Below are 55,680 nucleotides of genomic sequence, written 5' to 3' on the forward strand. Positions count from 1 at the left end.
GAATCAAATTTTTCGTGAATTGGTATAAATGCGATCGCACACAGTATACAGATTCGCAGTCAACCTGAAAGATAGTGAATGATTATCCTCTGTTTTATGAATTTTCTCACAGAGTTTAGGGTTGAGATTTACTTGAGGCGATCGCAAATTCAATCAGTGCGTTGGTAAATTTGCAAACACCTGTGCCACTAAATCTTTTGTCTTATTCTCTAGATGCTGCCAATCTACTTCACCTAACTCATCAATTAAATTAGTATCAATATCAACAGCATCATTCTCTGGGCTGTAATTGGCAAAACACACTTGATAACACAGTTCCCACAAATCAATGCTGATTTTCTGCTCTTGACGTTGCAATTGCAAATGATATCCTGGATGGGGCATTGGCAACCGAGACAGGGTATCACGGATTTCGTCTGCTGCTTCTGGTGTGGCACTTTCCATCTCTTGCAACAGTCTTGTTACCAAGGCTTTAATTTCGTCGGTGGTGCTAGGCGGCCAAATCAGTACATCGTGGTAGGTTCCCTGCCAAGCAGATGCGTCGAGTTGCTTACGAATGTTATCCACAACTCTAATGAAAGCTGGTTGCATGAGAAGTTCTGCCTGTTGCCATGCAATTGGATTGGTTATTTTAGGTGGCATCGGTCGTCAACAGCGATATAAAAAGAAAAGTTAATAAACAGGGTTTATAAAAAAGCTACGTATTTATTTCAAATCTTTTCTCAAGATAGCGGATTTCAAGTAAAAAAATTTGGAGATATTTATTACCAGCTGGAAAATTAGGTAATAACTCTGGGGAGGGAATATGATCGGTAAGCTACTAGATAATCGTTACCAAGTAATTCAAGTGCTGGCTAAGGGAGGCTTTGGTCAAACCTATATTGCCCAAGATACAAGAAGGCCAGGAAACCCCATCTGCGTTGTCAAGCACCTCAAGCCTACCAGTTCTGACCCCAGAATTTTTGAAACTGCCAAACGCTTGTTCCAAAACGAAGCGGACACCTTGGAACGCTTGGGATATCATGACCAAATTCCTCGGTTGCTGGCTTATTTTGACGAAAATCAAGAATTCTTTTTAGTCCAAGAATACATCGAAGGACATCCCTTAACTAATGAACTAATTTCTGGTCAACGCTGGAGTGAAGGCCAAGTTCTGCAAATGTTGCAGGAAGTATTAGGGATTTTAGAGTTTGTCCACCAGCAAGGTGTAATTCACCGCGATATTAAACCAGATAATATTATTCGGCGCTCATCGGACAATAAATTAGTTTTAGTAGATTTTGGGGCGGTCAAACAGTTAAGTTCTTCAATGGTGACAGTTGGCGGACAACCGACGGCGACGGTGGCTATTGGAACTCCTGGCTATATGCCAACGGAACAAGGACAAGGTAAACCCCGCCCCAATAGTGATATTTATTCTTTAGGTATTATTGCTATTCAAGCATTGACTGGCGTATCGGCTTCGGAATTACAAGAAGACCCTGATACTGGGGAGATTCGCTGGCAACATTTAGCCCATGTTAGCTATCGGTTAACATCTGTGTTAACGAAGATGGTGCATTATCATTTCAAAGACCGTTACCAAACAGCCACCGAAGCGCTGCAAGCTTGTTTGAATGTGATGAGTCCAGTTTTAACACCAGCGGCACCACCGGAACCTGCGATGAATCATAGTTATTCTACGGCTAAACCTGCTGCGTCTTTTCAGCCAACTCTAGCGGTTGCGCCAGCAAATCCTGGTACTACCAAACCCACCCGCAGAACTTCTAGCAAATCTGATCCTCTACCGTTGTTAATTGGTGTACTTTTGGCTGGTAGTGCGGCGGCTTTGGTGGCAAATTTATACCCAAATGTGAGAAATTTCGCCGCTAATTTTACAGGTCAAAACGCCAGTGTGGGCAATAAGTGCTTGGCGATGGTGACGGGTAATTCTAATATTCGTTCGGAACCTAGTTCGATTAATTCTGATAATGTTCTTAAAACCATTGGTGAGGACACACAATTTGAGGTGACAGGACTGCGGACAAAGCGCAATTGGATACAAGTTAGACTAAATTCTGGGCGCTTGGCTTGGGCGTATGCAGATGTGATCTCCAATAATGATGAATGGATTGGTTGTCTGCGAGATAAAGGTATTGCGATTAAGACCGTTGATGATAGTACGGTGATTGCAGCTAGACCGCTTCCCAAACCAAAAGCGAGTAAGGCGACGACTCCGCCAGCAGAGGTCTCAAATTCTGAATCTGGAAAATCAGAACCAGCGAAACCCAGTGAGAACAGCGACAAGGTTGTCGAACAAGCTAGGAAGAAGTATGAGTCAGGAGATTTAGTAGGTGCGATCGCATTATTACGGTCTATTCCTGCTAATGCTTCTGCTGGTATTCAAGAAACAGGTAAGATCATCAACCAATGGCAGCAAGATTGGACTAAGGCTGATGCACTGTTTAACGACATCAACAAAGCGATGGATGATGGTAATTGGGATAAGGTTTTAGATTACAAAAATCATCCCGAAAAGTTACCCGATACCCAATACTGGCGCAATAAAATCGAGCCTTTATTTAAACAAGCGGCTGATAATATCGGTAAACAAGCTTTTCCCCCTGTAGATCAGCAAAGTCATCAAAAAACTCCCAAAACTGAAAAACCAGCACCTACAGCCAGTCCTCATAGTGAGAGTGGTTTATGATTTAAATTTTGTCAGATGCTTATGAAGTTTAATGATTAGCAAAACAACTAAATAGGGGCGAACCGATTTTTGCCCCTACTATAACTATTACTAATCTTCTTCTGCGCCTATGTCTTCTTCGCTATCTAAAGTTTCAGGCGATCGCGCATCCTGGAGTTTATTCAACAGCGATAATACTTTATTTCCTCGTTCTATAGAACGGTCTTCGATAAAAATTACCTCTGGTGTCCGACGCAGCCGTACCCTAGCACCAAGTTCACTACGCACAAAACCCGTAGCCGACTTTAAGCCTGCCATTGTTTCTGCCTTAGCTTCTTCTGTACCATAAATACTGACGTAGATTTTGGCGTGCTGCAAATCGCCAGAAACGTCTACATCCGTGACACTAACCATACCTGAACCCACACGGTCATCTTTAATTCCGTTGAGTAACATTTGGCTAACTTCCCGTTTAATTAATTCAGCAACACGGGAAACGCGGCGATTTGTAGCCATAAAATCTTTGCCTCCGCACAGAGGTTATAAAACATCAATAATCAAAAATCTGGGAAGGACTATACCAAAACTAGCAACGCTAAAAGCAACAGCCCCAAGCTTTCCCAGACTAAATTGCACTCAAGCCCAGCATAGCGCGTAAGGTGAGAGTCACAAAGGTTAAACCACCCAGTAATAAGCCGACAACGGCAAATAAGGTGACTGGGCGTTTGAGGAAGGGCATTAATGGCTCAAATGTGTTCACCAAAAGCCCGACGAGGATAGTAATTAAGTAGCGAGGGTAGCGAAAAACGTTATCCCAAAATCCGTCAAACATGGAAATCTAAACTGCCTTGTTATGAAATGACGTTTGTTTTGATATGCTTTATCTACCCAATTGTAATCTATGCAGATGAAAATTACTCACCTAATATAGAATATGCGTCGGTAGTTATATCCTGTTATATTTATTAGCTTAATTTTAGTGAACTTGTCTGTAAATGGTTATTCAAATGCTTCCTGAAACTTGCCCACGTCCATTTTTAAAATGGGCAGGTGGTAAAAGTAGGTTAATTCAACAATATCTTCCTTATTTTCCTAAGTTTTATCAGACTTACTATGAACCATTTTTAGGTGGTGGTGCGGTTTTTTTTCATTTGCAACCAACAACGGCAATATTAACAGATATTAATGCTGAACTAATTACTACTTATCGCTGTGTTAGAGATCAAGTTGAAGATTTAATTAGCTTATTGCAAGAGCATAAATCTAGACATAATCGAGATTATTATTATAGGGTGCGTTCTCATCCAGGCATAAATGATTTAGAGAAAGCGGCGCGGTTAATTTATTTAAATAAAACCTGTTATAACGGTTTATATCGTGTTAATTCGCAAGGTAAATTTAACGTTCCTTTAGGTAGTTATAAAAACCCGAATATTTGTCCGGCAGATTTACTCAGAATTGCATCTAAAGCCCTTTCATCTTGTGAAATAAAGCAAGCAGACTTTATGAATGTGGTGAATTATGCTAAAAGTAGTGATGATTTTGTATTTTGTGATCCACCTTATCATCCTATCAGCAATACTAGTTATTTTACAGGTTATAATGGCAATTCTTTTAGTGAACAAGACCAAACACGTTTGCGAGATGTGTGTGCAGAGTTAGCAAATCGCGGTGTTAAAGTTATGGTCTGTAATTCTGATTGTGAATTTATTAGAGAAATATATCAGGAAATCAACTTTAATATTTATGCGATCGCTGCCTCGCGGTCAATTAATTCTAATACTAAAAAGCGTGGTATAATTAGCGAATTATTAATTACTTCATATTAAAAACTTTTATTAGCCCAGGCAATAAATCTATCTAAACTGTAAACTCCGAGTAAGTTATGGTTTAGTTTGACTTGTTGCCTGAGCCATTGAATTGCTCCTTCACGCATACCTTCGCCACCAATCACTACAATTGTCGGCGCTGGATAATATTCCTGAATATTCATACTCAAATAAGGAAATTTTTCATCTACAGAACCGCCACTTTCTTGCCATTTACATTCAATAATTAATCCTGTGGGAATGCACGGTAAGCCAACAACATAAAAATCAACTTTCAACAAAGTATTATAGATTCCTGCACCAATATAAACTTGTTTAGCATAGCGTTTTGGTAATAAATGAGCAGTTAAAAGATATTCTTTAGTGACGTGATTGCCAACTTGAAAATAACCATGTCCAGTTAATATTGCTTCTACATTACTTTCTAGAATCTTCCCTGCTTGATTTGCCCGTTTGCCTTGAGTCATAGTCATTCTCAAGCCCTCCGCCACACTTACCATCTATTCTAGAATTTCATGGAAGCAGAGATATATAGACAGTTACTTAATATGAATTTTCAAAGTGGAAAAAAGTGGGATATTTTTGGTACTTATGTACTAAAAAAGAGTGGAAAATAGTTGAGTTCAGACTAATTAACCGCTGATGAATTTAGGTGAATAAAACTCCGCGTTACTTTGCGCTGACCGCAGCGATACTCTGCGGAAAAACTCAACCAGTTTGTACTTCGCTGTGACCATTGCGGATTCCCCAAGCAATTTCTAGTAGATGAGTCCAGCGTTTTTGTAATTGTTTGGGAGTACATTTTAAGGCTTTAGCGATCGCTTGATCACTATGTCTTGCTGCTTTTAACTGTAGAATTTGCTGTTGCTGAGGAGAAAGTACATTAATAAAAGTTTCCCACTGTTGAGAAGACAAACCTAATTTTTGCTCTAAACCAGCACCTAACCATTGATGAACTAATTGCCATTGGTGCTGTTTGGAGAACTTTTCTACATGATATTTAAAGCGTTGTTGCAAATAATCGCGCTGGCGGCTAGTTAAACCGAGAATTTGGTCAATTTCTGGTGCAGATAAGTCTTGCAGCTTCAAGCTGAGGTAGTCAACACAGTCAGATTGACCTTGAGATTCTAGATATTTGACTAATTCAGCAATTACGCGATCGCGTTCTGATTCTTCTGATAAATCAACATGACCTTGAGCAATCATTTTAGAACGGATTTGTTGCACGGCAGGATTGCGTTGGTAAGATTCTCCATCTTCACCTTTCGCCGACTCTACAGCCATTTCAATATCAACAGCCGTTTCTTGAGGCTGACGACGTGCAAAACCTTGAGCGCGTAAAATGACTAATTGTTGATTATTTCCACCAGGTAAATTAATGCGGCGCTTGGCATACTGCTCTGTAAATGCCATATATTCAGCTAATTGTAGCTGAGTGCGGGGTTGGTAATCTTCAGCTAATTCATTTTCCCGCCGGAAAGCTTTAATCGCCTCAATATAAAAAGCTTGGAGAAAATCTTCAATCAAATTGTAACGAGCGTCAAATCCATATTCTGCCCCAGATGGCGTAACATGGCGATAAACCATCGCCCCCAAACTACTGTGTAACTCTACCCGTCCCCGCCGAGAACCAAGTTGGTAGTAGTGCAGACACTTGTGCAAACGATGTTTTGCTAAAGTTAGCTGCCAAGATTGGATTTGTCCAGATGTTTGGATGCGAGAACTCTTATCACAAATCCGTCTAACTTCTTTGGCTATGCGTTGCGCTACAGCTTGTACACATCCAGAACTGGCTTTGACCTGCGCCTGTATTTCCTGACACAGCAGTGGCATTAAAGTATCTGTAGCTGGTGATTCTTCAATAGCAACATTGCTAACAAAAAAATTGGGTGTGGAGGTTGGTAGATTTACAAGGTTAGCTTTCATGAATTTTCCTAGGGTAGGGTATCGCACCGTAACTACAACGCAAAGATAGCATCTGAAAACGTTCTTGTCTGGAAAATTATTAAGTATTGATCCATACAAGATTCATCGCCAGCACTGCTTATGTATATGACTGTAGGAAATTTAAAAAAGTTACAGTGAAAGTAATGTGTCGCTTTTTTCATCCGTAACCAAATTGCAGGCGATATACAGATATTAATCACACACACAATTGGTTCAAATCCTTGCTATATATACTTTTACTCCTATCCTGACTACCCAATCCCTGCCATGATTCAGTATGACAATCCCCAAACTGGAGCATTTTGAATACTCGTTTCCGAAACAGAAGTTTCAGCTTGTGAAGTACGCTGTTTAAACCCATGCGGCGACTGCTTCCCAACCTAACCCCCGTCTCGTAATTACTGCTTCGTCTCCTGTTAAGTCCAAAATTGTCGATACCTGATATGTTGGCTCTTCACCCGTGTCTACAATCACATCTACTAAGTTATCTAGATAATCAAATAGCTCTACCCGCGATAGCTGAGGTTTAAGATCTGAGCTAAATTTCCCATCATCGGCCTCATTGCTTGGTAAATGTGCCGAAGTAGAAATAATCGGGGTTTCTAAAGCTTCGAGCAAGGCTAGGCATACAGTGTGATTCGGTACACGAATACCTGTAGTTTTCCGCTTGGGATTTTGCACCAGCCGCGGTACTAACTTAGTTGCAGGTAGCAAAAATGTGTAAGGGCCAGGAATTAGCCGCTTCATTAATCGATACGCTGTATCGCTGACAAACGCATAAGTCGATACATTTGACAATGAAGGACACAAAAATGTTAATGGTTTATCATTCGCTAACTGCTTGATTTTCCTCACTCGTTCCACCGCCGACTTGGCATTTAAATCACAACCGATCGCATAGACCGTATCAGTTGGGTAAAGCATGACCGCGCCTTGAGAGAGCGCCGACTTTATTTCTTCTATTCGGCGGCTTTGGGGATTATCCGGATGCACTGTGAGAATTTTTGCCATAGAACACGGTATTTTGGGAAATGGAGCAGGGGAGCCAGTGCGTTGCGGAGGTTCCCTCCGTTGTAGCAACTGGCGTGAGCAGGGAGCTAGGGAGACAATAACTAAGAACAAATGACCATTGATTAACCTATATGAGTAAAATAGCTTATCTTCAATGCCCGACGGGAATTTCTGGTGATATGTGCCTGGGAGCCTTAGTCAGTTCGGGTGTGCCTGTGGAGTATTTAAGTACAAAATTAAATGACTTAGGAATTTCCCAGGAGTACCATTTACGGGCAGAATTTGTCCAGAAAAATGGTCAACAGGCGACTAAGGTATATGTGGATTTACTAGAGAAGCATCACCATAACCATGACCATGAACACAATCACCATCATGGTCGCCATCTGCCAGAAATCGAGCAAATGATTCTTCAGGCAAAGTTGCCACCACGAGCCGAAGCTTGGAGTTTAGCAGTATTCCAACAATTAGCAGTAGCCGAAGGTGCAGTGCATGGGATTGCACCTGAAAAAGTACATTTCCATGAAGTGGGTGCCGTGGATGCGATTGTGGATATTGTCGGCACTTGTTTGGGTTTAGATTGGTTGGGGATTGAGAGCGATCGCACAGGATTCCCCTTAGTTTACTGCTCGGCATTGCCCACAGGGGGCGGTACGGTGCGGGCTGCACACGGTCAAATGGCGGTACCAGTGCCAGCAGTGTTGAAATTATGGGAAATGAGGGGTTGTCCGGTTTATAGTAACGGCATTGAAAAGGAACTGGTAACACCAACGGGAGCTGCGATCGCCACTACATTAGTCAGAGAATTTGGGAATCCGCCATCAATGACGATTAAACAAGTGGGATTGGGTGCGGGAACGATTAATCTTCCTATTCCCAATATACTACGCCTGTGGCTGGGTGAAAGCACCAGCCTACAGGCAGATGTCGCCCATTCACAACAAATCAGCCCGATTTTAGAAACCATCTCCGTACTCGAAACTCAAATTGATGACTTAAATCCTCAAGCGGTTGGCTATGTATTTGCAGCGCTATTTGCCGCTGGTGCAGTGGATGTCTTCACCCAACCCATAGGTATGAAAAAGTCCCGTCCAGGTATCTTATTAACAGTTATCTGTCATCCTGATAATTTACTGAAGTGTGAAGCAATTTTATTCCGTGAAACTAGCACTTTGGGTATTCGTCGCACTACCCAACAACGCGCCATCCTGCAACGAGAAATTCAACAAGTAGAAACAAAATATGGCAATGTACGTATCAAAGTTGCATGGCAAGGAGAATTACAAGATAAATTTATTACTAATGTGCAGCCAGAATATGAAGATTGTGCCAAATTAGCTCGACAACACAATCTGCCTTGGCGGGAAATTCATCGGCTTGCTCTTCAGAGTTGGTATTCATCAAAGAATTAATAAGAAAAGAGTCAGAATAATTTTAAATTCTGACTCCTACATTTTGTGTTCCCTACTTTGAATTGACTAAACTTTAGTCAATATTTCTTAATGACCGGTTTACAGCGTCGCCTGCATCTTCACCGGCGCGGCGGGCATTTTTACCCAAGTCTTGAGCCGCATTACTGGTATTGTCTTTGAGGTTTTCAACACCACGTTTTGCTCCCTTAGCAACACCTTCCGCTGTTTCTTGAGCAGAGCTACCAATGTCTTCACCTAAGTTTTTTACTCTTTCAGGAAAAGGTGTACCTTGGCGATAATTCCGAGCATAATCCTGTGGATTTTCAATGCCTTTTTGATCAATGTTTCTTTCGGCATTTCTGCTCAAATCTTCGGCTCTGTTTTTAGCAGATTTTTCAAAATTTTTCGCTCTAGGATCTACATCACTGAAGTTATTCATCCCACCTTCAGGAGTATTAAGGTTGTACTGTTTAGTGGGGTCTTGACGTTTAGTATAAGCTGATTCTGCACCGGGCTGGGCATAACCTGATTCAGCACCAGGTTGTGGTGGTTGACCAGCAATAGTTGGTCTGTTACAAGCTTGTGTCAGGATGAGAAACATACCTGCCAAGAAAACGCTTAAAACTTTCAAAGGGCGAATATTTTTTACCCAATCAATAACTTTTTTCATGCTTTAGCTCCTTGAATTTATGTAAGTAAGTTCCAAATTGATGGAGATGAAATTTAGCTTCAAATTGTCGTCTCCAATGTGAGAACAAATCAAAAGTTCTATCTACCTACTGCCGGATTTTTTTGCAACTCTGGTCTAGCACTTGCTTCTGCTGCTTTATCTTTGACAAAGCTGGTAGCATCTTCAAATTGTTCTTTGACAGTTTCGAGGCGGTCTTGAACCCTATTTCCTAAATCTGATTCATTTTGAATTAAACTTCCGGGTTCAGAGGATGTTTTAAAATTTTCCTTTGTAATGATTGGTAATTCTTTTTCTTTTTCTACTCTGCCTTGGGGTGTTTCTGCACCAGGGTAGAGTATTTCTGATTCTTGATTTGTAGCAATTAATAAGCCAGAAGGTAGGTTAGCTTGATTGCCTATCTTTTGAGAATTGCTGGAAGGGTTTCTAGTATATTTATCTCCACCATTTTTATAAGGATTGTTTGCACCACCAGCTTGTACAGCAGGATTTTGAGGATTGGCACCTGTAACATCTCCACTTGAACAAGCAGTGCTAACTATCAACAATAAACCTGCAAAAAATACAGTTACAATTTGCTGCAATCGTAGTTTTTTCAATAAAGCTGTGATTTTTTTCATTGAGACCTCCTTTCAACCATAAACAAGTTTTTTTGCTTATAATTAATTAAATTAAGTAAGCTCATTTCCTTGTTATAGTTGATTATTATTGAACCAACAGTCTCTAATGTAATTCAAAAAAAAATAGCTTTACATCTGGCTTAAGCTACATTGTTTTTACTAAAAATATGCTATTTTTATCTCTCTCAAGTTAGACAATATTAATATTTCAGCTTTTTAATCATGGAAATAACTGTAAAAACTGCATCAAAATTAAAAATTACTAAAACTTATTTTATTTCATACTTAAGATGGATTTGAAAGTATGCAAATTAATATAAAAATCCCACTTTAAATTAATATTAATAAAGTTGAAATTAAATAAATTCTGCCAAATAATTTGTTTATCTAAGTGGAATTACAAATAATTTGTCACAAGAATTACTTATGTTTTAAGCAGAACTGAAGCGTGAGGTTGTAAATTTTTTGGGATGTTGCTGATGTACCATAAGATTTAAGATATTCAAGGCTTGGTGCTGAAGCTATTAAATGACCAAAGTGATGAAGCAATTTTTACGCTGGATAATTTTGGGGGGAACGCTATTTTTTGTCGCCAAAGCCCTCAAGGATAATTGGGTTGGGGTGACAACTCTCAAAATTGATGCAGCCGGATGGGCAATTTTGGCGATCGCCACAGGTGTAACTTTATTAGCGCATACTTGGGCTGGATGGATATGGACTTGGGTTTTGCGCGATTTAAATCAATCCATACCATCTGTTCAATTCATTCAAGTGTACTTAAAAACTAACATCGCCAAGTATTTACCGGGTAATGTTTGGCATTATTATGGGCGAATTGTCGCAGCTAAAAATGCCAATATCTCTGCTGGTGTAGCTACATTAAGTGTGTTATTAGAACCGCTACTCATGGCCGCAGCCGCTTTAATAATTGTTGTTTTATTAGGTAATCAATTTGCGGCAACTCAGACTAATTTAGCAGTACTAATATGCCAATTTTTAGCCTTAATTTTTATACTTTGTGGCGTACATCCTTGGTTTTTAAACCCGGTAATTCGTTTTTTACACAGGTTGAAAAACAAAAAATCGGCTAATAAGACTCAGCCACAAGCCGCTATCAATCTCGAACGCTATCCCATCCGTCCCTTATTAGGCGAATTCGGATTTTTAGGATTGCGGAGTTTAGGATTTATCTTAACTATATATGCCATTTACCCTGTGAATCTCAGCCAAATGCCTTTGTTAGTTGGGGCTTTTAGTTTTGCTTGGCTGTTAGGGCTGGTAGTTCCAGGTGCGCCTGGAGGATTAGGTGTATTTGAAGCCACGGCGATCGCACTTTTACAGCACCGCTTTCCTTCGGCTGTAGTGATTAGTGCGATCGCGTTATATCGTCTAATTAGTATTTTGGCTGAAACCTCTGGTGCAGCTTTAGCTTGGTTAGATGAACGTCTAGTTAATATTAATAGATAAAATCGTGTAGCTGCTTACCTATAAAATTTAATAACTGATTTTCTATAAAAATAATATTACTACTAAATATCTGTGCTAATTTCAATCAATTTCTGTCGAGAAGATAAACCCGATTTAATAGTGACATAAGACTTCGGCACATCAAATTTATCAGCCAATAATTTAATTAACTCTTCATTCGCTTTACCATCAACTGGAGGCGATTTCAAATGGACAGTTAAACTACCATCTGCTTGTTCTTCGATTTTTTGTTGTTTTGAATTAGGTTTGACTTTCACTTTTTTTTGCATTGCCTATTTCCTTTAACTTTCGTCGCCGCAACTAACCAAAAATACACCCCAATATATAATGCACGAAATCCTGTCCAAAAAAAGTAATACCAAGCAACAATCTATTTATCAATGTAGCTTGCATAGTCTTTAATATTGCCACATACTAAAGCCGGAGAAATTTTAGTATACAACTGACGATAAAAAGCCCATCGCCATAAACGATGAGCAAAGAGAGATAATGAAGATTTTTGAGTGACGGCTATGGCAGATTTTCTAAAAGCTAGAGACTAAAAAAGATTCTAGCTTTTAAATCTCAAATAAAGTTATGGGTACCTTTTACTACCAGCCCCCACTACACCTATTTTGTGGCGATAAGAAAGTTCTGCACCAAACCATCCAGACACGCTAGTTAGTGTCCCAACTACCAAAGATATTAATAAGCCCCAAGGTAAGATACGTGCTTCTGCATCGCCCCAACGCAAAATAAAGTTCAACAGTGTTAAAACTAGGATAGAAACATTGAGAATCATGTGCGCCCAGCCAGCCTTGCGCTTACGGACTCGCTCAATTTTCAAAAAATCACTCATCCCGATCGCAGCTGCAATTAAACCGCCAATCAGCCCAAGGCCAATTAACCATAAAGAAGCCCGCGCCCAGAAGAAATCACGAGTTAACCAATAGCCAAAGTCGCTTCCTAATGCTGCGGCTAAAAAAGCTATGGGGAAAATGACGCTTAAAGGATGTAAGGGATGTCCGGCGATCGCTACTGTACTAGGTACGCCAGTATCACGATATTCTCTATCATCACTTTCAATAATCGGTGGGATATTGGGAAAAGGCGTAGAAGCCGATGTTGTTTCTGAAGTATCCATAGTTTCCATAAATTTAGTATCCTTTGTTTAAGCGGAGGGAATTTGCTCTACATAAGCTTCTGCTTGAAGCGTTAATTTACCTGCTTGTACTTGTAGTTGCTTAACTTGCAGGCTCATACCTTCTAAATCGAAGTTACTTAAATTCAGAATATTGCTGGTTTGGTCAATTAAAGCCTTCGTCAATTCTGGTGAGATTTCTTCACCTTCGCCATACTCGACATTCTCTAAAGAGACAGTTTGTCCATTAGCACTGACTCTAGGTATTGCAGAGAAAGCAACTTTTTGAGTTTCGCTTGTTTCTTTTAATTGAATAGTTGCATTGAGCCATATTTTTTGATTATCAAGTAAGCGAAAGTCTACTTGTTGAGGCTCTATACTCATTAATTGCCCATTGATATCTATTTTTTGGCTTTGAAGTTGCGATCGCACATATTCTGAATTAAAAGCGCGGTTGATATCATTTTCTGTTAATACAACTCTCGCACTAGCTTGTGTCGGTTTAGTTAATTCAATTTTGCCAAAAGCCACACTCAAAGGATTGATGGCAACATTACCCATTTGCATTTTTAATTCCTCCATTCGGAGGTCTTTTTGCATCACCAAACCTTCGCCTGAGATTTCCACTGCATCTACCTGTCCCTGAACCATTTTCAGCGGTTCAGTTTTGATGTTGACATCTAGATTTTCTACTTCATCTAACTGGCTAGATAATCCTATTTCTGCGGCTTTATTTAGTGCTTTCTCTCCTATTCCAGGGCTTTCTGACATTACATTCTCATCTCGTGTTTGACTCTCTTTGGACAATTTAGAAAAATAATGTCAAAAAATTATCTACCTAACGATGGAGTCAAAATTTTATCTGTGTATATCCAAAAGTATAATCAGCTTTTCTTATGTTTAAAAAATTTGTTTTCTATCTAGAGTGAAGCAATTAATCGCTCAAAAGAAAGAGGAAAGATGATTAAGTCTTATGACAAGCTGTGATTAGTAATAATCCGATTAATTTTTGAGGAGAACTAGATAATGGTATCTACTTTAGATGATACAAAACGCAATGCTATTGCCACTAAACTGGCTAGTATTAAATTAGTTCAACAGTTGCTGATTGAGAATGAAGAACTATTTTTAAGAGAATCTACAGATAGTGAAATCTCAGATCGGATTCGAGACTTTCTTGAAGATGATCGGAAAAATCTGGGCATCATCGAAACAGTCATTGTGCAGTATGGTATTCAGCAAGAACCGAAAAAAACTGTGCAAGAAATGGTAAACAAAGTTCGCCAATTGATGCAAGGTTCAGAACTGAGTTTCTACGAAAAAGTATCTCAGCATGAGTTGTTGAAGCATCAACAAGTTATGAGTGGTTTGTTGGTACACAAAGCAGCCCAAAAAGTTGGTGCTGATGTGATGGCTGCAATTGGGCCTATCAATCCTGTTAACTTTGAAAACCGCGCCCATCAAGAGCAACTCAAAGGTATTTTAGAAATTCTCGGTGTGCGTGAGCTAACTGGACAAGATGCAGACCAAGGAATCTGGGCGAGAGTCCAAGATGCGATCGCAGCTTTTAGCGGTGCTGTAGGTAGTGCAGTTACCCAAAGTACTGACAAACAAGATATGAACATCCAAGACGTTATTCGCTTGGATCACAATAAGGTAAATATTTTATTTACTGAACTGCTACAAAGCAAAGATGCTCAAAAAATTCAAGAATACTTTGGTCAAATTTACAAAGACTTAACAGCACATGCTGAAGCTGAAGAAGAAGTAGTTTATCCCAGAGTTCGTTCTTTCTATGGCGAAGGCGATACCCAAGAACTTTATGATGAACAAGCCGAAATGAAGCGGCTTTTAGACCAAATTAAGGCTATCAGTCCTTCTGCTCCTGAATTTAAAGATAGAATCAAAAATCTGATGGATATCGTTAGCGACCATGTTCGTCAAGAAGAAAGCACAATGTTTGCTGCAATCCGTAATAACTTGAACACTCAACAAACTGAGCAACTAGCTACAGAATTTAAAGCAGCTAAAGCCAAAATTCAACAAAAATTGGGCGGAACTGCAACTGGTGCAAATGTCTAGTGATTGATGCTGCTAACAATAAGTAGTTAAACATAATTACTGACACAAAGTCATTGCGAATGCAGCAAAGCTAAATGAAGCAATCCCAGGGGTTGGGATTGCTTCGTGTTTCTGCGAGACCTAACGCGTTAAGCGAAGCTATGCTATTGGCTTTACGCTCGCAATGACATACAAAAAAGTAAGATGCTCTCATTAGCTTGTTTTTGAAGAGGAGCGATCGCAATGACTATCAGTCAACCAGATTATGATAGTAATTACATCTTTGCATTGATCTACAATCCCAAATGAATGCGATCGTCTCACCCTTAGCCCTAATCAAGTCATGTCAGTCGCCCAAGAATTAGAACCAGCAGCAGATATAATATTTCCACCAGGAGATATTGAAAGTCACGAACCACCTTTGGAAAGCGATTTACATCTACGTCAAATTATTCTGTTATTACAATGTTTAGAATTGTGGTGGCAAAACCGCAATGACTTTTATGCTGCTGGGAACCTGACAATTTACTACAGCCAACGTCAACTCAAGTCAGAAGAATTTCGTGGCCCTGATTTTTTTGTGGTGCGAGGATGCGAAAGAAAACCCCGCAAAAGTTGGGTGATTTGGCAAGAAGACGGTAAATATCCTAATATCATTGTTGAGTTACTGTCATCTTCTACAAAAGCCACAGACAAAGGCTTAAAAAAGCAAATATACCAAGATATATTTCGCACACCAGAATATTTTTGGTTTGACCCAAATAATTTAGAATTTGTTGGGTTTCATTTAGTCGATGGAAATTACCAACCCATAGAACCAAATCCCCAAGGTTGGTTATGGAGTCAGCAGCTAGATTTATATTTGGGTGTGCAGAACAATCAATTACGCTATTTTACGGCACAAGGGGAATTAGTGCCGACACCGGAAGAATTAGCAGCACAAGAAAAACAGCGTGCAGACGAAGAAAAGCAACGTGCGGAACGCCTAGCTGCCAAGTTGCGCGAATTAAATATTGACCCCGATTTTCTCTAAAATGATTATATTAAGCGATCGCTCCCCAGTGATATCAAGTCTGACTAAACACTTGTCATTACGAGCGTTAGCGTCTCGCAGAGAAGCGAAGTAATCGCAAAGTCTAGGCGATTGCTTCGTTCCACTTCGTTGCACTCGCAATGACATATTATAAGTAATTTGCCGGACATGATCTGAGAGGTAAAAATTTAGTGGTTGACCATATCTGCAATAATATTAAATAATTCAGATATAATAATGAGTTTGTCTATTGCACTCATTTTTTAGTATATGTCCAATACTTACACCGTAGAACTCCATCACCAAGGTAAAATTCTTACTCTGCAAGTTCCTGAAGATGAAACTATTTTATCCGTAGCTGAAACTACTGGTTTCGAGTTGCCTGCTTCTTGTCATGCAGGGGTTTGTACAACTTGCGCCGCCCAAATCATCGAAGGAACTGTAGACCAAACCGAGGGTATGGGTGTTAGTCCAGAATTGCAAAAACAAGGTTACGCATTACTTTGCGTCTCCTATCCCCGTTCTGACTTGAAAATTGAAACTGAAAAAGAAGACGTTGTTTATCAGTTGCAATTCGGTAAAGAGTAATAAAGTATAAAGTTTGAAGTATGAAGTCTAAAAGATAAGATTTCATACTTTAGACTTCATAACTTATAGTTCATTCGGCTATTGTAGAACAAATTAATTAACAGGAGAAACGGCAATGACTACTCATTTTATTACTGCGGAAATTGATATTCAAGAAACTCCTACCCAATTGCAAAAAGTAATTGAAGCTGAGTTAAAAAAACAAGGTGAACCATTACGTTGGGCGATTACATCTGTAGATGAAGAACAGCAAAAAGTTGCTGTGGAAGCAGTTGTTACTACAGGAAGTGTTGAGTCTTAAGTGTATGACGGTGCTAGATTTTTCTAGCACTCAGCACGCTGCTCAACTCCCGCTACCGCTAACAGCACTTAGCAACGCCACTTGCTTCAAGTCGGCAGAGCCGCCCAACGCAGTGGCTCCTCAGCACTCAGCACTTAAAATGCGTCCTTACACAGCTATTCTAATTGTACCTACTGGCGTTGGGGCAGCGATTGGGGGGTATGCTGGCGATGCTATACCTGTTGCTCGAACATTAGCACAGGTTTGCGATCGCCTAATCACTCACCCCAATGTCCTCAATGGCGCAAGTTTATATTGGAACATCCCCAATGCTTTCTATGTGGAAGGTTTTGGGCTTGACAAGTTTGCCTCTGGATGTTGGGGATTACGACCAGTCCGCAGTAATAAAATAGGTTTGCTTTTAGACCAAGGCATTGAACCAGAGTTGCAGCTACGACACCTGCAAGCTGTTGATGCAGCGAGGGCAACTCTCGGATTAACCATCACAGATTATGTAGTTACTGATGCCCCATTGAATGTAGAACTACGCACTTCCACATCAGGGGCAAGTTGGGGAACCATCGGCAACCCCGATAGTTTACTTAGGGCAGCAGAAATATTAATCAATAAAATAGGGGCAGAAGCGATCGCAGTTGTCGCCCGTTTCCCTGATGATATGGATGAAGATGCTGTGCAGAACTATCGCCAAGGTAAAGGCGTAGACCCGTTAGCAGGTGCAGAAGCAGTAATTAGCCATTTACTAGTGAGAAACTTGCAAATTCCTTGCGCTCATTCACCAGCCCTCGCCAACACCCCGCCTTACCCTGATTTATCTCCGCGTTCCGCCGCCGAAGAATTAGGCTATACTTTTTTACCAAGCGTACTTGTAGGCTTAAGTCGCGCCCCCCAATTTATCGTCGAGAAACAATTATTTACATCTCATCCAGCAGATATTTGGGCTGATCAAATAGATGCGGCGATCGTACCTGCAAACGCTTGTGGTAGCAGCGCTCTACTAAGTTTAAGTCAAAGCCGATGCCTAATAATTACCGTCAAAGATAATCAAACTCAAATACAAGTTCCGGCCCAACCGTTGGGAATCAAATCCATACAGGTAAACTCGTATTTAGAAGCAGTAGGTGTATTGGTAGCCCTCAAAGCAGGCATCAATCCAGATACTTTGATTCTTGGTCAATAGTCAATGGTCAAAAGGCAGACGGATAAAGGATAAAATTTCCTACTATCCTGCGGCATGCCCTGACGCTTCTTCGTCGCTACCGCTTCGCTAATGGGTGACACTCTTGCGTCGCTAATAGCAGTTGCTTATCCTAATCGGAGACGCTACGCGTAGCTTGCTTCCCCATAGGGTTACAAGTCGCGGAACCCGCCTAACGCACTGCTTCACCGTTGCGCGTCTACATACTTCATACTTCATACTTCATAACTTTCCTGTGGTAGAACAACAAAAACAAGATCCAGAAATTCCTTACCTGACACGTATCCAGGTTTTAGTAGCAATGGCGGTAACTGCCATCCTGCTGTGGACAGTTGCTAAAGTTTGGCTGCGCTTTGGTAATGTTTTCCTATTTAAGTGGGAATGGCACGAAATAGATTTTCTTTGGGGGCTGGGTGTAGGACTGATAATCACCAGCTTGAGTGGTTTAGCTTATCGGTTGTGGCCAGCCTATCGTCAAAGTGCAGACTATTACCTAGAACTAGTATTAAGACCTTTAGCCTGGCCGGATTTAATTTGGCTGGGTTTACTACCAGGATTAAGCGAAGAATTATTATTTCGAGGTGTAATGCTGCCAGCTTTAGGCTTAGACCATGTAGCAGTGATTGTATCTAGCCTGTGCTTTGGAGTTTTACACCTCAGTGGTTCCCAACAATGGCCTTACGTAATGTGGGCAACAGTGATTGGGTTGATTTTGGGATATAGCGCCCTGTTAAGTGGAAATTTGTTAGTGCCGATTGTTGCCCATATTATGACAAATTGGGTTTCCAGCTATTTTTGGAAAATCCAGCAACATTAGATTTTGTAGGGTAGGCAAGATGCCCGCCCAATTAATGCAATTGAAATGTCAATTTAGTTATCGGCTAAATCAATCCAAATACTACCTTCTTCCACCCGCACAGGAAAAACGGGCAGTGTTTTTTCTTGCGAAATTAATGACAATACTTTACCTACTCCGGGTGGCCAAGGACACCAATTATTAACTTGCCCGTTACTGAGATTAAAGGCACTGCGGTGAACAGGACAAACAATTGCCCCATCTTCAATTTTGCCATTCTTTAAAGGTAATTTTAAGTGAGGACAGGCATTATCTACCGCATATAGTTGATTTTCGTGATTTAACACGAGAATTTTCCGCTTGCCAACATTCACAACTTGTCTAGCACCAGGGGCTAATGCATCAGCCGCCAGAACTTTAGTCCAGCCCATTGCGTTCTCCTTCGTTAATGGATCTGTTTTCAGTTTCTCGCATTTGTTACCCCAATGCGTATTGTTGCAATTATGATTGTCAATATAGTGCGCTTGCCTAAGTTCAACCCTTATTATCTAACCATCGATATAACATAGAGTAGGCAATGTCTTAACTTTAAATTACTTTACAAAGGTGCTAAAAAATGGGTCGCCTAAATCCCTACACCCTACAAATGCAAATTACTCGGATGTTTGACCAAGGACAATCATTTTTCGCCACAACTAAAGTCCAGGAATGGTTAAAAGAACGTAATCAAAACCCATTAGACTACGATATTGTTTTCCACCAAAAACCTGCGCCTCCTGGTTCTAAAGAGGTCATTTCTATTGAAATTGAATTGCGGCGTAAAGATGGACAACCTGTAGATTCTTGGTTACAAGAACAAGTTAATCTTCATGCTTGATTGACTGAAATGATCAGCATTATCTTTAGGGTGGGCAAAACTTTACCCACCTTATTATTTAATCAGAACTGACACACGGGTAAGCAACCATCGAACCATCAAGAACACGGAGAAATAAGAGTTTCAGAGTGTTTTTGTGTCAGTCCTATTAATGATGATGGTGGTGGTGATGATGTTCACTTGATTGATGATTAACTGCCAAAGCTTGTTCTGACAACAATTCTGCAATATGAGGGTTCGCCCATTCTGCCGCCATTGCCAAGAAGTCTGCATTGTCGTTAACACAAGCCATCTGCACATAATCCACACCAGAATATTGCTTTTCTAAAGCATGAATAATGTGGTGGACATCTAACAACGTTTCATGGTTTTCTGTAGCGAAACCAATGGGCATAAATATGATGATTTTCGCACCTAATTGAATCAGGTTTTTGGCAGCTTGTTCGGCGTTAGGCTGCGTCCATTCAATTAGAGGTGTATCGTGATTCAACCAACCGACGGATATTAAAGGATAGCGGTTAATCAGTTTATCTCTAACTAAATCGTACAGTGCTTGACTTTCAACAATCCCAGATGTAAAGCCTTTAGCTTTATGCGGACAACCGTGATTCATTAACACGATCCCGATTTGGGAAGGTAAGTAAGTTGCAGCAAAATCAGCATTGATTTTCTCTTCAACTAGATGCGCCATCAAATCAATGTAGGCTGGTTCGTTGTAAAAAGAAGGAATATAACGCTGTCCTTTTACCCAATGTTCTTCACCATCAGCTATTTCAGCTAAAGCATTATTCACTTGCTCGATCGCAATCCCACTGGTAAAAATTGAATCAACAACCAACAGTGGGTAGATTAATAGCTTATCAAATCCTTGGTGCTGGATTTCGTCTAAAACTTGCTTGGGCAGAAACGGCGCACAGAAGTTAAATGCTTTGAATACTTTAACGCGATCGCCCCACTTCGCCTGTAAATTTTGCTCAATTCCGGCTCGTTGCTGTTCAAATATGGCGTTGTGTGGCGATATGAAATCATGGTGTGTATGACCCCATTCGTGGCGGTCAAATAACGCCAACAACTTTGCTAAAGGTGGATAAATCCAGGTTGGCACAGGTGCGAATTTTGCTGTTAGTAAATTTAAAGCCTGTTCGTTATAGTTGGCGAAATCTTCGTAGCTTTCAACTTCACCATAACCCATGAGCAATACAGCTACACGGTCTTGACCAGGTAGATGCTCGTGGGTGTGTTGCAATTTTTCTGGTGTAGCAACCACAGTAAATTCCTCAATATAAACCAGAGTAAAGCATCAGAGCTATTATCTAGCTCTATGTATTTTTCTGGATCATAAATCATTATCCCTTCCGGGGGGATAGGATAACCATAAAATTAACAACAATACTTCAAAAGACATACTTAGAGTTAATCCTAGATACTGAGTATGACAAAATAATTACTTATTATCCTAGAGGAAAATCTGTGGAACCAAGATTTCACTAATTTTCCTTACATAGTGCGATAAAATTTTGAAGTAACTTTTGTAGCATTGTGAATAAATAGAAATACTTAAATTAAAGATTTAGATTAATGACAAAAAACCCCATCTTCCGCAAGAGAAACTTGTGAGCATAAAAGATAAATGATGATCATCATTTGCCCTGGCATCCATGAACCAGAAATAACTGATAGCTTTATTTCAAAATGCTTAAGCCAAACTACAGTCAAGACAATGGTTTTTCCAGGACAAGGTGCTTTAGCGTTATCAGCGCCTCACATTTTGCAATTTTTGGGCGATCGCCTAAAAAATCAACGAAACTCCCCTGTTGTATTTATTAGCTTCAGTGCAGGAGTAGTAGGTGCGATTGTCGCCGCTTGGAACTGGCAAATCTTGGGAGGACAAGTCAAAGCCTTTATTGCTATAGATGGATGGGGTGTGCCTTTATGGGGTAATTTTCCCATTCATCGCCTGAGCCACGATTATTTTACACATTGGAGTTCCTTGTTACTGGGTAGTGGGCATAATAATTTTTACGCAGAACCAGCCGTTGACCATCTATCCCTGTGGCGATCGCCCCAAACTGTTCAAGGTTGGTGGGTAAACTCTGATTGTCAGGGTTCTCCCCAACAAATGCGCTTGACTGCTACCGAGTTTTTGCATGTGTTGGTCAAACGCTATGAATCAAAATAGTCCGGAAAACAGCATAGGGCAACAGGAGTGAGAAATATGAAGAGGCAAGGGAGCAGGGGTGCGGGGAGCCAGGGGGAAATTTATCCCCTCCGATCCCTGCACCGATCCCCCCGACTCCCTCATTCCTACCTGCCCCATCTACCCTAGTCGTTATCACTAAGTACCCGATGTTTCCTACTGAACCTGCTGCTGTAAATAATGGGTTTAGCGCACTGCTAAAAAACCGTGGTTTCATGCTCCTGTGGATTGGGCAACTCATTTCCCAGTTGGCAGATAAAGTCTTTTTCGTGTTAATGATTGCCTTGCTGGAATTTTATCCAGCCCCATCAGGATTAGCAGAAAACTCGATGTACTCAACCTTGATGGTGGCATTTACTATCCCTGCAATTTTATTTGGTTCTGCGGGTGGTGTATTTGTTGATCGGTTGCCCAAAAAGCTAATTATGGTAGGCTCCGATATTGTGCGTGGGCTATTAACATTGTGTCTGCCCTTTTTGCCAAGAGAGTTTTTCATCTTATTACTTCTCACATTTGCCATCTCCACAGTTACTCAGTTTTTTGCCCCCGCAGAACAAGCCGCAATCCCTCTATTAGTGCGCCGAGAAAATTTACTAGCAGCCAACGCCCTGTTTAGCAGCACAATGATGGGAGCGTTAATTGTCGGTTTTGCCATCGGAGAGCCAATATTAAGCTGGGCGAAAAGCTTAATGGGAGAAGAATACGGTCAAGAGATTATCGTTGGCGGACTATATATTTTATCGGGGGCAATCATGCAGCCGATAAAATTTAAAGAACACAAACCTCATCAAGAACATCCATCTTCTGTCAACCCTTGGGCAGAATTCACCGAAAGTGTGCGCTATTTAAAGAAAAATCGCTTGGTCTTAAATGCCATGCTGCAACTCACCACTTTATATTGCGTGTTTGCCGCTTTAACAGTGCTAACAATTCGATTAGCAGAAGACTTTGGTTTAAAAGAAAAGCAGTTTGGCTTTTTCTTAGCAGCCGCTGGGGTAGGTATGGTGATGGGTGCTGGGATTTTAGGCCACTGGGGTGATAAATTGCACCATAAGCCCCTACCTTTAATTGGGTTTTTAGCAATGGCACTGGTTTTGGGAGTATTCACATTTACCCATAACTTAATGCTGGCACTGGGACTATGTGCATTTTTAGGGGTAGGTGCTGCCTTAATTGGCGTACCGATGCAAACTTTAATTCAGCAGCAAACACCGCCAACCATGCACGGTAAGGTATTTGGTTTTCAAAACCATGCCGTTAATATTGCTTTATCAGTACCTTTAGCAATTACTGGCCCCTTAACAGATGTGTTGGGCTTGCGTGTTGTTCTCGTCACAATGAGTGTTGTTGTAGCGGCCGTTGGTGTTTGGGCATGGCAAAATACACGCCGAGTTTTGCAGGATGTAATTTAATCAGTTTTCTCACATCATTCATTGTCTATGATTAAAGATAGTCAGCATCAGATTTGCTAGTTCCTAATTTTGTTTTGAGAATAGCGATCTCCAACAGATTTATTTGTTTCTCACCTCCATCTTCTGATTGATATTTAAAAATTGATAAGCATTAAATCTAACTTTTCAATTAAAATGAAATCTTAAATACAGAATAGAAGCGTCAACTTAGCTATTATCTGAGGTTCGACCGTGACCTTGAGCTTGCCTTCCCCGATTAGTCCCGCAAAAACCGAGAATCAAAACCAGTCTGCGGCTCAATCGTCAGTTGTGACCCCCAAACGGGCAACTGGTGGTTTCGCTTTACTAGACAGCCTCCTCCGCCACGGAGTTGAATATATTTTTGGTTATCCCGGTGGAGCAATCCTACCGATTTATGATGATTTATACAAAGTGGAATCCACTGGTGCGCTGAAGCACATACTGGTGCGGCACGAACAAGGCGCAGCCCACGCCGCAGATGGCTATGCTCGTGCCACAGGGAAGGTAGGAGTTTGTTTTGGTACTTCTGGCCCTGGAGCAACAAACTTGGTGACAGGCATCGCTACAGCCTACATGGACTCGATTCCAATGGTTGTGGTAACAGGACAAGTCCCCCGCAAAATGATCGGTACAGATGCGTTTCAAGAAACCGATATTTACGGCATTACTTTACCAATAGTCAAGCACTCTTATGTAGTGCGCGATCCCAAAGACATGGCGCGAATTGTGGCTGAAGCGTTCCACATCGCCAGTACGGGAAGGCCAGGGCCAGTTTTAATTGATGTCCCCAAAGATGTGGCATTTGAAGAATTTGATTATGTGCCAATAGAACCAGGTACAGTTAAATTACCAGGATATCGCCCTACAGTTAAGGGAAATCCCCGCCAAATCAACGCGGCAATTAAGTTAATTAAAGAAAGTCGCCGCCCATTGCTGTATGTTGGTGGTGGTGCGATCGCCGCTAATGCCCATGAAGAAGTTCTGCAATTAGCTGAACTATTTAATATTCCTGTTACCACTACATTGATGGGGATTGGGGCATTTGATGAACATCATCCGCTATCTTTAGGGATGTTGGGAATGCACGGTACAGCCTACGCTAACTTTGCTGTGAGTGATTGTGATTTGCTCATTTGTGTAGGCGCAAGATTTGACGATCGCGTCACTGGTAAATTAGATGAGTTTGCTTCCCGTGCCAAAGTTATCCACATTGATATTGACCCAGCGGAAGTAGGTAAAAACCGCATTCCCGAAGTCCCCATTGTTGGCGATGTCCGCAATGTCTTAGTTGACTTGTTGCGCCGCTGTAAGCAATCAGGTGCCAAACCTACACCTAACCAAAACCAAGAATGGTTAAGTTTAATTAATCGTTGGCGGGAAGAGTATCCGTTAGTAGTACCACAGCACCCCGACAGCATCTCACCCCAAGAAGCAATTGTTGAAGTTAGTCGCCAAGCACCCCACGCCTTCTACACCACAGATGTGGGTCAACATCAAATGTGGGCGGCGCAATTCCTCAAAAATGGCCCACGCCGCTGGATTTCCAGTGCTGGCTTAGGCACAATGGGTTTTGGCTTACCTGCGGCTATTGGTGCAAAAGTAGCCTTCCCCAATGATGAAGTAATCTGTATTAGCGGTGATGCCAGTTTCCAAATGTGTTTACAAGAATTGGGAACCGCTGCACAATATGGGATTAATGTCAAGACTGTAATTGTCAACAACGGCTGGCAGGGCATGGTACGCCAGTGGCAACAAGCTTTCCACGGCGAGCGTTATTCCTGCTCAAATATGGAAGTCGGGATGCCAGATATTGAATTGTTGGCGAAAGCTTATGGTATCAAAGGCATTGTCGTGAAAGAACGGGAGCAATTAAAAGATGCGATCGCCGAAATGTTAGCACATAACGGCCCCGTAATCTTGAATGTCCATGTTACTAGAGACGAAAACTGTTATCCAATGGTAGCCCCTGGTAAGAGCAACGCTCAAATGGTCGGCTTACCCAAGCAGCCACCAAAAAGTTCTATAGAACCAGTTTGTTGTAGTCACTGCGGTAGCATGAATGCGCCTAACCATAACTTCTGTGCTGAGTGTGGGACGAAGTTGTAAACCAACAAGTTAGTTGGGTGTGGAGAAAGTTTTGCATCAGGGCTTTCTTTCTCCACTGCGTAGTCTTTGAGGTTTTTAACGCAAAGGGGCGCTGAGGTAAATGTGGAGGTAGGCGGAGTTTAATTCAATAGGGATCTGAATTAAATCTGCCTCGTTTGACGCTTCTAAAGTAATAACCTCGATTTGGTGGGTTTCTCAGGTCGAATGTTTCGCCGCTGGGAACTCGCCAAATTTTATAGTCATGGTAAGTTAGGGGCGTTCGGGGTTTACATACCTCTGGCGGGTGGTCTCCTAAGACAAAATAGGCGGCATTTCTTCCCATCACTTTTATGAGACCATACTTATCTACGACAACTGAGGTTTCCTCACTAATAGCTATCCCTAAAACACGTTTGGCTTTGCCATCCTGAATTTGTCGTGCAATGAAAGCCATAATTCTACCCATCCGTTTGCGGCTATCAAAGTGGGTATCGATAATGGTTCCGCGCAAATGACCCCATTGAAAAAAATCATAACTAAAGGTGATATTTTGATAAGGGTCTTCAAGGATTTCTCTAGTTTCGATGCTGTCTTCACAGGCGCAAGAATCGTAAATATACTCACTGTGAATCATGGCACCTGCGCTAGTTCCACCAATGGCACCACCTCTAGTGTAGACTTCTCTGACGGCATTTTCTAGTTTGGTGTTTTTCCAACTGCGGATGTATTGGCATTGGTCGCCACCAGCAAAGAAAACTACGCCAGCTTTTCGGACTTTTTCGACAATATCATCTCGGTTAGCCTCTTGGCGGTTACTAATGATGAGAGTTCTGACAGAATTCACACCTCTCATACCATAGATCAGGTGATTATAATCATCACTGCCATAAGTACGGAGAACTACCACATCAACTTTCGTAGCGTTGCTAGTCCCTCCCCTAACTTGGTCAATCATCCATTGAATGGCCTTCTCGACATCAGGGCCACCGCCGCCTAAGTTCAGTACTGGGCCAGCTAGTCGGGGAAGGTGGGAAACGGGCGAAACAACGTCTACAGTGTTGTCAATGAAGTGGCGTTTCAGGTATGCTGTAAGACGGGTTATTAAACTGGCACCCATCCTTAACAACACAGTTCCCAAATTTTTCCAGAATTTTGCTATATCTGGGAATGCCTTCGTCATACTAACTTTTTAGAGCAAACTGCATTTATTGTTTACTCTCGCATCAGAAGGCTTGATATTCCCAGCGTACAGGGTTTGTAATGTTTTTTAACGCAAAATTATCTAGAGTAATCATTTATTCTCTGCGTTTCTGGTAAGTATCCTCAGTTTTACTTGGTGTTGGATTACCAGATAACTTGCGATCGCTCCTGCATAACTCGCTGATAAACTAATTCTGTTTGCTGGGCTAAATTTGGCCAGCTAAAGCGACGTTCTAAATCTTCATAAGCGTTATCTACCAGCCATTGCCGATATCCAGGGTTTTTCAAAACCTCTAAGATTCCCCACGCTAATGAATCAGGATCATTTACCCAGGTAACAATACCAGTTTTGGTATGCTGCACAACTTCAGGGAAACCCCCCGTATCGGAAACTACCACAGGAACGCGAGACGCAAAACTTTCTAAAGCCACAATACCAAAGGGTTCATAGAAACTGGGGAATACAGCACAGTCGGCAATTGTTTGGAATTTATCTAAGTATTCATCAGATAAGAAACCCGTAAAATAGCATTTATCCCAAATACCTAAATCTGCGGCTTGCTGTTTAAGATGATCAGTATTACCGCCACCAATAATCACAAATTTAACGTAACCACCCATTTGGGCTAGGACTTTAGGTGCAGCATTTAATAATACTGGTACACCCTTTTCGTAAGTCATCCGGCCGACATAGTAAACAATTTTTTCACCATCTTCGGCAAATTGACGGCGAAAATCTTGGGCATGAAAATCTTGATGATGCTGTTTTTTTTCGGGACGAATACCGTTATATATGACATCTACTTTATTCCAAGGGCTGTGGAGAGCGCGTTCTACTTCTCGGCGCATATAGTCGGTACAAACGATAATTCGCCAAGCATCGAAAGCAAGTAAGGTTTCTTTACCGTGAATGTAATTTTGGATATCGTTATGAATACCGTTATAGCGTCCGTATTCTGTAGCGTGGATTGTTGCTATTAAGGGAATTTTAAAAGTATGCTTGAGAGCGATCGCTGCATCTCCAACTAACCAATCATGGGCATGGATTAAATCAAATGTTCCTTCTTCTAAAATGAGCTTACCACCATGATGTCCCATGCTTTGGTTAAGATTGACAACCCAGTGAAAAAAGTCGTTACTATGTCCGACAGGAACTCGATGTACATTTATCCCTTCAACCATCTCATACATCGGCGCTTGACCGAACTCTACTGTAATCAAATGGATTTCATGTCCTAATTTGACTAGTTCCGGGTACAACTCAGATACGTGTCTAGCAATACCCCCGACTATCCTTGGTGGAAATTCCCAACTTAATACAAGTATTTTCATATACTCAAGTCTCCAATTTTTTATAAATTTCTCAACAACTAGATTTATCTAAAAATACAAGGGGACGAAATCAATTGAGTAAGTATGTTTACTAAAGTTTTCTAATTTTTTAATAATTTTAAGGATAGATCACAGGGTAGCAAGGTTGGTTGAATTCGCAAATACCTTATGAAACTTTCTAGAGTAATTGATAAATGTCCCTAGGGGATGGAGTATCTAACCCCTCTTTCGAGTTTTAGTACACCACCATTCTTTGCTTGTTTTCATGCTGGAGTAAAAACCATCAGGACATAAATAAAGGAATGTAAAGAGAATCTTCCCTTAGACATTCCTTGTAATTTTCTTGCAGTATAAAGTTAATAACAGCTGCTATTTAATTTTGATCTAAACGCAACACAGCCATAAAAGCTTCTTGCGGTACATCAACTGTACCTACAGCCTTCATTCGCTTTTTACCTTTGGCTTGCTTTTGCAAAAGTTTCTTCTTCCGGCTGATGTCACCGCCATAACACTTGGCGAGTACATCTTTGCGTAAAGCGGGGATATGTTCACTGGCGATAACTTTGCTACCAATTGATGCTTGAATTGGTACTTTAAATTGATGGCGGGGAATCAATTCTTTGAGTTTCTCAGCCATTGATCGCCCGACGTTATAAGCTTTATCGCGGTGGACAATCATCGCTAAGGAATCAACTGGGTCGCCGTTAATCATGATATCCAGCTTCACCAGTGGATTTTCGCGGTAGCCGATGAGATGATATTCCATACTGGCATAACCGCGCGATCGCGATTTCATTTGGTCAAAAAAGTCGGTGACAACTTCTGCTAAGGGTAACTCATAGGTTAGGGTTGTCCGCCCTTGGGTAAGATATTTCATATCCTTGAAGATACCCCGCCGATTTTGTGACAACTCCATCAAAGTCCCCACGTATGTTTCCGGCGTAATCATCTCTACCTTGACATAAGGTTCTTCGATTTTTTCGCGAGCGTTTGGTTCAGGCAAATGGCTAGGGTTATCAATATATAACTCTTCACCCTTGAGCGTAGTTACACGATAAACCACAGATGGGGCAGTAATAATTAGATCCAAGTCATATTCGCGTTCTAACCGTTCTTGGACAATTTCCATGTGTAGCAAACCCAAGAACCCACACCGAAAGCCAAAACCCATCGCGCTGGAAGTTTCTGGTTCGTAGTGCAGCGCTGCATCATTCAGCCTGAGTTTTTCTAAAGCTTCTCGCAAGTCTTCAAATTGGTCAGCATCAATGGGGAACATCCCGCAAAAGACCATTGGGTTAGCTTCGGTGTAACCAGGTAAAGGTTCTTCCGCTTTGGCATTAGATAAAGTAATCGTATCCCCTACCCGCGCATCAGCTACCGCTTTAATAGCTGCGGCGAAATATCCTACTTCGCCAGCGTGAAGTTCATCAACTTGCTTTTGGGTAGGAGAAAGGACACCCAACTCGTCGATTTCGTATTCTTTGCCAGATGCCATTAAATAGACGCGATCGCCTTTTTTTACCCGACCATCCATCACCCGGAAGTAGACAATTACACCCCGATAAGAATCATAATAGCTATCAAAAATTAACGCTCGTAAGCGCTGATCTACGGTATTGGGTGCTGGTGGAACGCGTTCAACAATTGTCTCTAAAATTTCGTTAATTCCTATGCCCTCTTTGGCTGAGGCTAAAATTGCCCCGCTGCAATCGAGACCGATAATTTCTTCAATTTCACCAATCACCCGGTCTGGTTCTGCACCAGGAAGGTCAATTTTATTCAAAACTGGAATAATTTCCAGGTTATGTTCTAACGCCAAATAGACATTTGCCAAAGTTTGCGCTTCCACACCTTGAGATGCGTCTACAACCAACAATGCCCCTTCACAAGCAGCTAAACTGCGAGACACTTCATAAGAAAAGTCTACGTGTCCGGGAGTATCAATTAAATTTAATACATACTGCTGACCATCTTTAGCAGTGTAATTCATTCGGGCAGCTTGCAGCTTAATTGTAATGCCGCGCTCCCGTTCTAAATCCATATTGTCGAGAAACTGCTCCTTCATCTGCCGCACGTCAACAGTGCCAGTAGCTTGCAGTAAGCGATCGGCGAGGGTTGATTTCCCGTGATCAATGTGAGCAATAATACAGAAATTGCGAATGCGAACTGCGGGAACGTCAGTCATATACTATCTTTGCTGAAGCAGCAACCAAGGTTATAAAGAGCGATTTACTTCATGTATTTTAATGCTTTCTTCGCCAAGACGCTGCTATGAAGTATGAAGTAAAGGTAGAGGGTAGGGACAATAACAAATGACCAATGACTATTGACTAATAATTAAGTCTATTTTTCCTTGCAGGTATTGATCTATCAGCAGCGTACAATAAATATATATAAGTACATAGTGTAGAAAGCGTGGGCAGTTACACCTCGTAAATGCTCGGAGCTACTGATTTACTGACAAAACTTCTAGAGCCTTGAAAGAGTGAGTTCTATGAAAATTGCCACTTAAAAATCTCAAGCTGTTACTTTTGGTAAGAGTTCGGGGAACTATGTAACTATACCTTGAAGATTTGTCAGTAAACTAACCCGAAACTTGAGTAGAACTACTTTACAAAGCTTTAGACAAAACACATTCAGAGTATATAAACCGATGAATATGAAAGAGAGAGCTACCGAAGGGGAGCAAAAACAAGGCGATAAGGTAGAAATTGCTGTCCGCCTAGATTCTGAATTACTAGAGCAAATTCAGCATCTCACCAACGACCCTAGCAAAGTCATTGAAGTAGCAATTCGCCAATGGTTACGGGGTGAGATTCCTAGAGATGATGAACTAACCCGCACTCCTTACCGTACACCTGTGCCGCCTAGAGGTGAATGGAATGATTGACAGCCACAAAAAAGCTTTTTATAGACAAGAACACAACTATCAAATTTGTCAATCATCGTGTTCATCACAGCCAAAACACCCAATGTAAGTATGTAAAAGCTTTTAGTAGCTTGAGCAAAACTGTATTGAGTTGCCACTTGTCTACCCAACTCGATTAAATGACTATTACTGCCAACTCCCAATTGCCAAACTTATTTTCTCAAAATCTGGAAGACATAGCTCATCAAACGGATGGCTCGTTACCAACTCTCGGTGCTGAGTTGGTCTATATGCAAGATGGGTCAGGCCGCTACCTGTCATTTTATTGGCAGCACAGCGAAGTTCTGGGATTAAACCCTGAGCAAATAGTGAATGGTAGCCATGATGAGGAAATTTTTACTCCTGTGGATAAGGTAGCTTATCTAGAACGATTGCACCGAATTTTAGAAAGTTTGGTGCCAGAAAAGTTGCAATGTTGGTTTCGCTACCACCAAGAGTTGTGCGAGTTGGAATTAGTAATTTGTCCGATCATGCCGCCACTGGGAACTGCCGCCACTACAGTTGTAGTGATGGGACGGTTATTACAGGCAACAGTTGATCAAAAAGAACTCAATAACACACCAAAAGCGCCTACACCAATCGAGTTGGCTTTACGTTCGCAGCAACATCAAAAACTAGTAAATAAAATTACTAGAAATATTCGCCGAACTTTGGATTTAGACATTATATGGCAGCAAACAGTAGACAATTTGGGTAAAGCCCTAAAGCTAGAACGTTGCATTATCTGTCCCTATCAGCCCTCTAGCTCAAAAGTGCGAGTTATAGCAGAGTATCATCAGCCAGAACGGAGTTCGATGCTTGGCTTAGAAATAGATGTAGCTTCTGAGCCAGCATTTGCTCAAGCGTTAGCCACTTTAGAACCAGTGGTGATGGAGATAGCGAAATATGCACTGTGTCCAGAGCAGAAAGTTTTAGTAGTAGCAACATGTTATCAAGACCAAGCAAATGGCTTGATTGCCCTAAATGTGCGAGATGAATGCTATCCGCTGACAAATGCCGAACTTGAACTAGCCAAAGAAGTAGCCGATCAATTAGGAACGGCGATCGCTCATGCTACTTTATATAAAGAATTAGAAGCCGCCCGCCAAAAAGCTGAAGAAGCCTCACGCCTCAAAAGTGAATTTTTAGCCAACGTCTCCCATGAAATTCGCACTCCCCTCAACGGGATGATTGGCTTTTTGAAGTTAATCCTAGAGGGTATGGCAGATGACCCAGAAGAACAACATCAGTTTCTCTTAGAAGCACATCAATCATCAATCCACCTGCTCAACATCATCAACGATATTTTGGACATTGCCAAAATTGAAGCAGGCAAAATGGAATTAGATTGCGCTCCCGTCCAGTTAGATGAGCTATTTTGTGGTGTAGAAAGTTTTATGCGTCCCCAAGCAGAGATGAAAAACCTCAGTTTTCGGATGCAAATTCCCACCACCTGCGATGAAATCGTTGTCCAAGGAAATTATCAACGGCTGCTCCAAGTGATGCTGAACTTGGTAAATAATGCAATTAAATTTACCCATGAAGGCGGTATTACCATCACCGCCGATATAGTCCAGAAAAAGGTGAAATTTCAAGAACAGCAATTTCCTGGTCTAGTGAGAGTCAGGGTAGCGGATACCGGAATTGGTGTTTCATTAGACAAACAAGATAAATTATTTCAATTATTTTCTCAAGTAGATGGTTCCCGCACTCGTCAGTATGGCGGTACAGGATTGGGACTGGCAATCTCCCAAAAGCTGATTGAAGCAATGGGTGGTGAAGTGCATTTCTACAGTCTGGGTGAAGGACTTGGCTCAACCGTTACCTTTACAGTGCCTTTGTATCAACGACCAGTAATTGTTTCATCAACAGACAATAATTTAGATTGCGCTTGTTAATTAGGCATTAAGCAGAAAGCTGGGATGTTGAGATTGGATGTTAGGGTATAAAACCAACGCAATCACCATCCTTTATTCCACCCCTACGCCCTTTTTTGATGACTGTATATGAAAACACTATATCTATGGGTGGGGAGTAAGGTAAAGTTATGATGGATTTCATCTCTGTTCATGAGTAAGTTCACGAATCCCATAAGACGGCTTGATGCTACTTTTTGTTGAATCGCTAGTGATTGTTTTGTCTACAATCAGAAAGGTAAAAGCATGGCAGGCAATCTAGCGACAATTAGATCTAGGATTGATTTAACAAAGCCAAAAAACAAATTTATGGGTGTTGATTCATTAGTAGTGCCAAAAATCTACGAAAAACTCACACCTATGACTATCACTAAATTCACAGGTCTAAAACAATGGAACTGACACTTGACAACGTAGAAACCGTTTTAGATGAAATGCGCCCTTATTTGATATCTGATGGCGGTAATGTAGAAGTTGTGGAACTTGATGGCCCTGTGGTCAGATTACGGTTACAAGGTGCTTGTGGTTCTTGTCCTAGCTCTACAATGACTCTAAGAATGGGTATTGAACGCCGCCTGCGAGAAATGATTCCTGAAATCGCTGAAGTTGAGCAAGTTATCTAGTAGTTCACCAACCCAACATTGCCGTGTAGACCTAGCAGGGGTGCAGGGCGCAAGGGAGAGAATCTTTCCTCCCTGCCCCGAAGCCTGCCACCACACAAAGTTCTCTTGGCAGACTACTAGGGACTAGTAAAAAAAGGCTGAAGTGTGAAGTATGAAATTTCATACTTCATACTTCATACTTCATACTTTCATCATCACTACCTAATATATGCCCCATCCACTTTATATTGCCTTTATTTGGCATCAACATCAGCCGCTGTACAAATCTCCTGACAGCGGCGTTTCACTTTCATCTACTCAGCAATACAAGCTCCCTTGGGTACGCTTGCATGGCACCAAAGATTATTTAGATTTAATATTAATTCTCGAACAGTATCCTCAGTTACACCAAACGGTGAATCTGGTACCTTCTCTGATATTGCAATTAGAAGATTACATTGCTGGTACAGCTTTTGACCCTTATTTAACAGCTAGTTTAACTCCTGCGGAACAACTCACCCAGTATCAGCAAGAATTTATTGTCCAACATTTTTTTGATGCCAATCACCACACGCTGATTGATCCGCATCCGCGCTATGCCGAATTGTATCAACAAAGACAAGAAAAAGGGCCAGCTTGGTGTTTGGCAAATTGGGGACTGGCAGATTATGGTGATTTGCTGGCTTGGCACAACTTAGCCTGGATAGATCCGCTGTTTTGGGATGATCCAGAAATTGCTGGATGGTTAAAACAGGGGCGGAACTTTAGTTTAAGCGATCGCCAGCAAATTTATGCCAAACAACGCCAAATCTTAAGCCGCATTATTCCTCAACACCGGAAAATGCAACAGACGGGGCAATTAGAGGTAACTACCACGCCCTATACTCACCCCATTATGCCCTTGCTGGCTGATACCAATGCTGGTCGGGTGGCAGTGCCAAATATGACATTGCCAGAGCATCGTTTTCAATGGGCAGAAGATATTCCCCGCCACTTACGCAAAGCTTGGGATTTATATACAGACCGTTTTGGTCAAGAACCTCGTGGTTTATGGCCTTCAGAACAATCCGTTAGTCCTGAAGTTTTACCGTATATTATTAAACAAGGCTTTAAGTGGATTTGTTCAGATGAAGCAGTTTTAGGATGGACACTCAAACACTTCTTCCATCGGGATGGCGCAGGTAACGTCCAGCAACCAGAAATACTGTATAGACCTTATCGGTTAAAAACCCCAGCAGGTGATTTGTCCATTGTCTTCCGTGACCATAGATTGTCAGATTTAATTGGCTTTACTTATGGGTCAATGCAGCCAAAACAAGCCGCCGCTAACTTAGTGGGACATTTGCAAGCGATCGCCAAAAAGCAACGCGAAAACCCCAGCGAACAACCTTGGTTAGTTACCATTGCCTTGGATGGCGAGAATTGTTGGGAATTTTATCCCCAAGACGGCAAACTCTTCCTCGAAGCTTTATATCAAAACCTCAGCAACGACCCACAGTTGCAACTTGTGACAGTCTCGGAATTTATCGAACAATTTCCGCCCACAGCTACTATCCCCCAAGAACAATTACACAGCGGTTCTTGGGTAGATGGTAGCTTCACCACCTGGATTGGCGACCCGGCGAAAAATAAAGCTTGGGACTACTTGACCCATGCCAGAGCCGTGCTGGCCAGCCATCCAGAAGCCACAGAAGAAAGCAACCCAGCCGCATGGGAGGCTTTATATGCTGCCGAGGGTTCAGACTGGTTTTGGTGGTTTGGTGAAGGACATTCTTCCAATCAAGATGCCATCTTTGATCAATTATTTCGGGAACATTTATGTGGCATTTACAAAGCCTTAAATGAACCAATACCAGCCTATCTTTCACAGCCTGTAGAGGTGCATGAAGTTAAAGCCAACCATATTCCCGAAAGCTTTATTCACCCCGTAATTGATGGCAGAGGTGATGAACAAGATTGGGACAAAGCTGGACGAATAGAAATTGGTGGTGCTAGAGGTACAATGCACAACAGCAGCATTGTCCAACGACTTTGGTATGGGGTAGATCACCTGAATTTTTATTTAAGGTTGGACTTCAAAAGTGGCGTGGCACCAGGAAATGAGTTACCACCAGAGCTAAATCTGCTGTGGTTCTATCCTGAGAAAACAATGCACAATAGCCCAATTCCCTTAGCAGATTTGCCACAGCAAGCACCAGTGAATTATTTGTATCACCACCATCTAGAAATTAACTTGCTGACACAATCGGTACAGTTCCGAGAAGCCGCAGAGAATCATCAATGGCAACCCCGCTGTAGTCGCGCCCAAGTAGCTTTAGATACCTGTTTAGAGTTATCAGTGCCTTGGGCAGATTTGCAAGTGCCACCAGATTATCCCTTGCGCTTGATTTTAGTACAGTCTGATAATGGGCGTTTCTGCGATTATTTGCCAGAAAATGCGTTGATTCCGATTGAAGTTCCATAATCAACTATGACTAATTAGGCTGAAGTGTGAAACGAATTGCTTCAGCCTTTATCTGCTTATATTCGTGGTTGGCTAATTACAATAGAAAGATTGAAAGCCTCTTAATATATAGCTTTGTAACACGATGTGCGACTTATTTTTGAAACCCCACTTCCATTCCTCTTGCCGCAACGGAGAGAAACTTTGATGATTACTCCCCTTCCCTTGTAGGGAAGGGGTTGGAGGTTAGGTTTGACATAAAGTTGTACACGGCGTTTTGTACTGAAAATTTGTACCTCATTCATCTGCAATCTGCTGTAATATTGCAGTCATCTCAGTAATCCGGATAAATTTGTATAAAAATTATAAAATTTTAATTTTGAATTACGGTTGAATTTTACAATAGAGCAAAAATTTGCAAATAAGCAGTAATGATACTGGCAAAAAAATATTTTTATAGTTAAATTGAAGACAACACAGAGTAGCTGTTTTTGAACCATGAATCGCTTTTCTGGAAACATGACCAATTTTCAAAACGAGTACAGTTCACAAAAGAATCAACTGGCTCAATTGTGTGGTTCCACGCAGCTATTTCGCGATCGCTACATCATCCTGCGAATTTTAGGTAGAGGTGGTTTTGGCATTACTTTTTTAGCTAGAAATGCCCAATTACCAGGCAACCCTCTGTGTGTGATTAAACAACTTTGCCCGAAGACAACTAGTACTAAAAGTTGGCAAAAAGCCTGTCAGCGCTTTGAGCAAGAAGCCAAAACTTTAGCGCAACTTGGTAGCCATTCGCAAATTCCCATGCTTTTAGACTACTTTGAAACAAATGGCGAGTTTTATTTAGTGCAAGAATATGTGCGCGGCTACACTTTAGCACGGGAAGTTAAGCGGAACGGCACTCAAACTGAAACAGAAGTAAAACAGTTTTTACGAGAAATTTTGCCAATATTACAATACATACATCAAAATCGCGTTATTCATCGAGATATTAAACCGCAAAACTTGTTGCGCTGTGAAGATGATCAGCGGTTGGTAATGATAGATTTCGGTGCAGTTAAAGAAAAGTTAGTTGATATTGCGGAAGACTCTGGTTATAAAACTGCAAGTACTAATTTTGTCGGAACAATGGGGTTTGCACCTCCAGAACAGTTTGCACTGCGGCCAGTTTACGCCAGTGATATCTATGCAGTGGGAGTCACTTGTCTTTATTTGTTGACTGGTAAAGGGCCTTTAGACTTTGAACAGGATATCTCCACAGGTGAGATATCATGGCAAAAAGAAGTGAATATTAGCGATCGCTTTGCCAAAATTTTAGGCAAGATGGTAAAATTTTCTTTAGACGATCGCTTCAAAACAGTTGATGAGGTAATTAAAGCTTTAAATATAGACAATAATTTACCCAATTTAAGCAATTGTTTAACAACTCAGCCTCTGCGAGAATTTCCGTCTCAACCACAACAAACACCTCCACAAGCATATATATCACCGACTAACAGAACGGCGATCGCAATTCGAGAATGGAAAGCTAAACTCAACCACAAACAGTTGCATCGTCAGTTTAATTCTTACTTAACTTCGGTTTAGAGAGCCATTTTTATCAACATTTCAGTAAATAGCTTAAAGTTAATGAGCCATAAAAGATTGACTCAACCAATATCCAATTGTCCCAAATATAATTATGATTAATACAGGAACAAACCATATTTCTAAATGGGGGTTTTCTGTAGTTGCTAGATGGAAGATTTGCCATTCAATATAAGCAAATATCCAAACCATTTCACTTTTTAACCAATTCAGCATTGAGCAAGCAATTTGATACTGGCGCAAAGCATTTAATTCAGTAATGATCACTGCATAATTAAATGTATGAGGATAACGACTGATAAATGTTAAAAATCCATAAATTGCTAAAGCTATAATTGGTAACAGCGAGAGAATTTTTTTACTTCCCCAACCATTGACTTTGCCATCAATCTCAAAATGGATGGGTATAGTCTCTGGTAATGTCAACCAAGCGTAGATAGCAATACTAAATAATCCCACTAGTCCTGCTAGTGCAATCCAATTTAGTATTTGTGCTGAAGATGATTGAGGAATTACTAGAACAGGTCTATAACGACTCATATTAGTAACTTTTTTAGAGTAATTCGTTTCTAATCTATTTTGACAAAAAAGTAAATGTCTTGAGAAGACATAGAAGATATGTTGGGATTGAAGAAGAATTCAGGAGTCATACCGTTTCACTTTAAGTTTGATACAAATAGACCGCAGGGGACAGGGGGAAAGAATGAAAAACCCATAAATTTGTATCATTTTTTTCGTGAAATGGTATCAGAATCAATTAGTCGGGGATTCAGACGCTCTCTACGGGATGCTATCCGCCACTCGCAGAGAATTTCCCAGCTGAATTCTGCACCCTAAAATCTTACTTCCCATCTCTGCAAAGCAAGAGTCAAGAGTTAAGCTAGATTAAGTTTAGTTAAATTTGAGTCATGTCTGACTTCAAAGAAAATATCGCCACGTTCGCCAGACAGTTTGTTCCCTCTTATCGATTCATTCGCACCCATGAATCAACCCTTGATAACAGTCATAAACTGCAAACAGAACTAAATCATCACTCAATTAAAGTTTTAAATTGGAATATAGCTAAAAATAACTTTGAGAAAACTTGGTTTAAAGACTTTTACCGAATTTTAAGACAGTACCAGCCAGATTTAATCTTTTTCCAAGAAGTGCGGATGGGTGTAGGTGTAGAACAAATTATTGGTTTAACAAATTTTAGTTGGGCTTACGCGCCTAATTTTATTGATGCTCATCATCAAACTTATTCTGGTATTTTAACAGCAGCTAATGTTAGTCCTCTTAGCAAAAAAGCTATAGTAACTAAACATTATGAGCCTTTAGTCAATACGCCCAAGGTTTCATTAATTACGGAATATTCTTTATCTAATCACCGAAAAACACTTTTAACTATTAATAGCCATCTAATTAATTTTGTAGATATAAACAAATTTAAAACTCAATTACAAGAAATAGAATTAGCATTATCTACACATCACGGGGCGATTATCTTTGCTGGGGACTTTAATACTTGGAATCGCCAAAGAGCAATACTTTTAGATAAAGCTATCACTAAGTTAGGCTTGAAATCAGTAGAATTTGCCACCCAGGAAAGCAAGAAGATTAAAAGGTTCCTTTTGTCACCCCCCTTAGATTATATTTTTTACCGAGGCTTAACTGAAAAACCAGCTAGTGCTAAAGTTTTAGACGAAATTAATTCATCCGATCACAAGCCATTGCTGGCAGAATTTAGTTATGTCGATATGTGAAAAATAACGATGCTTGTAGATATTAGCATCCTCACTTTTTTTAGTGCAGCTACCGTTGTAGTTCATGCCTTGGGAATTGCCCATGCAGCCCATGCAGTCATGACAGTGCGTTCTTCCCGTGGGGCGATCGCTTGGAGTATTTCTTTGATCACCTTTCCCTGGCTGGCTCTCCCCTTATACTGGATTTTAGGCAGAACTAAATTTCATGGATACGCCGAAGCCTTGCGCTCAGTCTTTGCTCAACACCAGAAATTAGTTCATCAAGCTTATAGTGAAATAACTAAATTTCAGGTTGCAGTCCCAGAGAAATTAAAATCACTAGAACCATTAGCAGAAACATTTACAGGCATTTGCTTTACATCAGGTAATGCTGCGGAATTACTCATTGATGGACAGCAAACATATCAAGCAATGTTGAGTGCGATCGCCTCTGCAAAAAGTTATATCTTGTTGCAATCTTACATCGTTGATGATGACGCAGCAGGTAATGAATTTCAAGCAGCTTTAATTACTAAAGCCAAACAAGGTATACGCATCTATTTTCTTTATGACGAAATTGGTTCTAACAAATTACCTCACACTTATCTCAACTCTCTGCGCCAAAATTTAATTCAAGTGAGCGCATTTCACACTACTAAAGGTAGAGGTAATCGTTTTCAACTTAATTTCCGCAACCATCGCAAAATTTTAGTTGTGGATGGTGAAATTGCATTTACTGGTGGTTTAAATATTGGTAATGACTATTTGGGTAAAAATCGCCGTCTGAGTCCTTGGCGCGACACTCATATCAAACTGCAAGGGCCGACTGTTCAAAGTCTGCAAAGTTCTTTTTTGCAAGATTGGTATTGGGCAAATCGCCAAGTTATCGATGTTAACTGGCAAGTGCAACCCAACAGGGAAGCTAACCAAACAGCAATTATCTTACCCACAGGCCCCGCAGATAAACACAAAGCTTGTCAACTCTTTTTCGTTAATGCAATTAATCAAGCGCAAACTCGTCTTTGGATTGCTACTCCCTATTTTGTCCCAGATGATTCAACTTTGACAGCCTTAAAACTAGCAGCAATGCGCGGTGTTGATGTGCGAATTATCTTACCAAACCGACCTGATCACTTATTTGTTTATCTGTGTTCTTTCTCCTACTACAACGAAATGAAAGCTCTAGATATCAAATTTTATCGCTACAAACATGGATTCATGCACCAAAAAATTATCCTGATTGATAATGATTTAGCAGGAGTAGGCACAGTCAACCTCGATAATCGCTCATTTTTTCTCAACTTTGAAGTCATGGCATTTATGATCAATGCTCAATTTGCTCATAGCCTTGAGAAAATGTTAAAAACCGATTTAGCTGCCTCAATTACAGTAAATTTCTCTGAATATGATAAAAAACCTCTGTGGTTCAAGTTAGCTGTGAGAATATCTCGATTACTTACGCCTTTGTTGTAAACTCTATTCATTGCTCCTTAACTCTCTGCGTGAGACAAAAACAAAAGCAAATAAACTAGTTTCTTAGCTCCAGAATTTGCTAAACTCCAACTTCGGAGATCACAAATAGACTTAAATATTGGGAATTCGGAGGGGTTTCAGGGTGGCTCACGATGAACGTGCAGTAACAAAACAAATTCATCCAAAAGATATTTCCTGGCCATTTTGGCCGATTGTGCCACTCTACCCATATAGCAGGCGGCGGACAATTCGTAAAGAAGTCATCAAAAACACTATCTGGACTTTTGACCAATTACAAGGCATCTTTTACGTTGTTGTGCCGATTCGGATGACTGTTGTCAAGCTAGATGCAGGTGGTTTACTGGTGTATGCGCCTGTTGCACCAACAAAAGAATGTCTTCAACTTGTTCAGGAGTTGGTAGCAGAACATGGCGATATCAAATATATTATCTTGCCAACTATCTCTGGTATCGAACACAAAGTTTTTGTCGGCCCTTTTGCGAGATGCTTTCCTAACGCACAGGTGTTTGTTGCGCCGAATCAATGGAGTTTCCCGTTGAATTTACCATTAAGTTGGTTGGGTTTACCTGCAAAACGCACTCAAGTTTTGCCAGAAGATAGCAGTCAAGCGCCTTTTGCTGATGAGTTGGACTATGCAATCTTAAAGACAATTGATTTAGGCCCTGGTAAGTTTACAGAAGTGGCATTTTTTCATAAGCGATCGCACACTTTATTAGTCACAGATGCGGTGGTATCTGTACCAGAAGAACCACCAGCGATCGTGCAACTCGACCCCTATCCTTTATTATTCCACGCGAAAGAAAAAGGCTCGGATGTTGTGGCTGATAATCAAATAAATCGCCGCAAAGGATGGGAACGCATCACACTGTTTGCTTTATACTTTCAACCCAGTGCTTTAGACGTACCTACATGGGGCGAGGTGTTCCGCGATGCCTTGAAAGCACCAGAACGCTCTAGAAAAACTTATTTTGGCTTATTTCCCTTCAAATGGCAAAATCACTGGCAGAGGTCATTTCACGCTTTACGCGGAGATGGGCGTTTGTTTGTCGCACCAGTTTTACAAACTCTCATTCTTAACCGCGCACCCAAAGAAACACTTGATTGGGCTGATAAAGTCGCAAGTTGGAATTTTCAGTGGGTGATTCCTTGTCATTTTGATGCACCAATTAAAGCTCAACCGCAGCAATTTCGCCAAGCATTTTCTTTTTTAGAAAAACAACCAACGGTCAGTACAGGTTTGTTTAATAGTAGTAGTTATCCCTTACCAGAGGACGATTTTAAAATTCTTCGAGAAATTGATGCAGGTTTAAATAAAACTGGAATTGTCCCGCCTGCGAAGGAGAAAATCTAAAAGGTATTAGGGATTTAGAAGCAAATTTGATTACGTCCGTTTTTCTTGGCTGCTCTGACTTTATCGCTGGCTCGCTGCAAAAAAGACACAAGGTTATTTTCTGCCATTAGTTCGACAACACCAATACTGGTGGTGAGGTGAAACTGCTGGCCATTGTAGGCTGTGATGATTTCTTCACTCAAAGCTAGGCGAATTCGTTCAGCTATTTGACATCCGGTATTGAGATCAGTGTTGGACATGACAATACAAAATTCTTCGCCACCGTAGCGTGTAACCCAATCTCCTGCTCGGATATGAGTTGTAAATATTTTTGCAGCAGTTTTTAAAGCTTGATCACCAGTAGGAAAACCGTAGGTACGATTCACCTCACCGAAATTATCTAAATCAAGGAGCAAGATTGTTAGCCGTTGCTGATATTTATGATATTTTTCGATCTCACGGGCTAGTAATCTATCGAGATAGCGGCGATTAAACACCTCAGTTAAGCCATCGTGTTCTGCTTCTATGCGGTATTTATTGGCTAAACGACTAGCTTTCAGCACCATTTCACTAATCATTCGTTCCGCAGTGACACGAATGCGATGCTCAAAATCAGTTATGAGTTTATCTTGACCGGAAGCGTCTGCGATCGCCTCAAATTCTTCTGAGGTGACAACGCGGTTACGTCCCTTTTGCTTGGCCGCATAGATACATTGATTGATTTCTTGCCATAATTGCTCAACGGAAGAATGTCCTGACATCGTAACTACTCCTAATGAAGCTGTTAGATGCACAGAAGACGTGTCATTCAGCTTGAATTCATGAGTTTCGATCTGCGTTCTGAGAAATTCGGCAAAAGCTTTTCCCTGCACCATACAACCATCCATACAAATAGCAAATTTATCGCCGCCTGTCCGAGCGACGATACTTGCTCCTAGTGAGTACTTTTGGAGAATTTGTCCAATCTCTTGTAGTATCTGATCTCCGACATTATGACCATAGCGATCGTTAATAAATTTAAACCGATCAATATCTAAGTAAATTAAAGATACAGGTTCTACCTCTTCGTTGGATGTTAAAAGCTTGATGGCATAATCATTAAATTTGCGAAAATTAGCAATTCCTGTTAACTTATCCAGACTAAATAAATGCTTTTGTTGGTTATGCCAAATACTGCGCTGTAAACGTAAACCTATTTGCTGATCAATAGCATCAAGTTTACAGGTTTCATCTCCTGCTTCTAACCAGCAAAGAACAGCAGCTTCTTGCTCAATTGTCTCTACTAAGACTACTATTGGCAAACTAATATTAGTATAAATATATTGGGCTTGCTCCAAATTTTCAAAAGCCTTGATGTCGAGTACAATCACGTCAAAATCTTGCTCAAATAAAGTTGAAATATCAACTTGCATCCACTCAAAATCGAGGGGAATATTTATTGGTTGAGGCAAATCTAGTGAACTACACCACGCAACTCGAATTGCATTCACCTGTTTATTCATTAATTTCCAACTTTAGTAACCGACAAAAGTGTATGGGTAACTTAAAGTTTAACAAGTGAATTCAGTAGTCTGTGAGCAACATTCTTTAACTAAGAAATTAAGTTATTCTAGGTGAAGTTACTAACATGGAAATTGCTGAGTATGATGAAATTACTAAAACTTGTGTTTCCATTCCAGCCATTAATATGAATTTGACGAGATTTTAAGCCAGTTATAGCAATCTTAAATGAGTCATGAAAAATATAGATAAGGAAACGAACTAAAACTATTTTGGATTATGGAAGGCTTTATTGATCATCTGTTCAGAACTCAATTTCTCACAATCATTTTTCAAATGGATATAACCTAATACTCTTGCGTTATTAACGGATTAAGATCCTTCTAAATTCATTTATGCCAAAGACAAAAAATTTTCTCTAAAATGTTCAAGTCATAACATTGCTGTAGCACATCCTATGAGACTGACATTGTTGAATAAATCGCTGGGGAATTTCTATACTAGCGCCCCAATGTAAATGTATATATGAAGCATGAAGATTAATAGGTAAATTCCAGCCTTCAAAGCCCATATTTTCATCACAATCGTAGCGGTAAGTTTCAAATAATGGCTGATGAGAATTAGCTCTTAAACTTGAGCGATGAAATTCATGTCCGTAAATATTTGTCCCAGCATTTACTAACAAACTATCTTGTAAAGCTACCGCCCGACGATAACCCAATGTTAACCGTTTATCCATACAAGCCGATGTGGGGATTATTCCTACCATTGGGTAAGTTTTACTCTCAAAATCGATGATTTTTTCACACAAATACATCAATCCGCCACACTCGGCAATTGTGGGCATTCCTTGAATAATAGCTGTTTTGACTGCTTGCAAAACATTTGTATTTTTAGTTAATTGTTCAGCAAATACTTCTGGAAAACCACCACCAAAATACATTCCTTGAATATTTGGCGGTAATTCTGCATCTGCTAAAGGACTCCAAAAAACTAACTCTGCACCTAATTGTTGGAGTAAATCAAGGTTATCTTGATAATAAAAATTAAAAGCGCGATCGCGTGCAACGGCAATCCTAACTTTACTGAGTGCTGAGTGCTGAGTGCTGAGTTTTGAGTTTTGAGTTTTGAGTTTTGAGTTTTGAGAGTCTAACAACGGTAATAAACTTTGCCAATCGAAGCAAGTATCACCTAAATCAGCTAGACGTTCTACCACAGCATCCAGTTCGCTAATTTCGCCTGTGGGGACTAAGCCGAGATGGCGGTCAGGAATTGTAATGTTATCTTGACGACGCAATACACCAAGAATCGGTAATTGTAGAGATTGTAGAGCATCTTTGAGTAAAGAGAGATGGCGATCGCTCCCGACGCGATTTAGGACTAATCCAGCTATTTTAATTTTAGGGTCAAAGGAACAATAACCATGCGCGATCGCCGCCACAGAACCCGATAACCGACTGCAATCAATTACCAACACTACAGGTAAATCGAGTAACCGTGCAATATGCGCCGTACTAGCAAAAGTGAATGGGTGTTGACTATCGTCTGTTCCACTCCCCATCACCCCATCAAACAACCCCATCACCCCTTCCACCAAAGCATATTCACTTGCTTGGCGATGTTTAGCAAAACATTGCTGAACGTAGGCTTCACTAGTCAGCACTGGGTCTAAGTTGCGACAAGCAAGACCAGTCACATACTGATGAAACATTGGGTCAATATAGTCCGGGCCGACCTTGAAAGATTGCACCTGACCACCACGACGACATAAAGATGCTAACAGGGCGAGTGTGACTGTTGTCTTACCCACCCCGCTACGTTCGCCAGCAATTACTAAAGCCATAAGAAGGTTAAGAGGTTGTGACTAGCTTAAATCTTAAAAGATTACGAACTATCTTAATAAAACCTCCGCGCAACTTTGCGCCAACCTCCATGTACCTTTGCGTTAAAAAAAGCCCCCCATTGTGAAAATTGGGAGACTTTTTGGAAAAATTAGCTGAGTCAATCTAACCCTTCACTGAAGGTTTCACAGTTTGGGCAATAACTCCCAAGCTGTCTTCAAACAGAGTTTCACGTCCCCAGCGTTGTACTTGCTGACTCAGCAGTGCTTCCGCCTTTTGTTCTGACAGTGAACTCACTTGTTGGAACAAACCAGCAGATTGAGCGCCACCGTGGGTTTCCATCCGCATACAACCGCCAGTCTCCGAGCAGATGACTGTGCTACAGTCGGCTTTGGTATTAGTTGAACTCAGACGTAAAGCAATCAAGTCACCGGAGATATCGCCTGCATCAGCAACCGGAACTCCGGCTAACTCGGCTTCTATTTGTTTTTGGTCTTGAGTCACAAAGCGAATCCGAATGATATCGTAATCATTGCTTTCCTTTTGATAGGAAATCGGCATCCATTCTAGGCGACTAGCCAACCAACCTAAAAATAGTAGTGCTTGGGCGGGGTTGCCTTTTTCATAGTCAATTGTTACCCGGTCAATTTCCTTTAATGCAGTACGACGATTGGGGGGGTCATAAGCTTCCGCTGTCAATTCTTGCCATGCTGCTAAACGCCGCCAATTCAAGTCAGCCACAGGTACGTTGGTTTCGACTAACTCATATAAGCTGAGTAAATCGCTTTCTGGTTCGTTAAAGTTGCAAGAATCAACTATGACGTTATTGCAAACGGCTGCGAGTCTCTTGAATAATGGGTTGTTGGGGTCGGGAGTAGCTTTCCACCACAGAAACTTCGGCAGACCACCAATTAATAATGCGGGAATCATCCCGCCAATTCTTTCTAAAGCCGAGGCTGTACCAGAAAGGGTGATGTATTCGCAACAAACAAGGGTGCTAGAAGATTGCTTTTGAATGGGGCAGTAAGCAGAAACTTGGGCTTTTACACCTTCATCTTCACCGGCAATTGGACATAGGGCAATGATGCGGCAGGGGTTACGTAAAGCTATTTCATCAGCAATTCTGGGGCTGGTAACACTGACGTTATAGGAACCATTGCCATTTTCTGCAACGACTCCATTACCTTGGCGTTTGGTGTATTCTTCCCGTAATTTTGCCAAAGTTTCTGGTGTAGCCGTGCCAGTTTCTAGCAGTTCATATTTTTGTTGCGCTTGTCGCAGTGCGATGTCTGTCTGTGGCCCTAAAATCCCATCGATGGGGCCGTTATAAAATCCCAGAGATGCCAATAGATATTGGGTTTCTTCAGGTTCGTAAACCACTAAGGTAAAAGTTGTGGCACGAGTAGCAGCAGGTAAGCCGCCATCTTCACCACTGATACCGTAACTTTGCCAAATTTGATTCAATTCCCCTTCGATTTCATTCAGCGAAATGTCCTTGGGGGCTTGGAGTGAAAAAATGGTAGGAGCTTGGGTCATGGCTTTTGAAGTATGAAGTATGAAGTAGGAAGTATGAAGTATGAAGTATGAAGGCTGAGATTTTTTCAGACTTTAGCCTTCAGACTTCATACTTTTACAGTCTGCGCCAGCGACGGCCGTCTTGGTTAATCAACAATTCGGCTTCTGCGGGTTCCCAAGTACCGGCTTCGTACTGGGGAATAATTGTTGGGTCTGTGGGTGCATCCCAAACAGAAAGCGCGGGGGTAACTATTTGCCAAGCTGCTTCCACTTCGTCAGCCCGTGTGAACAATGTTTGGTCGCCCATCATACAATCTAAGAAGAGGCGATCGTAGGCATCAGAAGTACCGGAAATCCCAAAGGAACCGTAGCTAAAGTCCATATCTACGGAACGGGTGCGGAATTCTGCCCCTGGCATTTTCACATCAAAGCGCAAAGAAATTCCTTCGTTGGGTTGAATCCGCATTGCCAGTACGTTGGCATTTCTTTGTTGGGCGGCGGACTGAAACATCCGAGAAGGAACATCGCGGAAATGAATCGAAATTTCGCTGACTTTTTTCGGCATCCGTTTGCCAGTCCGCAGATAGAAAGGTACACCTTGCCAACGCCAGTTATCTACCATGAATTTCATGGCTACATAAGTGGGTGTACCAGACTTGGGATCAACACCTGGTTCTTCGTGATATCCTGGCACTGGTTGTCCTTTCATCCAACCAGCACTGTATTGACCGCGAATGGCAGAACGGGACAAATTGTGGATATCTGCTAGGCGGGTAGCTTGAAGTACTTTAACTTTTTCTGTGCGAATACTGTTAGCATCCATTGAGTTGGGTGCTTCCATTGCCGTCAAGCAGTAAAGTTGCATTAAGTGGTTTTGCAACATATCTCGGAGTGCGCCGGCTTTTTCATAGTAACCAGCCCGGTCTTCTACCCCTACGGTTTCAGCAACGGTAATTTGTACGTGGTCAACGAACTGACGGTTCCACAATGGTTCAAAAATCGCATTGGCAAAGCGGAACACGAGCAAGTTCTGCACGGTTTCTTTACCTAGGTAGTGGTCAATGCGATAGACTTGATTCTCTTTACAATACTTCTGCACAATCACGTTGAGGCTTTGAGCAGAAGCCAAGTCTCGACCAAAGGGTTTTTCAATTACTAGGCGGTGCTTTTCTGGATTGTCTAACATTCCGCCTTCCCCTAGTTGCCTGATGGCTTCGGGGAAGAAGTTGGGAGCGACGGAAAGGTAGAACATACGGTTGCCGCGTGTTCCCCGTTTTTCGTCTAATTCACTGAGTAAGTTTTTCAGTTTTTGATAACTTTCAGGATTGTCTATGTCACCAGGACAGTAAAACAAACCTTGAGAGAAGTCTTGCCATAGTTCTTCGAGTTCGACACCACCGTGGGCTTCTTCCATGCCTTTACGCATTTGTTCACGGAAGTATTCATGAGTCCATTCCCGACGTGCCACACCAACAATCGTGATTTCTGGTGGAACCCGCCGTTCTCGCCGTAGTTTGTATAATGCTGGAACTAGTTTGCGCCAGGTAAGATCACCAGAAGCGCCAAAGATAACTATAATTTGGGGTTCGGGCATCCCTTGCTGTTGCAGACCAACGCGCAAGGGATTTTCTAGCAGACTGACCATAACAATTTTTGGATCTTGGAGTTGAGATTTGGATGGGTAGAAATTAAGAGTAAAAAGGTAAAAGACTATATTTCTTTTTACTTTTGCCTTTTTACTTTTTACTTCTTAGACCCTACACAGGTGACAATAACTTGACTTTGTTTTCTAAAGAGTTCATCAAGGACTTGAAAGGTTGGACAAATTTATCAATACCTTCAACTAACAGTTCATCCATTACGGTATTGATATCAATGTTTATGTCTGGATCTTTCAAGCTTTCGATGAGTTGATAAGCTTCTTTGACTTTGGTTTCCACGCGATCGCCTACATCGCAGTGGTCGGCACAAGCTGCTATTGTCGAGGGTGGTAAGGTGTTAACGGTATCGTGGCCAATTAACTCATCAACATACATCACGTCGCTGTAGTTCGGGTCTTTGGTGCTGGTACTAGCCCAAAGTAACCGCTGTACTTTTGCCCCTTTGGCTGCAAGGGCTTGCCATTGGTCGCTTTCAATAATTTTTTTGTATTCTTGATAAGCTATTTTGGCATTAGCGATCGCTACTTTGCCTTTTACGGCTCTGAGTTTGGCTTCTAGGTTAATATCATCAACGCCACGGTGCAATTTTGCATCGATTTTTGCGTCAATGTTACTATCAATGCGACTGAGGAAAAAGCTGGCGACAGAAGCAATTTTGCTAATGTCTTTTTCCTCTGCTAGGCGTTTTTCTAAGCCTCGAATATAAGCCCAAGCTGTATTAATGTAGCTTTGTACAGAAAATAACAAAGTAACATTGACGTTAATTCCGTCGGCGATTACTTGTTCTACGGCTGGTAAACCTGATTCTGTACCAGGAATTTTAATCATGATATTTTCCCGGCCAATTTCTTGAAAATAACGGCGGGCTTCGTTGATGGTGGCTTGAGTATCATGAGCAATAGTTGGTGGTACTTCGATACTCACATAACCATCAAGTCCATTCGAGGCTTCATATACAGGGCGCAGAATATCTGCCGCATTACGGATATCTGCGAAAACTAAAGATTCGTAAATTTTGTAGGTTGGTAATTTAGCACGAACACCTGCTTCTATGTCCGCATCATAAATCGCATTGTTGGCGATCGCTTTCTCAAAAATGGCTGGGTTCGAGGTGATCCCGGAGATTCCTTGATTTTCTACCAGGTTTTTCAATTCCCCTGATTGAATCATGTCTCGCGTCAAATTATCCATCCAGATACTTTGACCGTATTGTTGAATCTCCTGTAGATGATTAGTCGCCATAGCTTAGTTCCCTCCTTTTAATGATGTCTCCAAGTGAACTTGGCAATCCATCCTGTGATGGTGACTTTTGCATTTTGGCTTTGCCAATCACTTATCGCATCGACCAGCTGAAATAATCTATCTCTACTTCATCCGCACTGTAGTAGTGATATTTTCTCTTCTTCATCCCAAGCAGACACTAGTAAAGCAAGATAAAAATAACTTCACAGTAAGAAACAGTTAAAAGTGAATGCTCAATGGTCAATAGTCAATAATTATTGGTAAATAAAATTTATTTTTGACTTTTGACTTTTGACTTTTGACTTTTAAAACTAGTGACCGTTTTGAATAAAAGACTCAACTTTTGCCACAGACTCTTTACTACCAATAATCAAAGGTGTGCGTTGGTGAAGTTTTTTCGGCACCACATCTAAAATATCTACTAGTCCTGTGGTGGCGCGACCGCCTGCTTGCTCAATCAAAAAAGCTAGAGGAGCCGATTCATATAGTAAGCGTAATTTACCTTCTGGCTTTTGAATTGTACCTGGGTAGAGAAATACACCGCCTTGAACCAGAATTCTATGGATATCACTCACCATTGCTCCACTATAGCGAGCAGAGTAGCCCTCTGTACGATGAACGTACCGAACATATTCTCTAATTGACTCTTCCCACTGCCAGAAATTTCCTTCATTCACACTGTAAACAGAGCCATTATCAGGAATCCGAATATTTTCTTCAGTGAGGATAAACTCTCCCAGGCTGGGATCAAGAGTAAATGAATGCACCCCTCTACCTATACTATAAACCAGCATAGTGCTTGGCCCATATAGTATGTAGCCAGCGGCAATTTGCTTACGTCCATTAGTAAGTAAATCGGTGGCTAAACCATCCGCGTCGTCTCCTTCTTGTTGGCGAATCGCAAAAATGGAACCCAAGCTGAGATTGGTATCGGTGTTAGAAGAACCATCTATTGGGTCATACAACAAGGTATAACGACCTATAGGACAGTTTTCTGGGATGTAATAAGGGTCGTCCATTTCCTCAGAAGCTAGGCGACAAACTAAGCCACTTTGCTTAAATACCGAGATAAAAACATCGTTGGCATAAACATCCATCTTTTTGACGGATTCTCCTTGGACATTTACATCCCCGGTAAATCCGAGAACGCCTTCCATTAACCCTGCACGGCTAAGATGACGGGCAATTAATTTACCTGCAAGGGCGATGCGATTCATCAGCGCACTTAAATCCTGAGCATCAGGAGAAAAGCTTTGAAGTTGCTGAAGAACATGACGGGATAAGGTTGTACAATCACGATCTAAGCTTTTATCTGTATGATCGTCGATTGGCAACTCCAGAGATTCTGGCGCTTTAGCCATTTTTGCATTCTCCCTAGGGACTGGTTGATAGTTAGGTTGGTAAAGTCATGGGTAGCAACTTATAGCTGCTGCTTCTATCTTAGAAAGGTAAGTTGATAACCTTGATGTGGCTTTAGATAAACTAAAGAAATGGATAAGTTTTTGCTGAATTTACCAAGGCAGAAAAGTATCGTTGCCGATGGAAGCGTAGAAGTAAAATGGCTTGTTGTTAGATCTCACCCCAGATCTACCTAAGCCCTAAAAAACCGACTGCTTGTGAGATTGGTCTGTAGCTCACAACAGCCGGGTATAGTTGCCTTCGATTGTTTAATACTTACAGCAATTTGTAACTAAGTGAGCTACAGAATGATCTTTAGCCTGGGGTACTGTTGGTTTTTAACTCCGCTAATTGTGCTGAGTTAACTTTAGCCAAGAAAATTCTTGCTTAAGAGTAAAACAATTTGCTATTATTGTCGTCCGTCTGATTTAAATTTCTTGTTTTTTCGCCCAACCACCTCGCCGATTATCATCTCGTCGGTCATCCTCTCGTGGTTTTGCTTTGTTAACTCTGAGTTGCCGACCCATCCACTCAGCACCATCTAACTCAGTGATAGCGGCATCTTCTTGAGCGTCTTCTTCCATTTCCACAAAAGCAAAACCACGCATCCGCCCTGTTTCACGATCAGTAGGTAAGACAACTCTTTTGACCTCGCCATAGTCTGCAAATACTGCTTTTAAATCTGCTTCAGTAGCGCGGTAGGAGAGATTTCCAACGTAAATAGTCATGTGGGATCACGTAATTGTCAACAAACAGCGATTAGTTCAGCGAAAAAACAGAGATCAACAAACTACAAATCTTGCGTTGCCGCTTCTGATTTATTTTTATTGATGACGAACGTTGTGGCGCAGCAATCATAGTGCTGGCGTGACTTCAACTAAACTGTCCATAAGGCTGAACTTACGCTTACGCTCATATAATAACTGATTGTGACATTTTTCAAAGTATGGGATATTACAATCCCAAATAATACAAAATAAGCCAAACTTATAGATTTTTAAGATAAAAAGTTCATTGTGTTAATATAGCTAGTCTGATTGTTTCGCCAGCTTTTTTAGTAGTTTTTACTTAAAAAAGCAGTTATTTATACATTGGGATTAGTAATCTTAAGATTAATATTAGATTTTTAAACTTTGCTAAAAGACAAAAATTTACCTGCAACTTTGCTGAATCTGCCAGAGTAAGAGTTGCAGGTAAAAAGCGATTAATTTGATGGGAAATCAGCAGCAAATTTATTCAATTGAAATTGTCTGCGGGCCTGTGGCTTTGCCATTGCTCACTTCGGTTGTGGAAGTGGGGTAGCTAGTGGTACCTCTTTGTTGATCTAGCCAACTTTTCACAGGATCATCTTTCAGATTAAGTCGCAGCACTCCAGAGAAAAAACCACCGAGAAATGAGACTGGGTGATGAGTTAACTCTTTAAATATTGGTGACAATTCATCAAGAAACATGAAAAATCTCCTGGCAGTGCCATAAAAAATTATTACTTTTTTATCAATCGTAACGCGGGATTCAAAGTCAAAAGTAAAAAAGCAAAAGTCAAAATAAATCTTTTACCTTTTTACTTACTAGCTCCTAGTTAGGTTGTTGATCTGGAAACATACACTTGTCAGAATCACAACCGCTGGGGCCTGCTTCTGTTAGTTCGCCGGAGTCATAGCGGCTGAGAACAGCACAGAAGTCATCGGTTTTGCGTCGTGTTAGCACTTCTTGAGATAAACGCTCATAAGTTGCTTTGTCTATTGGCTCAAATGGGAGACGGGGGAATGATTGTAAATCGTCAAATCGTGCTAATAGTGCGGCGGAAATGTAACCCTCATCATTTTGGATAGCTTCGTAAATTCGCTGTCCTAACGGTTCAACTTCATCAGCCCGTAGTTCTAGGGTAGCGGATGTGTTGTGTGTTACGTAATGGCGTTGAACTTGCATGACAAAATCAAATTGGGCTAAGACAGAAAACTTAGATACATCAATTTGATCGGCACCAGGTACATCAGCCCAAGGTACCGCGACAGGAATTTCCACCAACCATTCACTTACGCGGGGATCAAAAGGATCGTTTAATAAATTACCGTTTTCATCCTTGTCAGCTTGGGAGGGAATGACATTATAGCCGTAGTCAATACAAGCTAAGGCTACGGGGTCATTTTTGCGGAAAGTGATGCGGCGAATAAATCTTTGGGCTTTGGGTGGATGCCAACCAGAACTAGCGCCAGATAATAGAGCTTTAGTGCCGCTAGGTTGGACTGTAGTACAACGATTAGGACGTTTGAGATGATGGCGATCGCAATAATCCCACACTGCCTTTTGTACTACTTCTCTCCAAAAGCTGAGATATTTTTCTTCTTGGTGTTTAAATGCTAACCCTTGGGGTGTTGCAGGTCTACCTTCTGCCCACCAGCGCAACCAGTCCACACCAAAAGTATGGACAAAGAAATCAAATAAGCCAGTAAAAGAAACCCCAACAATTGGGTCTAATTCCCGACTATATTGATAGCGCGGTTCCAAAAATTGATGATTTAAAAGTGTTGCTACAGATAACGCCCCAGCAGTGAAAGCTTCCTCTTGTTCTTTGTAATTAAATGGGTCAATTTGATTGAGATGAATCTCTGAAAGATTACAGTGGAAGTTGCTACCAATAATTTCTCCACAATTGTGAGCTACAATCCCATTAGCATCAAACCGAGAAACCCCTGGTACAGTACAGTCATAAACAGCTTCAAAACCATCGGATAAAATTTGCTTGATTTTCACAGCAAATCTCTCACGGTTTAGTTTTCGTTTGTATCCATACAATAATTCTTGTAAACGTCTAGATTTTTGAGGCTCTTGAAATCCGACTATTTTCTGGAAAGCATAGATATTATCGTTGGAGATTACAAGCTCATGTTGTGCTTTACAAGAATATAATGCTAGTTCACGATTACTATCAGGAAGATAATGCTCCCTTTCAGGACGACGCTCTTGATAAATTGTTGAGATGATCCCCAATCTTGCCAGCATCCGTTGCACAATCTTCAAAGATTCGAGATTACTTTGTGCCAGTCTGACGCTAACACCTTTTTGTTGATTACCTTGGACACTCCCATCAGCATCAAACAAACCACGCAAGAAACCACGATAAAATTCATAGCTGGCTTGCTCAATTTTTTCTGTTGGCATTTTGTGTTCTAAAGTAACACCATAATTTGCAGCTAATCGAGCCAAACCTGATGAGTTAATCACTCGATGTTTTAGCTGTTCATGGTAGCATCCAGAGTCTGTGCGATTGGAAAAATTGACAGCATTTTTGAGTAATGCAACTGCATATCTTCCCATTTCTTCTTGGCTATCTTGCCAATATCTTAGATAAGCTGTCTTTCCCCATTGTGTTGATGCAATGCTTCCATCACCAATCAAATTACCAAGTAACCAACCCTCATCAAAAGTACCAAAACTATCCCAAGGCTGTATTTCACGATGATTATGAACCAAAATATAGTCACCAGGAGATAAATCTTGAGCTTCTACCCACTCAGAGTATTGTTTTTTCTGAGTTTGAGCAGTTATCTTGAGAAGCTTATGATTGCCAGTTAAACGTAATTCATAGCCTTCTTGAGTCATAACTTTCAATATGGGTTTGACTCCAGTTAACCAAAAACCATCGGGTGTAGTACTAAACAATTCTCCGTTGATGTATACACTCAACTGTTTTCCTATCAAGTCTTTAACTTGTCGCGCCCCTTGTTCAGTGTGAACCCAAGTGTCAGCAGTAACGCAAGGGTTTAAACCAAAACGAGCCAAACGATGTTCTAATTCACTAGTATCTATTTCTGGGTAACTTTGTTGCAGCCAATTTTTAGCTGTTCCTTGTTCGTAAGCTTGTAAAAACTCTTTTTTCAATGCTTGGGTAGAAAGCAAATCAATGTTAGCTCTCGCTACAGCTTCACCAGCCCATTGGATCGCACCTTCGCCACTATAATATTGTTTCTGAACAGCTGCGATCGATTCTTCTAATGTTGGCTTGCGGTGAAACACTCTTGTATGATTCGCCATACGTAGAGAATCACGTTCAGGATCAATCCGCCAGTTACCGTTTTCGTCCTGCTGCCAGAGGTTATCTTTGGCTGTTGCACCTAGTTCATCGTCAGCAGTAAACTGACGCATCCCCGCGCTTCTTCGTATATTGCCAGCAACAATTGTTACAGCTGCTTCATCGATTAATAGGCAACATTCTACAGAATTTAATTGTCTGCCTAGAGCTTTATTTAAGATTCCAGCACAACGTTGATACAATCCTGGTAATTTGACAGGATTGGCAACACCGCCAAAACCGTTAAGGGTTTCTCCTGCTTGACGAACATCGCTAATATCAACAAATACTGCTACATCATCTGTAAATCTTTCATCTGTGGAGAGTTCCAACAGAGTTTGATAAGATGCAACCCAACCTTCGCGGCTATCACCAACATGAATGGTAACGCTGTTGCCTTCTATATCGGTTTGTGTAAATTCACGACGTAAGTTTTTCGGAGTGCTGCCAATTTCGCCTTTGACGGTGACATTGAGACGATTACGGATAGGAGGCAGTTGATTAATATACTGTGGTTCGATGATGGCTCCTGTACCGCAGCCCATCATGGCCAAGTCCATCAT

At 41.2% G+C, this 55,680-nt stretch carries 48 protein-coding genes; 22 read left to right on the forward strand and 26 right to left on the reverse strand.

Annotated elements, in window-relative coordinates:
• Positions 1-153 precede the first annotated feature (153 nt).
• Positions 154-642: a hypothetical protein gene (locus NCWK1_RS16465; RefSeq protein ID WP_103125459.1), complete on the reverse strand. Its 489-nt coding sequence runs from the start codon at positions 640-642 to the stop codon at positions 154-156.
• 163 nt (positions 643-805) lie between these two features.
• Here NCWK1_RS16465 and NCWK1_RS16470 point away from each other — a divergent pair, with 163 nt between their 5' ends.
• Entirely contained in the window at positions 806-2,689 is a 1,884-nt protein-coding gene (locus NCWK1_RS16470) for a serine/threonine protein kinase (protein ID WP_103125460.1), read from the forward strand.
• Positions 2,690-2,779: 90 nt separating this feature from the next.
• Here NCWK1_RS16470 and rbfA read toward each other — a convergent pair whose 3' ends face one another.
• Entirely contained in the window at positions 2,780-3,184 is a 405-nt protein-coding gene (rbfA, locus tag NCWK1_RS16475; RefSeq protein ID WP_096584137.1) for a 30S ribosome-binding factor RbfA, read from the reverse strand.
• Positions 3,185-3,293: 109 nt separating this feature from the next.
• Positions 3,294-3,500: a DUF751 family protein gene (locus NCWK1_RS16480; protein ID WP_103125461.1), complete on the reverse strand. Its 207-nt coding sequence runs from the start codon at positions 3,498-3,500 to the stop codon at positions 3,294-3,296.
• Between the two features lie 163 nt (positions 3,501-3,663).
• Between NCWK1_RS16480 and NCWK1_RS16485 the strand changes: the two genes are divergently transcribed.
• A complete protein-coding gene (locus NCWK1_RS16485; RefSeq protein ID WP_103125462.1) occupies positions 3,664-4,497 on the forward strand; it encodes a DNA adenine methylase in 834 nt (277 codons plus the stop codon).
• On the opposite strand, the gene NCWK1_RS16490 is transcribed toward NCWK1_RS16485, so the two are convergent.
• The 3 genes from NCWK1_RS16490 to NCWK1_RS16500 all read right to left on the reverse strand — a co-directional run bounded on the left by NCWK1_RS16490 (position 4,494) and on the right by NCWK1_RS16500 (position 7,455).
• Positions 4,494-4,970 carry a PD-(D/E)XK nuclease superfamily protein gene (locus NCWK1_RS16490; protein ID WP_187308167.1) on the reverse strand — a complete coding sequence of 159 codons (477 nt, stop codon included), beginning with the start codon at positions 4,968-4,970 and terminating at the stop codon, positions 4,494-4,496. The two genes, NCWK1_RS16485 and NCWK1_RS16490, sit on opposite strands and share 4 nt — an antisense overlap.
• Positions 4,971-5,205: 235 nt before the next feature.
• The gene (locus tag NCWK1_RS16495; protein ID WP_096584125.1) at positions 5,206-6,423 is read right to left on the reverse strand and encodes a HetZ-related protein; all 1,218 of its coding nucleotides are present in this window, start codon (positions 6,421-6,423) and stop codon (positions 5,206-5,208) included.
• Positions 6,424-6,795: 372 nt separating this feature from the next.
• Positions 6,796-7,455 carry an L-threonylcarbamoyladenylate synthase gene (locus NCWK1_RS16500; RefSeq protein WP_096584122.1) on the reverse strand — a complete coding sequence of 220 codons (660 nt, stop codon included), beginning with the start codon at positions 7,453-7,455 and terminating at the stop codon, positions 6,796-6,798.
• 131 nt (positions 7,456-7,586) lie between these two features.
• Here NCWK1_RS16500 and larC point away from each other — a divergent pair, with 131 nt between their 5' ends.
• Positions 7,587-8,867 carry a nickel pincer cofactor biosynthesis protein LarC gene (larC, locus tag NCWK1_RS16505; RefSeq protein WP_103125464.1) on the forward strand — a complete coding sequence of 427 codons (1,281 nt, stop codon included), beginning with the start codon at positions 7,587-7,589 and terminating at the stop codon, positions 8,865-8,867.
• Positions 8,868-8,940: 73 nt separating this feature from the next.
• On the opposite strand, the gene NCWK1_RS16510 is transcribed toward larC, so the two are convergent.
• Together NCWK1_RS16510 and NCWK1_RS16515 are read right to left on the reverse strand one after the other, a co-directional pair.
• Complete coding sequence (locus NCWK1_RS16510; RefSeq protein ID WP_103125465.1) at positions 8,941-9,537, reverse strand: DUF6658 family protein; 597 nt, start codon at positions 9,535-9,537, stop codon at positions 8,941-8,943.
• Positions 9,538-9,635: 98 nt separating this feature from the next.
• The gene (locus NCWK1_RS16515; RefSeq protein ID WP_096584113.1) at positions 9,636-10,175 is read right to left on the reverse strand and encodes a DUF6658 family protein; all 540 of its coding nucleotides are present in this window, start codon (positions 10,173-10,175) and stop codon (positions 9,636-9,638) included.
• 528 nt (positions 10,176-10,703) lie between these two features.
• Between NCWK1_RS16515 and NCWK1_RS16520 the strand changes: the two genes are divergently transcribed.
• Positions 10,704-11,642, forward strand: a complete 939-nt coding sequence (locus NCWK1_RS16520; protein WP_187308168.1) for a lysylphosphatidylglycerol synthase transmembrane domain-containing protein — start codon at positions 10,704-10,706, stop codon at positions 11,640-11,642.
• A 62-nt stretch (positions 11,643-11,704) separates the two neighbouring features.
• Here NCWK1_RS16520 and NCWK1_RS16525 read toward each other — a convergent pair whose 3' ends face one another.
• From NCWK1_RS16525 to NCWK1_RS16535, 3 genes are all read right to left on the reverse strand, one after another.
• A complete protein-coding gene (locus NCWK1_RS16525) occupies positions 11,705-11,932 on the reverse strand; it encodes a DUF167 domain-containing protein (RefSeq protein ID WP_103125466.1) in 228 nt (75 codons plus the stop codon).
• Positions 11,933-12,237: 305 nt separating this feature from the next.
• Positions 12,238-12,786 (reverse strand): DUF2231 domain-containing protein, encoded by a 549-nt coding sequence (locus NCWK1_RS16530; RefSeq protein WP_103125601.1) that lies wholly within the window; start codon positions 12,784-12,786, stop codon positions 12,238-12,240.
• A 27-nt stretch (positions 12,787-12,813) separates the two neighbouring features.
• The gene (locus NCWK1_RS16535; protein ID WP_103125467.1) at positions 12,814-13,554 is read right to left on the reverse strand and encodes an LmeA family phospholipid-binding protein; all 741 of its coding nucleotides are present in this window, start codon (positions 13,552-13,554) and stop codon (positions 12,814-12,816) included.
• A 255-nt stretch (positions 13,555-13,809) separates the two neighbouring features.
• Here NCWK1_RS16535 and NCWK1_RS16540 point away from each other — a divergent pair, with 255 nt between their 5' ends.
• The 6 genes from NCWK1_RS16540 (at position 13,810) to NCWK1_RS16565 (ending at position 18,778) form a co-directional block, all read left to right on the forward strand.
• Positions 13,810-14,865 carry a hemerythrin domain-containing protein gene (locus tag NCWK1_RS16540; RefSeq protein ID WP_103125468.1) on the forward strand — a complete coding sequence of 352 codons (1,056 nt, stop codon included), beginning with the start codon at positions 13,810-13,812 and terminating at the stop codon, positions 14,863-14,865.
• 322 nt (positions 14,866-15,187) lie between these two features.
• A complete protein-coding gene (locus NCWK1_RS16545; RefSeq protein ID WP_096584097.1) occupies positions 15,188-15,877 on the forward strand; it encodes a Uma2 family endonuclease in 690 nt (229 codons plus the stop codon).
• A 270-nt stretch (positions 15,878-16,147) separates the two neighbouring features.
• Complete coding sequence (locus NCWK1_RS16550) at positions 16,148-16,465, forward strand: 2Fe-2S iron-sulfur cluster-binding protein (RefSeq protein ID WP_103125469.1); 318 nt, start codon at positions 16,148-16,150, stop codon at positions 16,463-16,465.
• A gap of 115 nt (positions 16,466-16,580) precedes the next feature.
• Positions 16,581-16,766, forward strand: a complete 186-nt coding sequence (locus NCWK1_RS16555; protein ID WP_103125470.1) for a hypothetical protein — start codon at positions 16,581-16,583, stop codon at positions 16,764-16,766.
• A gap of 139 nt (positions 16,767-16,905) precedes the next feature.
• Positions 16,906-17,943 carry a DUF3326 domain-containing protein gene (locus tag NCWK1_RS16560; protein ID WP_103125602.1) on the forward strand — a complete coding sequence of 346 codons (1,038 nt, stop codon included), beginning with the start codon at positions 16,906-16,908 and terminating at the stop codon, positions 17,941-17,943.
• Between the two features lie 253 nt (positions 17,944-18,196).
• Positions 18,197-18,778 carry a CPBP family intramembrane glutamic endopeptidase gene (locus NCWK1_RS16565; RefSeq protein ID WP_096584089.1) on the forward strand — a complete coding sequence of 194 codons (582 nt, stop codon included), beginning with the start codon at positions 18,197-18,199 and terminating at the stop codon, positions 18,776-18,778.
• A 53-nt stretch (positions 18,779-18,831) separates the two neighbouring features.
• Here the strand turns inward: NCWK1_RS16565 and NCWK1_RS16570 are convergent, their stop codons facing one another.
• Entirely contained in the window at positions 18,832-19,188 is a 357-nt protein-coding gene (locus tag NCWK1_RS16570; protein ID WP_103125471.1) for a Rieske (2Fe-2S) protein, read from the reverse strand.
• Positions 19,189-19,373: 185 nt separating this feature from the next.
• Here NCWK1_RS16570 and NCWK1_RS16575 point away from each other — a divergent pair, with 185 nt between their 5' ends.
• On the forward strand, positions 19,374-19,634 hold the full coding sequence (locus NCWK1_RS16575; protein WP_096584083.1) for a hypothetical protein: 261 nt from the start codon (positions 19,374-19,376) through the stop codon (positions 19,632-19,634).
• Between the two features lie 148 nt (positions 19,635-19,782).
• Here the strand turns inward: NCWK1_RS16575 and NCWK1_RS16580 are convergent, their stop codons facing one another.
• Positions 19,783-20,901, reverse strand: a complete 1,119-nt coding sequence (locus NCWK1_RS16580; RefSeq protein ID WP_103125472.1) for a ferrochelatase — start codon at positions 20,899-20,901, stop codon at positions 19,783-19,785.
• A 363-nt stretch (positions 20,902-21,264) separates the two neighbouring features.
• Here NCWK1_RS16580 and NCWK1_RS16585 point away from each other — a divergent pair, with 363 nt between their 5' ends.
• The 3 genes from NCWK1_RS16585 to ilvB all read left to right on the forward strand — a co-directional run bounded on the left by NCWK1_RS16585 (position 21,265) and on the right by ilvB (position 25,370).
• Entirely contained in the window at positions 21,265-21,813 is a 549-nt protein-coding gene (locus NCWK1_RS16585; RefSeq protein WP_103125473.1) for a hypothetical protein, read from the forward strand.
• A gap of 167 nt (positions 21,814-21,980) precedes the next feature.
• Entirely contained in the window at positions 21,981-23,243 is a 1,263-nt protein-coding gene (locus tag NCWK1_RS16590) for an MFS transporter (RefSeq protein ID WP_103125474.1), read from the forward strand.
• A 231-nt stretch (positions 23,244-23,474) separates the two neighbouring features.
• Positions 23,475-25,370, forward strand: a complete 1,896-nt coding sequence (gene ilvB, locus NCWK1_RS16595; RefSeq protein ID WP_103125475.1) for a biosynthetic-type acetolactate synthase large subunit — start codon at positions 23,475-23,477, stop codon at positions 25,368-25,370.
• Positions 25,371-25,494: 124 nt separating this feature from the next.
• Here ilvB and NCWK1_RS16600 read toward each other — a convergent pair whose 3' ends face one another.
• From NCWK1_RS16600 to lepA, 3 genes are all read right to left on the reverse strand, one after another.
• The gene (locus NCWK1_RS16600) at positions 25,495-26,529 is read right to left on the reverse strand and encodes a cyanophycinase (RefSeq protein ID WP_096584068.1); all 1,035 of its coding nucleotides are present in this window, start codon (positions 26,527-26,529) and stop codon (positions 25,495-25,497) included.
• A gap of 164 nt (positions 26,530-26,693) precedes the next feature.
• Positions 26,694-27,881, reverse strand: coding sequence for a glycosyltransferase family 4 protein (locus NCWK1_RS16605; protein WP_103125476.1), 1,188 nt, complete (start codon positions 27,879-27,881; stop codon positions 26,694-26,696).
• 373 nt (positions 27,882-28,254) lie between these two features.
• Positions 28,255-30,066, reverse strand: coding sequence for a translation elongation factor 4 (gene lepA, locus NCWK1_RS16610; protein WP_096584062.1), 1,812 nt, complete (start codon positions 30,064-30,066; stop codon positions 28,255-28,257).
• Positions 30,067-30,534: 468 nt separating this feature from the next.
• Between lepA and NCWK1_RS16615 the strand changes: the two genes are divergently transcribed.
• From NCWK1_RS16615 to NCWK1_RS16635, 5 genes are all read left to right on the forward strand, one after another.
• A complete protein-coding gene (locus NCWK1_RS16615) occupies positions 30,535-30,771 on the forward strand; it encodes a hypothetical protein (RefSeq protein ID WP_096584059.1) in 237 nt (78 codons plus the stop codon).
• A 158-nt stretch (positions 30,772-30,929) separates the two neighbouring features.
• Entirely contained in the window at positions 30,930-32,687 is a 1,758-nt protein-coding gene (locus NCWK1_RS16620; protein ID WP_096584056.1) for an ATP-binding protein, read from the forward strand.
• Positions 32,688-33,097: 410 nt separating this feature from the next.
• Positions 33,098-33,328 (forward strand): NifU family protein, encoded by a 231-nt coding sequence (locus NCWK1_RS16625; RefSeq protein ID WP_015113556.1) that lies wholly within the window; start codon positions 33,098-33,100, stop codon positions 33,326-33,328.
• Positions 33,329-33,536: 208 nt separating this feature from the next.
• A complete protein-coding gene (locus NCWK1_RS16630) occupies positions 33,537-35,771 on the forward strand; it encodes a glycoside hydrolase family 57 protein (RefSeq protein ID WP_103125477.1) in 2,235 nt (744 codons plus the stop codon).
• A 477-nt stretch (positions 35,772-36,248) separates the two neighbouring features.
• Entirely contained in the window at positions 36,249-37,340 is a 1,092-nt protein-coding gene (locus NCWK1_RS16635) for a serine/threonine-protein kinase (RefSeq protein ID WP_096584050.1), read from the forward strand.
• Positions 37,341-37,379: 39 nt separating this feature from the next.
• On the opposite strand, the gene NCWK1_RS16640 is transcribed toward NCWK1_RS16635, so the two are convergent.
• Positions 37,380-37,880: a DUF1648 domain-containing protein gene (locus NCWK1_RS16640; protein ID WP_096584047.1), complete on the reverse strand. Its 501-nt coding sequence runs from the start codon at positions 37,878-37,880 to the stop codon at positions 37,380-37,382.
• 368 nt (positions 37,881-38,248) lie between these two features.
• Between NCWK1_RS16640 and NCWK1_RS16645 the strand changes: the two genes are divergently transcribed.
• The 3 genes from NCWK1_RS16645 to NCWK1_RS16655 all read left to right on the forward strand — a co-directional run bounded on the left by NCWK1_RS16645 (position 38,249) and on the right by NCWK1_RS16655 (position 41,909).
• The gene (locus NCWK1_RS16645; protein ID WP_103125478.1) at positions 38,249-39,085 is read left to right on the forward strand and encodes an endonuclease/exonuclease/phosphatase family protein; all 837 of its coding nucleotides are present in this window, start codon (positions 38,249-38,251) and stop codon (positions 39,083-39,085) included.
• Between the two features lie 9 nt (positions 39,086-39,094).
• Positions 39,095-40,537 (forward strand): cardiolipin synthase, encoded by a 1,443-nt coding sequence (gene cls / locus NCWK1_RS16650; RefSeq protein ID WP_103125479.1) that lies wholly within the window; start codon positions 39,095-39,097, stop codon positions 40,535-40,537.
• 142 nt (positions 40,538-40,679) lie between these two features.
• On the forward strand, positions 40,680-41,909 hold the full coding sequence (locus NCWK1_RS16655) for a DUF4336 domain-containing protein (protein WP_103125480.1): 1,230 nt from the start codon (positions 40,680-40,682) through the stop codon (positions 41,907-41,909).
• Positions 41,910-41,923: 14 nt separating this feature from the next.
• Here the strand turns inward: NCWK1_RS16655 and NCWK1_RS16660 are convergent, their stop codons facing one another.
• From NCWK1_RS16660 to nrdJ, 9 genes are all read right to left on the reverse strand, one after another.
• Entirely contained in the window at positions 41,924-43,390 is a 1,467-nt protein-coding gene (locus NCWK1_RS16660; RefSeq protein WP_103125481.1) for a diguanylate cyclase, read from the reverse strand.
• Positions 43,391-43,815: 425 nt separating this feature from the next.
• Positions 43,816-45,231 (reverse strand): cobyrinic acid a,c-diamide synthase CobB, encoded by a 1,416-nt coding sequence (locus NCWK1_RS16665; protein ID WP_096584032.1) that lies wholly within the window; start codon positions 45,229-45,231, stop codon positions 43,816-43,818.
• 163 nt (positions 45,232-45,394) lie between these two features.
• Entirely contained in the window at positions 45,395-46,765 is a 1,371-nt protein-coding gene (gene opcA / locus NCWK1_RS16670) for a glucose-6-phosphate dehydrogenase assembly protein OpcA (protein WP_096584029.1), read from the reverse strand.
• A 94-nt stretch (positions 46,766-46,859) separates the two neighbouring features.
• Entirely contained in the window at positions 46,860-48,389 is a 1,530-nt protein-coding gene (gene zwf, locus NCWK1_RS16675) for a glucose-6-phosphate dehydrogenase (RefSeq protein WP_096584026.1), read from the reverse strand.
• 112 nt (positions 48,390-48,501) lie between these two features.
• Positions 48,502-49,647, reverse strand: coding sequence for a transaldolase (tal, locus tag NCWK1_RS16680; protein WP_103125482.1), 1,146 nt, complete (start codon positions 49,645-49,647; stop codon positions 48,502-48,504).
• A gap of 311 nt (positions 49,648-49,958) precedes the next feature.
• Positions 49,959-51,008 carry a class 1 fructose-bisphosphatase gene (gene fbp, locus NCWK1_RS16685; protein WP_103125483.1) on the reverse strand — a complete coding sequence of 350 codons (1,050 nt, stop codon included), beginning with the start codon at positions 51,006-51,008 and terminating at the stop codon, positions 49,959-49,961.
• Positions 51,009-51,473: 465 nt separating this feature from the next.
• Positions 51,474-51,773 carry an RNA recognition motif domain-containing protein gene (locus NCWK1_RS16690; protein WP_096584017.1) on the reverse strand — a complete coding sequence of 100 codons (300 nt, stop codon included), beginning with the start codon at positions 51,771-51,773 and terminating at the stop codon, positions 51,474-51,476.
• Positions 51,774-52,277: 504 nt separating this feature from the next.
• Positions 52,278-52,496 carry a ssl0294 family protein gene (locus tag NCWK1_RS16695; protein WP_096584014.1) on the reverse strand — a complete coding sequence of 73 codons (219 nt, stop codon included), beginning with the start codon at positions 52,494-52,496 and terminating at the stop codon, positions 52,278-52,280.
• Between the two features lie 124 nt (positions 52,497-52,620).
• Positions 52,621-55,680: ribonucleoside-triphosphate reductase, adenosylcobalamin-dependent (gene nrdJ, locus NCWK1_RS16700; protein WP_103125484.1), on the reverse strand; the 3,060-nt coding region annotated here is incomplete at its 5' end.

Source organism: Nostoc cycadae WK-1 (assembly GCF_002897135.1).
GTDB lineage: Bacteria > Cyanobacteriota > Cyanobacteriia > Cyanobacteriales > Nostocaceae > Nostoc_B.

Excerpts from the sequence above, each read along its gene's own strand:
- NCWK1_RS16530 (WP_103125601.1), bottom strand. The coding sequence starts at position 12,786 with ATGGATACTTCAGAAACAACATCGGCTTCTACGCCTTTTCCCAATATC.
- tal (WP_103125482.1), bottom strand. The coding sequence starts at position 49,647 with ATGGCGACTAATCATCTACAGGAGATTCAACAATACGGTCAAAGTATC.
- NCWK1_RS16510 (WP_103125465.1), bottom strand. The coding sequence starts at position 9,537 with ATGAAAAAAGTTATTGATTGGGTAAAAAATATTCGCCCTTTGAAAGTT.
- NCWK1_RS16570 (WP_103125471.1), bottom strand. The coding sequence starts at position 19,188 with ATGGGCTGGACTAAAGTTCTGGCGGCTGATGCATTAGCCCCTGGTGCT.
- cls (WP_103125479.1), top strand. The coding sequence starts at position 39,095 with ATGCTTGTAGATATTAGCATCCTCACTTTTTTTAGTGCAGCTACCGTT.
- NCWK1_RS16480 (WP_103125461.1), bottom strand. The coding sequence starts at position 3,500 with ATGTTTGACGGATTTTGGGATAACGTTTTTCGCTACCCTCGCTACTTA.
- NCWK1_RS16495 (WP_096584125.1), bottom strand. The coding sequence starts at position 6,423 with ATGAAAGCTAACCTTGTAAATCTACCAACCTCCACACCCAATTTTTTT.
- NCWK1_RS16535 (WP_103125467.1), bottom strand. The coding sequence starts at position 13,554 with ATGTCAGAAAGCCCTGGAATAGGAGAGAAAGCACTAAATAAAGCCGCA.
- NCWK1_RS16485 (WP_103125462.1), top strand. The coding sequence starts at position 3,664 with ATGGTTATTCAAATGCTTCCTGAAACTTGCCCACGTCCATTTTTAAAA.
- lepA (WP_096584062.1), bottom strand. The coding sequence starts at position 30,066 with ATGACTGACGTTCCCGCAGTTCGCATTCGCAATTTCTGTATTATTGCT.
- NCWK1_RS16660 (WP_103125481.1), bottom strand. The coding sequence starts at position 43,390 with ATGAATAAACAGGTGAATGCAATTCGAGTTGCGTGGTGTAGTTCACTA.
- NCWK1_RS16590 (WP_103125474.1), top strand. The coding sequence starts at position 21,981 with ATGTTTCCTACTGAACCTGCTGCTGTAAATAATGGGTTTAGCGCACTG.
- NCWK1_RS16625 (WP_015113556.1), top strand. The coding sequence starts at position 33,098 with ATGGAACTGACACTTGACAACGTAGAAACCGTTTTAGATGAAATGCGC.
- NCWK1_RS16540 (WP_103125468.1), top strand. The coding sequence starts at position 13,810 with ATGGTATCTACTTTAGATGATACAAAACGCAATGCTATTGCCACTAAA.
- NCWK1_RS16490 (WP_187308167.1), bottom strand. The coding sequence starts at position 4,970 with ATGACTATGACTCAAGGCAAACGGGCAAATCAAGCAGGGAAGATTCTA.
- NCWK1_RS16470 (WP_103125460.1), top strand. The coding sequence starts at position 806 with ATGATCGGTAAGCTACTAGATAATCGTTACCAAGTAATTCAAGTGCTG.
- NCWK1_RS16465 (WP_103125459.1), bottom strand. The coding sequence starts at position 642 with ATGCCACCTAAAATAACCAATCCAATTGCATGGCAACAGGCAGAACTT.
- NCWK1_RS16550 (WP_103125469.1), top strand. The coding sequence starts at position 16,148 with ATGTCCAATACTTACACCGTAGAACTCCATCACCAAGGTAAAATTCTT.
- NCWK1_RS16560 (WP_103125602.1), top strand. The coding sequence starts at position 16,906 with ATGCGTCCTTACACAGCTATTCTAATTGTACCTACTGGCGTTGGGGCA.
- NCWK1_RS16690 (WP_096584017.1), bottom strand. The coding sequence starts at position 51,773 with ATGACTATTTACGTTGGAAATCTCTCCTACCGCGCTACTGAAGCAGAT.
- NCWK1_RS16635 (WP_096584050.1), top strand. The coding sequence starts at position 36,249 with ATGAATCGCTTTTCTGGAAACATGACCAATTTTCAAAACGAGTACAGT.
- NCWK1_RS16575 (WP_096584083.1), top strand. The coding sequence starts at position 19,374 with ATGGGTCGCCTAAATCCCTACACCCTACAAATGCAAATTACTCGGATG.
- NCWK1_RS16665 (WP_096584032.1), bottom strand. The coding sequence starts at position 45,231 with ATGGCTTTAGTAATTGCTGGCGAACGTAGCGGGGTGGGTAAGACAACA.
- zwf (WP_096584026.1), bottom strand. The coding sequence starts at position 48,389 with ATGGTCAGTCTGCTAGAAAATCCCTTGCGCGTTGGTCTGCAACAGCAA.
- fbp (WP_103125483.1), bottom strand. The coding sequence starts at position 51,008 with ATGGCTAAAGCGCCAGAATCTCTGGAGTTGCCAATCGACGATCATACA.
- NCWK1_RS16630 (WP_103125477.1), top strand. The coding sequence starts at position 33,537 with ATGCCCCATCCACTTTATATTGCCTTTATTTGGCATCAACATCAGCCG.
- NCWK1_RS16515 (WP_096584113.1), bottom strand. The coding sequence starts at position 10,175 with ATGAAAAAAATCACAGCTTTATTGAAAAAACTACGATTGCAGCAAATT.
- NCWK1_RS16555 (WP_103125470.1), top strand. The coding sequence starts at position 16,581 with ATGACTACTCATTTTATTACTGCGGAAATTGATATTCAAGAAACTCCT.
- NCWK1_RS16545 (WP_096584097.1), top strand. The coding sequence starts at position 15,188 with ATGTCAGTCGCCCAAGAATTAGAACCAGCAGCAGATATAATATTTCCA.
- NCWK1_RS16600 (WP_096584068.1), bottom strand. The coding sequence starts at position 26,529 with ATGACGAAGGCATTCCCAGATATAGCAAAATTCTGGAAAAATTTGGGA.
- NCWK1_RS16520 (WP_187308168.1), top strand. The coding sequence starts at position 10,704 with ATGACCAAAGTGATGAAGCAATTTTTACGCTGGATAATTTTGGGGGGA.
- NCWK1_RS16500 (WP_096584122.1), bottom strand. The coding sequence starts at position 7,455 with ATGGCAAAAATTCTCACAGTGCATCCGGATAATCCCCAAAGCCGCCGA.
- NCWK1_RS16620 (WP_096584056.1), top strand. The coding sequence starts at position 30,930 with ATGACTATTACTGCCAACTCCCAATTGCCAAACTTATTTTCTCAAAAT.
- rbfA (WP_096584137.1), bottom strand. The coding sequence starts at position 3,184 with ATGGCTACAAATCGCCGCGTTTCCCGTGTTGCTGAATTAATTAAACGG.
- larC (WP_103125464.1), top strand. The coding sequence starts at position 7,587 with ATGAGTAAAATAGCTTATCTTCAATGCCCGACGGGAATTTCTGGTGAT.
- NCWK1_RS16640 (WP_096584047.1), bottom strand. The coding sequence starts at position 37,880 with ATGAGTCGTTATAGACCTGTTCTAGTAATTCCTCAATCATCTTCAGCA.
- NCWK1_RS16695 (WP_096584014.1), bottom strand. The coding sequence starts at position 52,496 with ATGTTTCTTGATGAATTGTCACCAATATTTAAAGAGTTAACTCATCAC.
- NCWK1_RS16605 (WP_103125476.1), bottom strand. The coding sequence starts at position 27,881 with ATGAAAATACTTGTATTAAGTTGGGAATTTCCACCAAGGATAGTCGGG.
- NCWK1_RS16585 (WP_103125473.1), top strand. The coding sequence starts at position 21,265 with ATGATGATCATCATTTGCCCTGGCATCCATGAACCAGAAATAACTGAT.
- NCWK1_RS16525 (WP_103125466.1), bottom strand. The coding sequence starts at position 11,932 with ATGCAAAAAAAAGTGAAAGTCAAACCTAATTCAAAACAACAAAAAATC.
- NCWK1_RS16645 (WP_103125478.1), top strand. The coding sequence starts at position 38,249 with ATGTCTGACTTCAAAGAAAATATCGCCACGTTCGCCAGACAGTTTGTT.
- NCWK1_RS16615 (WP_096584059.1), top strand. The coding sequence starts at position 30,535 with ATGAATATGAAAGAGAGAGCTACCGAAGGGGAGCAAAAACAAGGCGAT.
- opcA (WP_096584029.1), bottom strand. The coding sequence starts at position 46,765 with ATGACCCAAGCTCCTACCATTTTTTCACTCCAAGCCCCCAAGGACATT.